Below are 56,634 nucleotides of genomic sequence, written 5' to 3'. Positions count from 1 at the left end.
GCGTCCATGCAGGCCACGAGGTCGTCCGGCCGGTGGTCCTGCACCAGGCGGGCGATGAAGTCGAGCAGGCCGCGCACGGCGTTCACGGGGGTGCCGTCCGGTGCGCGCACCGAGTCCGGGACTCCGAAGTAGGCGCGGAAGTAGAGGGAGGCGGTGTCGAGGAGCATCAGGCGTCGCGTCACACCCCGATGATGCCGCACCCCGCCGACCGGGCCCGGTCCGTGGGGCTGCGGTTCCCGCATCCAGCGCCTTCCTGAGTGAGCTGGGTCACACAAGTGTTTGGGTCGCGTAAGCGGGGGCAGGCGCGGCATCGGAGCGGACCACGTCCATTTCTCGACCGGTGGTACGTGCTCTGCGGACCGAATCCGCACCGCTCCACGGTCTGCCGAAGGGGGTGGCAGACCGTTTTCGGTTCAACGCGTGAGGTGTATGTGTCAAGGCTGCAAGCTGAGCACTTGTACAAAGTGTTCGGCAGACGACCCGATCAAGCCGTGCAGAAGCTCGAAGGCGGTACGCACCGCGACGAGCTGCGCGCCGACGGAACGACCGCAGCGGTGATCGACGCCTCGTTCACCGTGGAACCGGGACAGATATTCGTCGTCATGGGACTCTCCGGATCCGGGAAGTCCACACTGCTGCGGATGCTCAACGGCCTGCTGGAGCCCACCGCCGGACGCGTGCTGTTCGACGGACAGGACCTGACGGCCCTGAGCCCCCGCGACCTGCGCAGTGTCCGTTCGACGAAGATCAGCATGGTCTTCCAGCACTTCGCGCTGTTCCCCCACAGGAGTGTGCTGGAGAACGCCGCGTACGGCCTGGAGGTCCAGGGCGTCCAGCGTGCCGTGCGCGAGGAGCGCGCCGCCCAGGCGCTGGAGCTGACCGGCCTCGCCGGCTGGGAGAAGTCCTGGCCCGACGAGCTGTCCGGCGGCATGCAGCAGCGTGTGGGCCTGGCCCGCGCGCTCGCCACCGACGCCGACCTGCTGCTGATGGACGAGTCCTTCAGCGCGCTCGACCCGCTGATCCGCCGCGACATGCAGGACCAGCTGCTCGAACTGCAGAAGCGGCTGAAGAAGACGATCGTCTTCATCACCCACGACCTCAACGAGGCCATGCGCCTCGGCGACCGCATCGCCGTGATGCGGGACGGCGAGATCGTCCAGCAGGGCACCGCCGAGGACATCCTCGTCCGGCCGGCCAACGACTACGTCGCGTCCTTCATCCAGGACGTCGACCGCTCCCGGGTGCTCACGGCGGGTTCGATCATGGAGGCGCCCGAGACGGGCCGCTCCGACGAGGACCTGATGGCCGACGCCCCGGCCACGGTGACCTCGGAGACCCCGATAGCCGAGCTCTTCACCCCCTGTTCCACCAGCGGTGCGGCCGTCGCCGTCACCGGTGAGGACGGCGGCGTCGTGGGCGTCGTCCCCCGTGCCCGGCTGCTCGCCGCGCTCGGCGAGGAACCCCAGGTGGAGCCGCAGGCCGGCACCCCCGCCCCGGCCCCGGCCGAGGCCGAGGCGAAGAAGGTGATCGCCGGTGCCTAGGCTCTCCTTCGGCGCGTGGGTCGAGGACGCGGTCGACTGGCTCCAGTCGAACCTGACCTGGATCTTCGACTTCATCAAGACCGTCCTCGGCGGCATGTACGACGGCGTCAACGCCGTGCTCGGCGGTGGCGAGCCGCTCCTGATGGCGGGCATCTTCGCCGTCGTCGCGTTCTGGCTGCGCGGCGTGATCCCCGCCGTGGCCACCTTCGCGGGCTTCGCGCTCATCGACTCCCTCGCCCTCTGGGACGAGGCGATGGCCACCCTCTCGCTGGTGGTCGTGGCCGCGGTGATCACGATCGTGATCGCGGTGCCCACCGGCATCTGGGCGGCGCGCAACAACCGTGTCAGCTCCGCGCTCCGCCCGGTGCTCGACGTCATGCAGACGATGCCCGCCTTCGTCTACCTGATCCCCGGCGTCATGTTCTTCGGCGTCGGTGTCACCCCCGGTGTGATCGCCACCATCGTCTTCGCGATGCCGCCCGGCGTCCGGATGACCGAGCTCGGCATCCGCCAGGTGGACAGCGAGCTGGTGGAGGCCGCCGAGGCCTTCGGCACCACGCCCAAGCACACCCTCACCCGGGTGCAGCTGCCGCTCGCCCTGCCGACGATCATGGCCGGGATCAACCAGGTCATCATGCTGGCCCTGTCGATGGTCGTCATCGGCGGCATGGCCGGCGCCGGCGGCCTCGGTGAGAAGGTCTACGCGGCGATCACCCAGCTCCAGGTCGGCCTCGCCGCCGAGAGCGGGATCGCCGTCGTCATCCTGGCCATGTACCTGGACCGGATGACCGGCGCGCTCAACGAGCGGGTCTCCCCGCTCGGCCGCCGCGCCGCGGCCAAGGTCGCCGCCGGTGCGCGGCGCCTGAAGTTCGCGCACTACAAGCCGGGAACCGCCGTCGCGATGACCGGTGTCGTCGTCCTCGCGCTGGTGGCGGGCGGCCTCAACATCGCCGGCTCCTCCGACTCGAAGGCCGCCCAGGCCGACGGCGGGAACGTCGGCAAGGGCCAGAAGATCAACATGGGGTACATCCCCTGGGACGAGGGCATCGCCTCCACGTACCTGTGGAAGGAGATCCTTGAGCAGCGCGGCTTCGAGACCGGGATCACCCAGCTCGACGCCGGTCCGCTCTACTCCGGCGTCGCCCGCGGCGACATCGACTTCCAGACGGACTCCTGGCTGCCGACCACGCACAAGGACTACTGGGACAAGTACAGCGACCAGCTGGACGACCTCGGCTCCTGGTACGGCCCCACCTCGCTGGAGCTGACGGTTCCCTCGTACGTGAAGGGCATCGACTCGCTCGAGGACCTCAAGGGCCAGGGCAAGAAGTTCAACGGCAAGATCATCGGCATCGAGGCCAGTGCCGGGATGATGGGCACCCTGAACAAGAAGGTGCTCAAGGAGTACGGCCTGGAGGGCGAGTACAAGGTCGTCTCCTCCAGCACCTCCTCGATGCTCGCCGAGCTGAACGCCTCCATCAAGAAGAAGGAGCCCGTCGTGGTGACCCTGTGGTCGCCGCACTGGGCCTACGGCAAGCACGACCTCAAGAAGCTCAAGGACCCCAAGGGCGCCTGGGGCACGGGTGAAGAGGTCCACACCGTCGCGCACAAGGGCTTCGCCGAGAAGTCGCCCGCGGTCGCCAAGTGGCTCAAGGACTTCAAGCTCACCGAGAAGCAGCTCACCAGCCTGGAGAACGAGATCCAGGACGCCGGCCAGGGCAAGGAGCAGGACGGTGTCCGCGCCTGGCTGAAGAAGAACCCCGGCCTCGTCGACAAGCTGGCCCCGGTGCCGGGCGGCGCGGGCGGCTCGCAGCAGGGCAAGGACGCGGGCAAGACCGTCAACATGGGGTACTTCCCGTGGGACGAGGCCATCGCCAGCACCTACCTCTGGCAGAACATGCTGGAGGACCGCGGGTACAAGACGACGGTCAAGCAGCTCGACCCGGGCCCGCTGTACACCGGTCTCGCCCAGGGCCAGCTCGACGTCCAGTTCGACTCCTGGCTGCCGACGACGCACAAGGACTACTGGGAGCGCTACAAGGACAACCTCACCGATCTCGGTTCCTGGTACGGGCCGACCTCGCTGGAGCTGTCGGTCCCCTCGTACGTGAAGGGCATCGACTCGCTCGAGGACCTCAAGGGCCAGGGCAAGAAGTTCAACGGCAAGATCATCGGCATCGAGTCGAGCGCCGGGATGATGGGCACCCTGAACAAGAAGGTGCTCAAGGAGTACGGCCTGGAGGGCGAGTACAAGGTCGTCTCCTCCAGCACCTCCTCGATGCTCGCCGAGCTGAACCGGTCGATCAAGAAGAAGGAGCCCGTCGTGGTGACCCTGTGGTCGCCGCACTGGGCCTACGGCAAGCACGACCTCAAGAAGCTCGAGGACCCGAAGGGTGCCTGGGGCGAGGGCGAGCAGATCCACACGGTCGCCAAGAAGGACTTCGCCGAGGACTTCCCGGAGCTGACCGGCTGGCTGAAGGACTTCAAGCTCAGCGAGGCGCAGCTGGCCTCGCTCGAGGTGGAGATCCAGAAGGGCGGCGCCGGCAAGGAGAAGGAGTCCGCCCGCCACTGGATGGACGCCAACCCGGACGTGGCGGAGAAGCTGACGCCCGTCGGCGGCTGATCGTCCGAGCAGTGCGCTGACGTACCCGTCATGGTGGAGGGGACGGCCCCGGTAGCGAACCGGGGCCGTCCCCTTCAGGCTGTTCGGTGGGAGCCCCCGGAGGTTCCCCCTCCCCCGCGTTCGGCCGCTTCCCCTCCGTCGCGCGGACGAGATGCGTAGGGTGCTGGCAACCGGGAGGATGGCGAACCGGGGAGGGAGCGGGACATGGACGACAAGGAAGCCCTTCGAGTGGGTGCCGCGGTCCGCCGACGCCGCAGGACCCTCGGACTGACCCTGGCCGCGGTGGCCGGGCGCAGCGGGCTGTCCGTACCCTTCCTCAGCCAGATCGAGAACGAACGGGCCAGACCGAGCCCGCGGTCCCTGGACCGGGTGGCGGAGGCGCTGGAGACCACGACCGAGCGGCTGCGGGCCGCGGCGGACTCGGCGCGCGCCGTGGACGTCGTACGGGCGGACGACGAGGACGGGGTGCGCCGGCTGGTGCGCGGACGGCACCAGCTCAGCGCGCTGGAGTTCATCGGCGAGCAGGACCTCGGGCGCGAGTTCCAGCACCGCAACGACGAGGTGATGTACGTCGTGGAGGGCGCCGTCGAGGTCGAGGCCGAGGGGCAGGCCCACCGGCTGGGCCGGGGCGACACGCTCTTCCTCTCCGGCGGGGTCCGGCACCGGTGGCGGACCACCGTCCCGGGTACCCGGCTGCTGGTCGTCTCCGTCGCCGAGCACATCGACGCGACGTACGACTCGCGCCGCTGACGGGGGAGTGCCGGTGCGCGTCGTCTCCCTCGTCCCGTCGCTCAGCGAGGCGGTCGCGGTCACCGCCCCCGGCCTGCTCGTCGGCGTCACCGACTACTGCACCCGCCCCGCCGGGACGACCGCCACCCGGATCGGCGGTACGAAGAACCCCCGCGTCGCCGACGTGGCCTCCCTGCGCCCGGACCTCGTCCTCGCGAACGAGGAGGAGAACCGCGCGGAGGACCTGGCCGCTCTGCGGGGCGCCGGGCTGAACGTCCTGGTCACCGAGGTGCGCACCCTGGACCAGGCCTTCGCCGAGCTGGAACGCGTCCTCGCCGCGTGCGGACAGGAGCCGCCGCGCTGGCTCGAGGACTCCCGGGCGGCCTGGGCGGCGCTGCCGCCCGCCCCCGTCCCGCGCCCGGCCGTCGTGCCCGTCTGGCGCAGGCCCTGGATGGTGCTGGGCCGCGACACCTTCGCCGGCGACCTGCTGGCCCGGCTCGGGGTGCGGAACGTGTACGCCGACCACCCCGAGCGCTACCCCCGCGTCCCCCTGGCCGAGCTGAACGCCTCCGGTGCCGAGCTGGTCGTGCTGCCCGACGAGCCGTACCGCTTCACGGCCACGGACGGGCCCGAGGCCTTCCCCGGACTGGAGGCCGTGCTTGTCGACGGGCGGCACCTCACGTGGTACGGGCCGTCGCTGGCCGAAGCGGCCGGGGCGCTGCGAGCAGCGTTCCGCTGAACAGTCCGGCGAGCGTCCGCGCGCCCGCGACGGCCCAGGCGGTCACCAGCAGCGCGTAGAGCGCCACCGCCAGCCAGGTGAACGCGTCCAGCCCCGTGTGCCGGGCCAGCCCGGCGGCGCCGGTGACGCACGTACCGACCGGGAAGGTGAACCCCCACCAGGTCATCGTGAAGCGCATGCCGCGCCGTGCCGCGCGGACCACCAGCGCGGCGGACAGGGCCAGCCACAGCAGGGCGAACCCCATCACCGGCACCCCGTACAGGACGGCGAACGCGCCGAAGGCCGAGGCGTACGGCGCCCCCACCGCGCCGGGCGCCGCGTCGGCGAGCTGGTTGACGGCGGTCGTGGACTGGCCCAGCGGCCCGAGCACCAGGAACAGCGTCGGGGTCAGTGCCAGCGGCAGGGGGCCCTCGTGAACCAGGCGGGCGAAGACCAGCGGCAGGACCACCAGGGTCGCCAGCAGGGACAGCCCGAACATCGCGTAACAGGCCAGCAGAAGCGCCTCGCGGCCCTGGCCCGGGGCCAGCTCCGGCACCAGCAGCGGGCCGACCGCGGCCGAGACCATCGGGGCGACCAGCGGCAGCAGCCAGACCGGCGACGCGGTGCCCGGGGCGGGCCGGTGGCGTACGACCATGAGGTACGGGATCACCACGGCCACGCCGAGCGCGGCCAGCGTGCCCGCCGTGAACAGCACCGTGTCCACGGCGACGGCGGCCCGGTGCCCGATGACATCCTGCCCGGCCACCATCGTGCCCGCGCCGACGGCGAGCAGGGCCATGGCCATGCACCCGTGGAACGGGGCGACGGCCGGGTCCAGGAGGTGGGCGCGGGCCTGGTCGCGGTGCAGGACCCAGTGCCCGGCCCGGGCCGTCAGCACGACGGCCAGCAGGACGGCGGACAGTGCCCAGACCACGACGCAGACCGCCCGCAGACCCGGTACGTGCACGGGCAGTGCCGCCCCCGCGGTGGCCACGATCGCCGTGCCCATGACCGTCGCGTACCAGTTGGGGCCGAGATGCCGCAGGGACGGCAACCGGAGGGCGGCGGGTGAGGGGAGGGCGGTCCGGGGCGCGGTCCGCAGAAAGATGGCCATGCCACGATTCTCGGCGGGCGTTCCGCGGCCCACCAGGGAGCACGGGGCTATGAGGTCATAGGCTGGGCTTATGTCCAGCTCCGCGCCCCCGCCCTCCGCCCTCGCCCACCGGGTCCCCGACCTGGGGGCCATGGTGCTGCTGCTCGCCGTCGCACGGCACGGCAGCCTCGGCAGGGCGGCCCGGGACGTCGGCATCAGCCAGCCCGCCGCCTCCGGCCGCATCCGGTCGATGGAGCGGCAGCTCGGTGTCGCGCTCCTGGACCGTTCACCGCGCGGCTCCCGGCTGACGGACGCGGGCGCCCTCGTCACCGACTGGGCGCGCCGGGTCGTCGAGGCGGCCGAGGCGTTCGACGCGGGAGCCCAGGCGCTGCGGGACCGCCGGGACTCCCGGCTGCGGGTCGCGGCGAGCATGACCATCGCGGAGTACCTGCTGCCGGGCTGGCTCATCGCGCTGCGGGCCGAGCGGCCCGGCACCGCCGTCTCGCTGCTCGCGGGGAACTCCGCGGCGGTCGCCCTGCGGCTGCTGGCCGGTGAGGCGGACCTCGGTTTCGTCGAGGGGCTCTCGATACCGGAGGGCCTCGACGGCACCGTCATCGCGCACGACCGGCTCGTCGTCGTGGTCGCCCCCTCCCACCCGTGGGCCCGCCGGGAACGGCTGACGCCGGGGGAGCTGGCCACGACGCCGCTGATCCTGCGGGAGCACGGCTCCGGCACCCGTCAGGTCCTGGACGCCGCGCTGGCCGTGCACGGCGGACTGGCGCGCCCCCTGCTCGAACTCTCCTCGACCACCGCGGTGAAGGGGGCCGCGCAGAGCGGGGCGGGCCCCTGCGTCCTGAGCGAACTGGCGCTGGGCGAGGAGCTCTCGGCGCGGCGCCTGGTCAAGGTCCCGGTCGCGGGCGTCCGGCTGCGCCGTCAGCTGCGCGCGGTCTGGCCCGCCGGGCACCGGCCCACGGGCCCCGCCCGCGACCTGCTCTCCCTGACCGCCCGGGAGACGGGCACCTGACCGAAGGGTCCGCCGCGCCGCCGCGACGGGCCCGCCTCGCGAGGAGGGGCACGCCGATTCGGGCACCGGCGCCGTCCCGCTCGGGGGCCGGGCCGCCGGGCGGCCCGGCCCCCGGGGAACGACCTCCCCGGCCCGACGGCCCGACGGTTGCGGCCGCGCGCCGGGGACGGCCCCCGCGTGTCAGACCGACGGTACGGCCGCCCCGCGACGGGCCGCCGCCACCAGGGCCCGCATGACGCGGAGGTCGTCGCCCATCTCCGGGTGCCACTGGACCCCGAGCACCCACGGGGCGCCCGGCAGCTCGATCGCCTCCACGGTGCCGTCCGCCGCGTGCGCGGAGGCCACCAGACCCGGGGCGAGCCGGTCCACGGCCTGGTGGTGGTAGGTGGGTACGGACGCCTCCTCGGGCACGAGCGAGGCGTACAGCGTGCCCGGCACCGGCGTCACCGTGTGCTCGCCCAGGACCCCGGTCTTCCCGAACGGGCCCGCGTGGCCGTCCAGGTGCTGGGTCAGGGTGCCGCCCAGCGCCACGTTGAGCAGCTGCATTCCGCGGCAGATCCCGAGCACCGGGGTTCCGGCGGCCCTTGCCGCGCGCAGCAGGGCCACCTCCCAGCTGTCGCGCTCGTGCGCGGGCGGGCCCGTCCTGAAGTCGCGCTCCGCGCCGTACAGTCCGGGATCGACGTCCGCCCCGCCCGCGATCACGAGACCGTCCACCCGCGCGACGACGTCCGCCGCCTTCGCGGGGGCGTCCGGGGGCAGCAGGGCGGCCAGTCCGCCGGAGCGCTGGACCAGCTGGGGGTAGGCGGAGGGGAGCACCGCCGCGGGGAGTTCCCAGACGCCCCAGCGAGCCGCCGGCTCCAGATAGGTCGTGACGCCGATGAGCGGTTCGTGCATGGTGCGGTCCCTCCGGCGGCCGGTCTGCGGGCCGGCCCGGTGCAATGGTGTTGCGTCATACCTTTGTTCGTCCCCGGCCGCCGCGCAAGAGCAGTGATCCGGAAGGGCTGGATCAAGCCAGGAAGCCGCGGAGCAGCGCCGCCGTCCCCGCGCAGTGCTCGCGCATCGCCGCCCGCGCGCCCTCCTCGTCGCCGTCGAGCACCGCGCGGACGAGGGCGGTGTGCTGGTGCTGCGAGTGTTCGAGGTTCCGCACCAGCAGGGGGATGCAGTCCAGGAGGTCGTTGACGCCCGCCCGTACGGCCGCGTACCGCTCCGCGAGGGAGGGGGAGCCGGAGAGCTCGGCGAGCGTCAGATGGAAAAGGGTGTCGATCCTGCGGTAGTCGGGCAGAGGTGCCTCGTGTGTCGCCGCCAGAGCCGTACGCAGCCGCTCCGCCCCCTCGTCGTCGAGGCCGCGCGACGCGCAGAGCCCGGCCGCCCCCGACTCCAGGACCTCGCGGAACAGCAGGACGTCCTCCAGGTCCACGTCCGCCACCCGGCGGCGCAGCTCGTCCCCGTCGGCCGGGCCGGTGCGGGGCAGGACGAACGTACCGCCGTAGCGGCCGCGCCTGGCCTCGACGAGCCCCTGGTCCTGGAGCACCTTCAGCACCTCGCGCAGCGTGACGCGGCTGATGCCGAGGAGCCCGGCCAGCTCGCGCTCCGCCGGCAGCCGGCCTCCGCCGGGCACGAGGCCGAGCCGGACCACCTGGAGGATCTGCTCCAGCGCCTCCTCGAAGCCGTTGCCCGCGCGGACCGGCCGCAGCGCCGGAAGCAGCCTGCCGGCGGGTTCGCTCTCCCCGGTCTCCTCCGCCACGTCCTGATCCCCTTCCCCCCAATGGTTTTCTCCCATACCTTAGACCGGCTGACCGAACGAGGAGTATTCCCGTGGCAGACCGAACACCCCCGCTGGGGACCGACGAGCTGCGCGTGCTGGTGGAGCGCGGTGAGATCGACACCGTGGTCCTCGCCTTCCCGGACATGCAGGGCAGGCTCCAGGGCAAGCGGTTCGCGGCGTCCTTCTTCCTCGACGAGGTGCTGGAGCACGGAACGGAGGGCTGCAACTACCTGCTGGCGGTCGACACGGACATGAACACCGTCGACGGGTTCGCGATGTCCTCCTGGTCCGACGGTTACGGCGACTTCGCGATGCGTCCCGACCTGACGACCCTGCGCCGGATCCCCTGGCACGAGGGGACGGCCCTGGTCATGGCCGACCTCGCCTGGGACGACGGTTCGCCGGTCGTCGCCGCGCCCCGCCAGATCCTCCGGCGGCAGCTGGAACGGCTCGCCGCGCACGGACTGACCGCCCACGTCGGCACGGAGCTCGAGTTCATCGTCTTCAAGGACACCTACGAGCAGGCGTGGGACCGCGACTACCGCGGCCTCACCCCGGCCAACCAGTACAACATCGACTACTCGGTCCTGGGCACCGGCCGTGTCGAACCGCTGCTGCGCCGCATCCGCAACGAGATGGCGGCGGCCGGGCTCACCGTCGAGTCCGCCAAGGGCGAGTGCAACCCCGGCCAGCACGAGATCGTCTTCCGCTACGACGAGGCCCTCGTCACCTGCGACCAGCACGCCGTCTACAAGACCGGTTCCAAGGAGATCGCCGCCCAGGAAGGCGTCTCGCTCACCTTCATGGCCAAGTACAACGAGCGCGAGGGCAACTCCTGCCACATCCACCTCTCGCTCCAGGACGCCGGCGGGCACAGCGTCATGGCGGGCGACGGCGGCACGATGTCCCCGGTGATGCGGCACTTCCTGGCCGGCCAGCTCGCCGCCCTGCGCGACTTCTCCCTGCTGTACGCCCCGAACATCAACTCCTACAAGCGTTTCCAGCCGGGCTCGTTCGCCCCGACCGCCGTCGCCTGGGGCCACGACAACCGCACCTGCGCCCTGCGCGTCGTCGGACACGGCCGCTCGACACGCTTCGAGAACCGGCTGCCCGGCGGCGACGTCAACCCGTACCTCGCGGTCGCCGGCCTCGTCGCGGCCGGGCTGCACGGCATCGAGAACGAGCTGGAACTCCCCGACGCCTGCGAGGGCAACGCCTACACCGCCGGATACGAACAGGTCCCCGCCACGCTCCGCGAGGCCGCCGCCCTCTGGGAGAACAGCGAGCTGGCCAGGGAGGCCTTCGGGGACGACGTCGTCGCGCACTACCGCAACATGGCGCGTGTCGAACTGGACGCCTTCGACGCGGCGGTGACCGACTGGGAGCTCCGCCGCTCCTTCGAACGCCTGTGAGGAACCCCGTGACCCACGAACACCGTGTCCTGAACCCGGCGACCGAGGAACTCGTCGCCACCGTCCCCGCGACCACCCCCGCCGAGGTCGACGCGGCCGTCACCCGGGCCACCGCCGCCCAGCGCACCTGGGCCGCCCTCGCCCCCGCCGACCGCGCCCGGCTGCTGCGCCGCTTCGCCGTCCTCGTCGACGAGCACGTCGAACGGCTGGCCCGGCTGGAGGTCACCGAAGCGGGACACACCCTGGGCAACGCCCGCTGGGAGGCGGCCAACGTACGCGACCTGCTGGACTACGCCGCCGGGGGAGTGGAACGCCTGACCGGGCGCCAGATCCCCGTACCGGGCGGGATCGACGTCACGTTCCTCGAACCGCTCGGCGTCGTCGGCGTCATCGCCCCGTGGAACTTCCCCATGCCGATCGCCGCCTGGGCCACCGCCCCCGCCCTCGCCGCCGGCAACGCCGTCCTCCTCAAGCCGGCCGAGACCACCCCGCTCACCGCCCAGTACCTGGCCCGGCTCGCCCTCGAGGCCGGCCTCCCCGAGCACCTCTTCCAGGTGCTGCCAGGCGCGGGTGACGTGACGGGCGACGCCCTGGTCCGACACCCCGGCGTCGCGAAGATCGTCTTCACCGGGTCGGCCCGGGTCGGCAAGCGGATCATGGCGAGGTGCGCGGACCGCGTGAAGCGGCTGACCCTCGAACTCGGCGGCAAGAGCCCCAACATCGTCTTCGCCGACGCCGACATCGAGGCGGCCGCGGCCGCCGCCCCCATGTCGTTCCTGGACAACGCGGGCCAGGACTGCTGCGCCCGCACCCGCGTCCTGGTCCAGCGGTCCGTGTACGACCGCTTCCTGGAACTCCTCGTCCCGGCCGTCGCCTCCGTCGTGGTGGGCGACCCGTCGGACGAGAAGACGCAGATGGGCCCGCTGATCTCGCTGGCCCAGCTGGAACGCGTCCGCGGATTCGTCCCGGACGGCGCGGACGGCATCCGGGGCAGCGCGCCCACCGGCCCCGGCTTCTGGTTCCCCCCGACCGTCCTCACCGGGATCGCCCCCGACGCCCCCGTCGCCACCGAGGAGGTCTTCGGCCCGGTCGCCGTCGTCCTGCCCTTCGAGGACGAGGACGACGCGGTGCGGCTGGCCGACGCCACCGAACACGGCCTGGCCGGCTCGGTCTGGACCCGCGACGTGGGCCGCGCCCTGCGGGTCTCCCGGGCGGTCAGGGCCGGGAACCTGTCCGTCAACTCCCATTCCGCCGTCCGCTACTGGACGCCCTTCGGCGGGTACAAACAGTCCGGACTCGGCCGCGAACTGGGGCCCGACGCCCTCGCGGCCTTCACCGAAACCAAGAACGTCTTCATCGGCACGGAGGCCTGAGCACACATGACCACCGACACCGGGAACATCTGCCGCCGCCTGACCGGCCGCACCGCCGTCATCACCGGGGCCGGCAGCGGCATCGGCCTGGCCACCGCCCGCCGGCTGGCGTCCGAGGGGGCCCACGTCGTCTGCGGCGACATCGACGAGAGCGCGGGCCGGGCCGCAGCCGAGGAGGCGGGCGGCACCTTCGTACGCGTCGACGTCACCGACCCCGGCCAGGTCGAAGCGCTCTTCGCGACGGCCCACGACACCTACGGATCCGTCGACATCGCCTTCAACAACGCGGGCATCTCACCGCCCGAGGACGACTCGATCCTCACCACCGGGCTGGAGGCCTGGAAACGCGTCCAGGACGTCAACCTCACCTCCGTGTACCTCTGCTGCAAGGCGGCCCTCCCCTACATGCGGCGCCAGGGACGCGGCTCGATCATCAACACCGCCTCCTTCGTGGCGCGGTTGGGCGCGGCGACCTCCCAGATCTCGTACACCGCGTCCAAGGGCGGCGTCCTCGCCCTCTCCCGTGAACTCGGCGTGCAGTTCGCCCGCGAGGGGATCCGGGTCAACGCCCTGTGCCCCGGGCCGGTCAACACCCCGCTGCTGCGCGAGCTGTTCGCCAAGGACCCGGAGCGGGCCGCCCGCCGGCTCGTGCACATCCCCCTCGGCCGGTTCGCCGAGGCGACGGAGATCGCGGCCGCGGTCGCGTTCCTGGCGAGCGACGACTCCTCGTTCGTCAACGCCACCGACTTCCTCGTCGACGGCGGGATCTCGGGAGCGTACGTGACGCCGCTCGACTGAGGCCCCCGCGCGGCGGGCCGGAGCCCGTGCCACGGTGCGGCTCGCCGGGAGGACCGGTGCGCCGCGCCGGTCACCCCGGCCGGCGCGTGCTCCCTGGGCGGCGTCCTACAGGAAGGTGCGGCCCTCGCCGCGGTACGTCGGCACGGTGGCGGTGATCCGCTCGCCCTCGATCAGCCGCAGCTCGTCGAAGCGCTCGCACAGCTCACCGGCCTTGGCGTGCCGGAACCACACCTTGTCACCGATCAGCAGATCGTCCGCGGCGGCGCCGAGCAGCGGTGTCTGGACCTCGCCCGGGCCCTCCTGCGGGTCGTAGCGCAGCCCTTCGGGCAGGTAGGGAACCGGCAGCCGGTCCGCTCCCGCCGCCCCGGACGCCGGATAGCCCCCGCCGAGCACCGTCACCACGCCCACGCCCGGCCGCCGCACCACGGGCTGGGCGAACAGCGCCGCCGGACGGCCGGTGAACGAGGTGTAGTTGTCGAACAGCCTCGGCACGTAGAGCCCCGAGCCCGCCGCGATCTCGGTCACCGCCGGCTCGGCCGCGGTGTGCTGCACGCTGCCCGTGCCGCCCCCGTTCACGAACTCCAGGCCGGGTGCCACCGCGCGGACCGCCCGCACGGCCTCCGCGCGCCTGGCCGCCAGCTCCTTGCGGGCCGCGGCCTGCATCAGCCGGACCGCACGGGAGCGGAACGGCCTCCCGGCCACCGAGTCGCCCACACCCGCGACATGGCCCTCGTACGCCATCAGCCCCACCAGCCGGAAGCCCGGCCTGCGTTCCACCGAACGCGCCAGATCGGCCAGTCGGGCGGGGGAGTGGAGCGGGGAACGCAGCGCGCCGACCCTGACCCGGCCGCCGAGCAGCCGCAGCGAGGTGTCCAGCTCCAGGCAGACCCGGATCTCCTCGGTGCCTCCGGCCCGCGCGGCGTCGATGAGTTCGAGCTGCGCCTGGTCGTCCACCATCACCGTCACGGCCGCCGCGAGCTTGGGATCGGCGGCCAGTTCGGCGTACGCGGACCGGTCGGCCGACGGATAGGCCAGCAGTACGTCGTCGAATCCGGCGCGGGCCAGCCACAGCGACTCCGCGAGGGTGAACGACATGATCCCGGCGAAGCCCGGACGCGCGAGCACCCGTTCCAGCAGGGCGCGGCAGCGCACCGACTTGCTCGCCACCCGGACCGGCTTCCCGCCCGCCCGGCGCACCAGGTCGTCGGCGTTGGCGTCGAAGGCGTCGAGATCGACGACGGCCACCGGGGCGTCGAGATGGGCGGTGGCCCGGTTGTAACGGCTCCGGTCAGCGGCGCGGACAGTCATGGCCGAAGCTTGCCAGACCGTCCGTACCGCTGGGTAGGGGACGTTCGGTGCAGATCGTCCCGCACCCTCCGTCCCGTTCCCACGGGATGCCGTCCACCCCGTAGAGTGACCGTCACACGACCGACCGACGGGCCGCGTGGGAACGGCGGTCCGTGGCCGGTGCGGGGACGTGGACCAGGGGGACGGATGAGTACCGAAGCGCAGCGCGCTCCAGTGCCGCCCCGCCCGGCCTTCCCGCCCCCCATACCCGGCAGCGGCCCCGCCTCCACGGCCCCGCGTCCAGGACCCGCTTCATCCTCGGACCGGCGTTCCGGACCCACGTCGTCCTCGGTACCGCGTCCGGAGCGAACGCCGTCCGGCCCGCGCCCGGAGCCCGAGCCCCCGGCCGTGCGTCCGGAGCCCGCCCGGCCCGGGCCCCCGGCCCCGGAGCCCACCCCGCCCGGCCCGCGTTCCGGACCCACGCCACCGGGCCCGCGTTCCGAGCCCGCACCGCCCGGCCCGCGTTCCGAGCCCGTACCGCCGGTGGAGACGACCACCCGGCTGCGTCCCGTGCCGCCCGCGTACCCCGGCCCGCCGCCCGCCCCCCACTCCGGCCCGCCGCCCGCCCCCCACTCCGGTCCGCCGCCCCGGCCGCCGGCGCCCCCCGGCCCGCCGCCACCGCCCGCCGCCACCAGGTACAGGCCCGTCGGCGCGGTGGACCTCACCCCGCGCCCCGGCGCCACCCCGGCCCCGCCCGGCGCGTACTACGGGTACGCGGAGACCCCCGTCGAGACCACCACCCGGCTGCGCCCCGTCACCGCCCGGAACCCCTCCAGGACCGTGGCGGCCGCTGTCTGCGCCGTGCTCGGGCTCGGGCTCATCGGCGGCGCGGTCACCGGCAGCTGGCTCACCGGCGACTCCGCCGCGGAGCCCGGCGACGGCAGCGCGTACACCGTGGGCCGCTCCGTCTGGCACAGCACACCCGTCGACACCCTCTTCCCGCGCACCCTCAAGGGCGACGGCGCGGGCCCCGGTTCCACCGACCGGGTCTGGACCAGGGTCGCCGTCGCGAGCGACAGCGGCTGCGCGGCCGGTCTGGACCCGCTCCTGCTCAAGACGCTCGCCCCGGTCGGCTGCGAACGGCTGGTGCGCGCCACCTACACCGACGCCACCCGCAGCAGCGTCACCACCGTCGGCATGGTCTTCACCGAGGCGGGCACCGAGGCGATGAGCGCGCTCAGCACCCGGTTCACCACCCAGCGCCTCGCCGCCCGGTCCGACCTGATGCCGCGCACCTACCCGGCCGAGGGCACCGTCGCCGCCGGATTCGGCGAACAGCAGCGCGCCAGCTGGACGGTGCACGTCCTGACCGAGGTGCCCGTCGTCATGTTCTCCGTCTCCGGCTTCGCCGACGGCCGTACGGTCGCCGCACCGCAGCCCGCGGCGGCGGCCATGGCCGACGGTGCCACGACGGCCCCCGCCCAGGCGGGGCTCGGCCACGAGGCGAAGGGCGTCGCCGACCGGATCGAGCGCGCCCTGCGCAGGACCGTCACCGACCTCACGGAGAGGCCGAAATGACCCGGCCCCGCAGGCTCAGGGCGCTCGCCGCCGTGGCCACGGCCACCGCCTTCGCGCTGCTGCCCGCCGTGCCCGCGCACGCGGACGCCATCCGCGACCAGCAGTGGGGCCTCGAAGCCCTGCACACCGGCACGGCCTGGCGGACCACCAAGGGCGAGGGCATCACGGTCGCGGTCCTGGACACCGGGGTCGACGGCGACCACCCCGACCTCGCGGGCCAGGTGCTCCCGGGCAAGGACCTCATCGGCTTCGGGGCCGGCCGCGGTGACCGCGCCTGGGCCCTGCACGGGACCGCGATGGCCGGCATCATCGCCGGCCGCGGCAACGGCCCCGGGCGGGCGGACGGCGTGCTCGGTGTCGCCCCGGACGCGAAGATCCTTCCCGTGCGGGTGATCCTGGAGTCCGGCGACCCGTCGCGCACTAAGGCCCGCGAGTCACGCGGGTCCGCGCTCGCCGACGGCATCCGCTGGGCGGCCGACCACGGCGCCGACGTCATCAACCTCTCCCTCGGCGACGACAGCGAGTCGGCCCACCCGGAACCCGGTGAGGACGCCGCCGTGCAGTACGCCCTCGGCAAGGGTGTCGCCGTCGTCGCCTCCGCGGGCAACGGCGGGGAGAAGGGCGACCGGGCCTCCTACCCCGCCGCCTACCCCGGTGTGATCGCCGTCACGGCCGTCGACAAGTACGGCACGCACGCCGCGTTCTCCACCCGCCGCTGGTACGCCACCGTCAGCGCGCCCGGCGTCGACATCGTCGTCGCCAACCCCGACCAGCACTACTACATCGAGTGGGGCACCTCCGCCGCGTCGGCCTTCGTCTCCGGTGCGGTCGCCCTCGTGCGCGCCGCGCACCCCGGCCTCTCGCCCGCGCAGATCAAGACCCTGCTCACGGACACCGCCCGGGACGCCCCCGCGGCCGGCCGCGACGACGCCAGGGGGTACGGCCTGGTCGACCCCGCCGCCGCGATCGAGGCGGGGGCGAAACTGCGCCCGGACGGTCCGGGCGCGCGGGCCGCCGAAGCCGGCTACCGCGAGCAGTACTTCGGTTCCGGCCCCGACCCGAAGGAGGACGACCGGAACCCGGCCGGCTGGCTGGCCCCCGCGGCCGGCGGCCTCGGGGCCGTACTCCTCGCCCTGGCCGTGGTGCTGTGGCGCGGCAGGAACGGCGGTGGAAGGAACAGCGGAGGCCGGAACACGGGCGGCAGGAACGGCGCCGCGCCCGGGTACGGGTACGGCACCTTCCCCCCGGGCCCCTTCCGCTGAGGGCACGGCCGGCCCCCACCCGTGTGACGGTCCGCGTTTCCCGGCCCGCGCGGCCCCGTCGCACGGGTCGGGAAACGCGGGCACCCACGACACCGGCCCCACGACGGAACGGCGGCCCCGGGGCCCGGCCCGCCCGGCGCGGGCCTCAGCCCGATCCGGTCGCCGACGCGGTCACGCCCACCGCCGCCTCAGCGGCCGACTCCACGAGCGCGATGCCCGCCTCCTTCGTCGCGTGCCCCCGCGACAGCACCGCCACCAGCACGGTCCGCCCGCCGCTCTCCACCCGACCGATGCTGTTGACGTCCCACAGACCCGTCGTCGTACGGGGCATCCAGCCGTTCTTCAGCACGGCGCCGGTGCCCGCGGCGGACACACCCCACCGCTGGTCCGCCTCCACCTCGCCCATCAGCTCCGTGACGTACGCGCGAGAGGCCGCCGAGAGCGCCGGACCCGTCCCGGTCACGGCCTCCAGCAGCCGCACCTGGTCCGCCGCCGTGGTCTGGGTCAGCCCCCACGCGTGGGCGGCCTTCGTCCCGGTCAGACCCAGCCGCTCGTTGGCCGCGTCCAGCCCGTCCTCGCCGCCGATCACCCTGAGCAGCGCGGTGGCCGACGCGTTGTCGCTGCGCCGGATCATGGCCTCCGCGTACGCCTGCTCGGCGCCGCTCAGCTCCCTGCCCTCGTCCTGGGCCAGGAGCAGCAGGGCCGCCAGGATGTCCACCTTGACGATGCTCGCGGAGTCGTAGGCCCCGTCGCCGTACGCGGCACCCGCGCCGCTCTCCGTGTCCAGCACGGCCACCGACACATCGGCGCCGTCCGCCAGGGACGCCAGCGCTCCCGCCAGTTCCGCGTCGAGATCCACCTCGGGCTCCTCACTCCCGCCCGCCACCGCGGGCGGGCTCGACGCGGAGGATACGGCGGACACGGCCGGGTGCGCCCCACCCGGTGGACGACCCACCAGGTACGCGCCTCCCACGGCGGAGCCGGCCAGCAGGACGGCGGCGGTCACGAGGGCGGACACCGCGGGCCTGCGTGTTCTGTGACGGGGCATGGCCCGGACGCTAGGCGGCGCGGCTGGCAGCAGCCTGTGCCCGACCTGTCGCCCAGGTGGGAGAGCCGACCCACTACGCTCGTCCCGTGGCGCTCAAGAACATCCCGGACCCCGGTTTCTCCGACGACGACGGCACGGCCTCGCCCGAACTGACGGCTGCCCTCGCGGGCTGGGCCGAGGACCGGACGGCCGTGGGCCCGGTCCTCGCCGCCCTCCGCGGCGCCCGGCTGCTCGTCCCCGTCGTCGCCGTCCTCGGCGAGGTCGAGGAGGACGAGAACGGGCTGCGCCGGGAGAAGACCAGCGACATGGCCGTGCCGACCCTCCGGGCGGGCGACCGGCGTGCCCTGCCCGCCTTCACCTCCACCGCCTCACTGGCCCGCTGGGACCCGCAGGCACGCCCCGTCGCCGTACCCCTGCACCAGGCGCTCCAGGCCGCCGCGCACGAGAAGGCGGACACGGTGGTGCTCGACATGGCGGGGCCCGTCGCCTTCGAACTGACCGGCCCGGCCCTGCTGGCCCTGGCCGAGAACCGCACCAGCGCGGACCCGCTCGACGACCCCGCCGTCGTCTCCGCGGTGCGCGAAGCGGTCGCGGACGAGCCGGCGGTGCTGCGCGCCCACCTCGGCCCCGGCCGGGCCGACGGCACCCTCGCCCTGGTCCTCGCGCCGGACGCGGTGGTCGCCGACGCCGCGCGCCGGGTCGCCGACGCGCTCTCGGCCAGCGAGGTGCTGCGCGCCCGGCTGGTGCGCGGGATCGACCTGGCCCTGCTGCCGGCCGACGCCGAGGCGCCGGGCGCCCCCCTCTTCGTCCGCTGAGCCGGGGCGCCGGGCGCCCCCTGTCCGTCCGCGGACGCACGCGAGCCCGCCGCCTGCGGACAGGGGGCGGGCTCGTCGGGCGGCCGGGGTGACCGGCCGGAAAGATCAGCCGTAGACGGGTCCGGTGTACTTCTCGCCCGGGCCCTGGCCGGGCTCGTCCGGTACGAGCGAGGCCTCGCGGAAGGCCAGCTGGAGCGACTTCAGGCCGTCGCGCAGCGGCGAGGCGTGGAACGTGCTGATCTCGGTGGCGCTCGCGTCCAGCAGCCCGGCCAGCGCGTGGACCAGCTTGCGGGCCTCGTCGAGGTCCTTGTGCTGCTCGCCCTCCTCGGTCAGGCCGAGCTTCACGGCTGCCGCGCTCATCAGATTGACGGCGACGGTCACGATCACCTCGACCGCGGGAACCTCCGCGATGTCGCGGGCCATGTCGTCGAAGCCGGGGTTCTCGGTGCTGGGAGTGGTCGTGTCGCTCATGACCCACACGATAAGGCCACCGCGGCCCGCTCCTTCCTGCGGGAGCCGCCCGGACAGCGGGTTCGCCGTACCCCGGGGGAGCTGCTAACCTTGTGTAACGACCGGCCGGACATCTATGTGCTCGGCCCACAAGTGGAGGCTCCGATCTCCCACCTGACCGTCCTCCGGGACGGCGGGTCACCGGTCAGGTGGCAGCCATCGTTCCGTACGGACGATGGGGCCGCCCGATTGCGCCCCGCGGTTGCACGCGGCGGTGTTCCGGTAGTTCCTGGAGCCCCGCCTGTGTCCCGTCCGGGGCATTTCTGCTTTCCCGGCTCGGTTGGTCTCACAGAAGAAGACGTTACGCGGCTGTCCGCCAGGCGGTCGCGTGGTGCTACCGAGGAGGATCCATCAGCGCCGAGCCCCGCATCAACGACCGGATTCGCGTTCCCGAGGTGCGACTTGTCGGTCCCAGCGGCGAGCAGGTCGGGATTGTCCCGCTTGCCAAGGCCCTGGAGCTCGCACAGGAGTACGACCTCGACCTGGTCGAGGTGGCGGCGACAGCCCGTCCCCCCGTGTGCAAGCTCATGGACTACGGGAAGTTCAAGTACGAGTCGGCCATGAAGGCCCGTGAGGCGCGCAAGAACCAGGCGCACACGGTCATCAAGGAAATGAAGCTCCGGCCGAAGATCGACCCGCACGACTACGACACCAAGAAGGGTCACGTCGTCCGGTTCCTCAAGCAGGGGGACAAGGTCAAGATCACGATCATGTTCCGCGGTCGTGAGCAGTCCCGCCCCGAGCTGGGCTTCCGGCTGCTCCAGCGTCTCGCTTCGGACGTCGAGGACCTCGGGTTCATCGAGTCGAACCCGAAGCAGGACGGCCGGAACATGATCATGGTTCTGGGCCCGCACAAGAAGAAGACCGAAGCCATGGCCGAAGCCCGCGAGGCCCAGGCCGCCCGCAAGGCCGAGCGTCAGGGTTACACCCCCGACGCCGAGGCCGGCGGTGACACCGCTGAGGCCCCGGCCGCAGCGGCCGAGGCTCCGGCCGAGACACCTTCCGAGGCGTGACCTCCGGGGGCCGCCATCCAGGCGCCCCCGGGTCCCTCGGAAACCACCCAAAGATCTGACGCCCCTGCAGTCCGGTGCCCGCACCGTGAGGGGCGCCACTGACGAGGAGATAACGGCGCGATGCCGAAGAACAAGACGCACAGCGGTGCCAGCAAGCGCTTCAAGATCACCGGCTCCGGCAAGGTGCTGCGCGAGAAGGCCGGCAAGCGCCACCTGCTCGAGCACAAGTCGTCCAAGAAGACCCGCTCGCTGACCGGCACGGTCGTCGTGGCTCCGGCCGACGCCAAGAAGGTCAAGAAGCTTCTCGGCAAGTGAGGCGTCGCCTCCGGTGAAACCGGGGGCACGACCTCGATCCGACCGGGACCAATTCGTTTCCGGGCCGGGTGAGTCTGAACTGCGACCATCCGACCCCGCTGCAAGGAGTTAAAAGTGGCACGCGTCAAGCGGGCAGTAAACGCCCACAAGAAGCGCCGGGCGATCCTCGAGGCCGCCAGCGGTTACCGCGGTCAGCGTTCGCGCCTGTACCGCAAGGCCAAGGAGCAGGTCACCCACTCCCTGGTCTACAACTACAACGACCGCAAGAAGCGCAAGGGCGACTTCCGTCAGCTCTGGATCCAGCGCATCAACGCGGCCGCCCGCCAGAACGGCATGACGTACAACCGCCTCATCCAGGGTCTGAAGGCCGCCAACATCGAGGTGGACCGCAAGATCCTGGCCGAGCTCGCGGTCAACGACGCCAACGCGTTCGCCGCCCTCGTCGAGGTCGCCCAGAAGGCCCTCCCGAGCGACGTCAACGCCCCGAAGGCCGCCTGATCCAGGCAGCGCTTCCGTCGTTCCGCCGTTCCACCGCGTTGAGCCGGACCCGCAGGCGTGTGCCGTCTGCGGGTCCGGTGCGTTGCACCACGTGCCGCGTACGCAGTCAGCCGTGCGCGGTGTGACGTACGCGGAGAAGCCGACTTACGCAGAGAGGCTCGCCGCCGACCATGGCCACCCCTGAACTGATCTCCGCGCGATCGCCGCGAATCGCCGCCGCCCGCCGGCTGGCCAGGCGCAACTTCCGCGGCAAGGAGCGCAGGTTCATCGCCGAGGGGCCGCAGGCCGTACGGGAGGCCGCCGCGCACCGGGGCGGCGACGGCGAGCCCACCCTGACCGAGCTGTTCGCGACCGTCGAGGCGGCCGGCCGGTACGCCGACATCATCGACGCGGCCCGCGCCGCCGGCGCCCGCGTGCACCTCGCGGACGCCGACGTGCTCGCCGAGGTCTCGCAGACCGTCACCCCCCAGGGGCTGATCGGCGTCTGCCGCTTCCTGGACTCGCCCTTCGAGGACATCCTCGCCGCCCGGCCCACCCTGGTGGCCGTCCTCGCCCACGTGCGCGACCCCGGCAACGCCGGCACGGTGCTGCGCTGCGCGGACGCCGCCGGGGCGGACGCCGTCGTGCTCACCGACGCCTCCGTGGACCTCTACAACCCCAAGTCGGTCCGGGCGTCCGTCGGCTCGCTCTTCCATCTGCCGGTGGCCGTCGGGGTCCCCGTGGAACAGGCCGTGCGGGGGCTCCGCGACGCCGGGGTGCGCATCCTGGCGGCCGACGGCGCCGGCGAGGACGACCTCGACGACGAACTCGACGCGGGCACCATGGGCGGGCCCACCGCCTGGGTGTTCGGCAACGAGGCCTGGGGCCTCCCGGAGGAGACCCGCGCCCTCGCCGACGCCGTGGTCCGGGTCCCGATCCACGGCAGGGCCGAGAGCCTCAACCTCGCCACCGCCGCCGCCGTGTGCCTCTACGCCTCCGCGCGGGCCCAGCGCCCCCGGCGCACGGGCTGATCCACGCACCCCCACCGATCGATACGGGCCACACCCCGCCGGTGCCCGCCCCGAGGGTGTCGCCCGGCCGCCGGTGCCTAGTAGGGTGACGAACTCGGGGGCCCACTGCACCGGTTCGAGAGGTGGGGTACGGGAAGATGGCTGTCGGCATGAGCAGGCCGCGGGCGACAGACACGGCCGCCGTGCGCGCCCTCCCCGACGGGAACGGCGGGAGCCGGGCCGTGGGGGACCCCGCGACGGGCATCGGCACCGACGACCTGCCCGACGGTCTCGTCGTCGCCGACGAGAACGGCAAGGTCATCTGCTTCAACGCGGCGGCGGCCCGGATCACCGCCACACCCGGCGACACCGCGCTCGGCCGCTCCCTGGACCAGGCACTGCCCCTGGAGGACCTCAAGGGACGCCGCTGGTGGGACCTGACCGACCCCTACGGCGGTCTCGCCACCCGGGTCGGCCAGCCCGAGCGCAACCTGCTGCTCCCCGGCGGCCGTGAGGTCCTGGTCTCCGCACGGTACGTCCGCGAGAGCCCCACCGGACCGGTCCGCCGGGTCGTCGTATCCCTGCGCGGCACCGAGGCCCGCCGCCGCACCGAGCTCAGCCACGCCGAGCTCATCGCCACCGTCGCCCACGAACTGCGCTCGCCGCTGACCTCGGTCAAGGGCTTCACCGCGACGCTCCTGGCCAAGTGGGAGCGGTTCACCGACGACCAGAAGCGGCTGATGCTGGAGACCGTCGACGCGGACGCCAACCGCGTCACCCGGCTCATCGCCGAACTGCTCGACATCTCCCGGATCGACTCGGGCCGCCTGGAGCTGCGCCGCCAGCCCGTGGACATCTCCGCCGCCGTCGAACGCCACGTCCAGGCGCTCACCGCGAACGGCCAGGCACCCGACCGCTTCCTCGTCCACACCCGGCAGCCGCTGCCCGCGCTCTGGGCCGACCCCGACAAGGTCGACCAGGTGCTGGGCAACCTCCTCGAAAACGCGGTGCGCCACGGCGAGGGAACTGTCACCATCGAGATCGCCCCCGCGCCCGCACCGGCGAAGAGCGCGGAGAACGGAACGGCGGTCACAGTGAGCGACGAAGGTCCCGGCATCCCCGAGGAGTCGATGGCCCGCGTCTTCACCCGCTTCTGGCGGGGCAGCAAACGCGGCGGGACCGGCCTTGGCCTGTACATCGTCAAGGGCATCGTCGAGGCGCACGGCGGCACCATCACGGTCGACCGCGCACCCGGGGGCGGCGCGGAGTTCCGATTTATCCTGCCCGTGAGCGCGCCGGCCTACCTGGCCTGAGCCGCCCACGGGCTTCTTCGCCCCCGGCGGCCCCGTAGACTCGACTTTTGGCACCTTTGCGTCCTCAGTCGTCGAACCAGGGTCGCCACCAGCCAATCGGAAGCACGGGAAGAGATGTCGGCACCGAACAAGTCGTACGACCCAGTCGAGGTCGAGGCACTGAAACCGGAAGAGATCGAGCGCATGCGGGACGAGGCGTTCGCCGCCTTCGCCGCCGCGGGTGACCTCGACGCGCTCGCCCAGGCGAAGACCGCGCACACCGGTGGTACCTCGCCCCTGTCGCTCGCCAACCGCGAGATCGGCGCCCTGCCGCCCCAGGCCAAGGCCGAGGCGGGCAAGCGCGTGGGCCAGGCCCGCGGCGCCGTCTCCAAGGCGCTGGCCGCCCGCCAGGCCGAGCTGGAGGCCGAGCGTGACGCCCGGGTGCTGGTCGAGGAGGCGGTGGACGTCACCCTGCCCTACGACCGCGTCCCCGCCGGTGCGCGCCACCCCCTGACGACCATCATGGAGCGCGTCGCCGACGTCTTCGTCGCCATGGGCTACGAGGTCGCCGAGGGGCCCGAGGTCGAGGCGGAGTGGTTCAACTTCGACGCCCTGAACTTCGTGCCGGACCACCCGGCGCGGCAGATGCAGGACACCTTCTTCGTCCGGGGCACCGACGGTGCCGGGGGCGACGAGTCCGGCGTCGTGCTGCGTACGCACACCTCGCCCGTCCAGGCCCGTTCGCTGCTCAGCCGCAAGCCCCCCGTCTACGTGGTCTGCCCCGGCCGGGTCTACCGCACCGACGAGCTCGACGCCACGCACACCCCGGTCTTCCACCAGATCGAGCTGCTCGCCGTCGACGAGGGCCTCACCATGGCCGACCTCAAGGGCACCCTCGACCACATGGTCCAGGCGCTCTTCGGCGCGGACATGAAGACCCGGCTGCGGCCGAACTACTTCCCGTTCACCGAGCCGTCCGCCGAGATGGACATGGTCTGCTACGTCTGCCGCGGCGAGTCCGTCGGCAACCCGGACCGCCCCTGCCGCACCTGCGGCAGCGAGGGCTGGATCGAGCTCGGCGGCTGCGGCATGGTCAACCCGAAGGTGCTCGTCGCCTGCGGGGTGGACCCCGAGAAGTACAGCGGATTCGCCTTCGGGTTCGGCATCGAACGGATGCTGATGTTCCGCCACAACGTGGAGGACATGCGAGACATGGTCGAGGGCGACGTCCGGTTCACCCGGCCGTTCGGGATGGAGATCTGATGCGCGTCCCGCTTTCCTGGCTGCGGGAATACGTCGACCTGCCGGCGACGGAGACCGGCCGTGACGTACAGGCCAAGCTCGTCTCCGTCGGCCTCGAGGTCGAGACCGTGGAGCAGACCGGCACCGGGCTCAAGGGCCCGCTCGTCGTCGGACAGGTCCTGACCATCGAGGAGCTGGAAGGCTTCAAGAAGCCCATCCGCTTCTGCACCGTCGACGTCGGCACCGCCAACGGCACCGGTGAACCGCAGGAGATCGTCTGCGGCGCCCGTAACTTCGCCGTCGGCGACAAGGTCGTCGTGGTCCTCCCGGGCGCCGTGCTGCCCGGTGACTTCGCGATCGCCGCGCGCAAGACGTACGGCAGGACCTCGCACGGCATGATCTGCTCGACCGACGAGCTGGGCATGGGCGACGACGGCACGCACGGCATCATCGTGCTGCCGCCCGAGTACGAGCCCGGCACCGACGCGATCGAGCTCCTGGAGCTCGTCGACGAGGTCCTGGACATCGCCGTCACGCCGGACCGCGGCTACTGCCTCTCGATGCGCGGGGTCGCCCGTGAGACCGCCATCGCGTATGGCCTGACCCTGCGCGACCCGGCGCTCCTGGACGTGCCCCCGCCCAACGCGCACGGCTACCCGGTGAAGGTGTCCGACCCCATCGGATGCGGCAACTTCACCGCGCGTACGGTCACCGGCCTGCGCCCCGAGGCGCGCTCCCCGATCTGGATGCAGCGCAGGCTCCAGAAGGCCGGTATGCGCACGGTCTCGCTGGCCGTCGACATCACCAACTACGTGATGCTGGAGCTCGGCCAGCCGCTGCACGCCTACGACCGCACCCGGGTCGCCGGGACGATCGGGGTCCGCCGCGCCGCCCAGGGCGAGAAGCTCACCACGCTCGACGGCGTCAAGCGGGTCCTGGACGCCCAGGACCTGGTCATCACCGACGACCGCGGGCCGATCGGCCTCGCGGGCGTCATGGGCGGTGCCGACACGGAGATCGCGGACACGGCCGAGGAGGCCGGCACCACCGAGGTCGTCATCGAGGCCGCGCACTTCGACGCGATCTCGATCGCCCGGACCGCCCGCCGCCACAAGCTGTCCTCCGAGGCGTCCAAGCGCTTCGAGCGCGGCGTCGACCCGCAGGCCGCCGCCGCTGCCGCGCAGCGCACCGTGGACCTGCTGGTCCTCCTCGCGGGCGGCACGGCCGAGGCCGGCGTCACGGAGATCACCGCCCCGTCGGCACCCCGCACCATCGCGATGCCGGCGAACCACCCCGACCGGGTCGCCGGTGTCGCCTACGGCCGGGAGACCGTCGTACGCCGCCTCCAGCAGGTCGGCTGCGACGTCTACGGCCAGGACGAGCTCATCGTCACCGTGCCGTCCTGGCGCCCCGACCTCGCCGAGCCGAACGACCTGGCCGAGGAGGTCATCCGGCTGGAGGGGTACGAGAACCTCCCCTCCACCCTGCCGACGCCGCCCTCCGGGCGCGGGCTGACCGACCGCCAGCGGCTGCACCGCCGCATCGGCCGGGCACTCGCGGGCGCCGGGTACGTCGAGGCGCTCAGCTACCCGTTCATCGGCGACGCCGTCCTGGACCAGCTCGGCCTGGACAAGGACGACGCCCGCCGCCGTACGGTCACCCTCGTCAACCCGCTCTCCGACGAGGAGCCCTCGCTCCGCACCACGCTGCTGCCGGGCCTGCTCGGCACACTGCGGCGGAACGACGGCCGCGGCAGCCACGACCTGGCGCTCTTCGAGACCGGTCTGGTCTTCCGGCCGACCGGCGAGGAGACGAAGGCCGTGCGGCTGCCCGTCGACCGCCGTCCCTCCGACGAGGAGATCGCCGCCCTGGACGCGGCGCTCCCGCGGCAGCCGCGGCGCGCCGCCGTCGTGCTGGCGGGCGCCCGTGAGCAGGCCGGCTGGTGGGGCAGGGGCCGTCCCGCCGACTGGGCGGACTCCGTCGAGGCGGCGCGTGCCCTCGCCCGTGAGGCGGGCGTCGAGGTCACCGTCCGTGCCGACCGGTACGCACCGTGGCACCCCGGCCGCTGTGCCGCGCTCTACGTCACGGTCGACGGCACGGAGACCCTCTTCGGGCACGCGGGCGAACTGCACCCGCGCGTCGTCAAGGAGCTCCACCTGCCCGAGCGGACCTGTGCCATGGAGGTCGAGCTCGACGTCCTGGAGCAGGCCGTCGACGGCGCGCTCCAGGCGCCCCGGATCTCCACCTTCCCGGTGGCGACCCAGGACGTCGCTCTCGTCGTCGGCTCGGACATGCCGGCCGACGCGGTGGAGAAGGCGCTCCGCGAAGGCGCGGGACCCCTGCTCGAATCGCTCCGGCTCTTCGACGTCTTCACCGGCGAGCAGATCGGTGAGGGCCACAAGTCCCTGGCGTACGCGCTGCGGTTCCGGGCCCCGGACCGCACGCTGACCGTCGAGGAGGCCTCCGCGGCCCGGGACGCCGCGGTCGCCCTGGCGGCCGAGCGCACCGGCGCGGTGCTGCGCGGCGCGTAGCCGCCCACCAGGTGGGAAGGGGCGTATCCGGCCACCGGATACGCCCCTTCCGCTCTCGCCGGACGGCCCCCGGGACCGCACACGGCCCCGCTGTCGTCGGGGCAGCGGGCCGCGCGGTCCGGCACCGCCCGTCCGGCCACGGAGTGTCGGGCAGGCCGGCGGGACGGACGGCGCGGGGGCGGGTCGTCGGACTGTACGAGGGGGAGCCGACGACCCGGCCGCCTCTTGCGAGGCACTCATTCAACCCAGCGGCGCCCCGGCGCGGCAGAGTGCACAGCGGGACGGTTCGGGCATTCCGTTCACACCCCGTGTGAAACGTGCTCCACTAGGCTCACCGCACGCGCACATGGGGGGGCAATGGAGCCCAACGTCCTGCTCGAATCCCTGATCGACCAGGCAGGTGTGTCCCGCGCCGGGCTCGCCGGCCACGTCAACCAGGCCGGCCGCGCCCGCGGGCTCAGCCTGCGCTACGAGCACACGGCGGTGGCCCGCTGGCTCAAGGGCCAGCGCCCGCGCGGACAGGTACCGGACCTGATCTGCGAAGTCCTCGCCGTCCGGCTCGACCGGCCCGTCACGCTCGACGACATCGGCATGGGGATCCCCGGGATGGGGGCACCGGACCGGAGCGGCGGGCTCCCCGGGTTCGTCGAGCAGGCGACCGCCCTGTGGCGCTCCGACGAACAGCAGCGCCCGCACCTGGCCGCCGCCCCCGCCGTCACCGGCACCACCGCCGTGATGCCGGTCTGGGAGTGGGAGAACCCTCCCGAGGACACCGATGTCTCCCGCCCCGGGCCGTCCCGGGTGGGCGCGGCGGACATAGGGATGCTCCGCGCGGCCCGCGCGCACTACGAGCAGATGTACCGGAAGGCCGGCGGCATCGCGACCAGGCCCCGTGTCGTCGGCTTCCTCAACGCCGAGACCGCGCCTCTGCTGCGCGGCGGGTACGGCGACGCCGTGGGCCGGAGGCTCCACCGCGCGAGCGCCGGGCTGGTGGCCGTCGCCGGCATCTGCGCCTACGACTCCGACGCCCACGGACTGGCCCAGCGCTACTTCCACCAGGCCCTGCGCCTGGCCAAGGCCAGCGGGGACCGAGGCCTCGGCGGCTACGTGATCGCGCTGCTGGTGAACCAGTCGCTGTACCTGGCCGAGTACCGCCGGGCCGTCGCCTTCGCCGAGGCCGCCCTGAGAGCAGCCGGCCCGCACATCAGCCCGGCCCTGGCCGCCGACCTCCACGCGATGCAGGCCAAGGCCTACGCCCGGCTCGGTGACCACCGCGGCGCCCTGCGGTGCATCGTCAGCGCGGAGTCCGAGGCCGGCCGCATCGGGAGCGGACGGGAACCGGAGGAGACCGGATACGTCCAGCCGGGCCTCGTCGACGTCCAGGTGGCCGAGGCCCTGATGTGCCTGGGGGACCTCACCGGCGCCAGGGAGCACGCGACGGAGGCCGTACGCTCACCCTCGCACGACCGGGGGACCGTGCACCGGCTCGCCATGCTCACCCATCTCGAACTGCTCCAGGGAGACGCCGACAGGGCGGCCCGCACGGCCTCGGACATGGCGGAACGGGCCCGCGGCATGGAGTCGCAGCGGCTGCGGGAACGTCTGCGGTCCGTACGGGAGCACCTGGCCGCCAGCGGCAGCGCCGACGCGGAGGCGGCGGCGGACGTCATCGGGGGAGCGCTGCGCGTGCCCCTGTGAGCTCCGGCCCGGGAGCCCGCGCGCGTTCCTCGACGGGACGGAGCCTGCTCCGATGTTGCCATCAACCAGTCGGAAGGTGGCAGAACCGTGCAGTGGACGAACTTAAACGAACAGACCGTGTATGAGAATCGCTGGTTCCGGGTCAACCTGGCGGATGTCGTCCTCCCGGACGGCCGGCATCTCGACCACTTCCTCATCCGGCTGCGTGCCGTCGCCGCGGCCACCGTCGTCAACGACGCCGACGAGGTCCTGCTCCTGTGGCGCCACCGGTTCATCACCGACAGCTGGGGCTGGGAACTCGCCGCGGGCGTGGTCGAGGACGGCGAGGACATCGCCGCCGCCGCGGCGCGGGAGATGGAGGAGGAGACCGGCTGGCGCCCCGGCGAACTGCGCCCGCTGATGACCGTGGAACCGGCCAACGGGCTGGTCGACGCCCGGCACCACCTCTTCTGGTCCCGGGAGGCGACGTACACCGGCCACCCGGCGGACGACTTCGAGTCCTCGCGCCGTGAATGGGTCCCGCTCGCACGGGTGCCGGACATGGTCGCGCGCGGCGAGATACCGGCGGCCAACATGGCGGCCGCGCTGCTGATGCTCCATCACATGCGGCTGGGCTGACGGAACACGCCTCCGGGGCGTGCTGAACACGCCTCCGGGGCGGGCGGACCGGTTTCGGTCCACGCGCCCCGGAGGCGGCATCGCAGATCGACCTCCTCACCTGACAGGCCGGCCGCCGACGACCACAGCCAGGCCGGCGGCGGATCTTGACCGCCTGGCAGGCGGTCGACCTCCAGGCGGATCAGCATGCCTTCGAAGACCGGGAGTTCGTCGGTGTGATCGGTCCAGGCCGAGAACGTGGTCCGCTCGGGGTGGATGCGGTCCCAGTCCATCGCTTTCGCGGTGCCGAACGGCCCGTGACCTGCACGGTTCCCGCGTCCGTATACCGCCCCAGGTCTCCGGCCCGGCGAAGCGGAACTTCCTGTCGCGCTTCGGCGGCCGCCCTGGGGACAGGCCGGGGAGTATTCCTCGAGTGAGGGGGCCGCCGTCGCATCACCCGGTCCGTGCGCATGCGTCCAAGAACCTCGACGGGGAGCCCGTCCAGGAGGCGGGCGGTCGCAAGCATGCTGCGCCACCTCATGACCGGCACAGGCGAGCGCGCCGAAGGCGCGGGCGACACGCTGCCCGGAGCCGATCACACCGTGAGGTCGCTTGCCGTGGCCGGACTCCGGGTGGGCCTCAGTACCGGGAACGCCCGCGCCGTCGCCATGTGGAAGCCGGCACGGATCGGTCTTGACGATGTGCTCCGCTCCTGGGGGCCCGGAGACACCGTTCTGCGATCGCGACACCGTGGTCGCCCGGAGGAGGCAGGCGCGGACGACGTGCTGACCGATCTCAATCAGCCGGACACCGTGAGAGTGATCACCGCTATTGCCCAGGGCTACGCGCTGGGCGGCTGGTGGAGGAGGATCGTCCGGTCAGGACCGAGTCTGGCCTGGGGTCGCGAAGAGCGCGGATGGCACAGCTGCGATGCATGAGGGGACACTGTGACGGGTTTTGAGATAGCACTTGTGATACTTGCCGGCGGGTATGTCGTCGGTGGGGCCTTCGATCGTGTGAAGAAGACCCTGTACGAGCGCGGTGAGCGGCGCCGCCGAGCTGAGAACGGCCCCGAACCGATCTGCGGTTGCCGCCACCACCTTGCCTACCACGACGCCCGCGAGGGCGTCTGCTACGCCGAGGTCAGGGGTTCCGACAATGCGGAGGAGCGGTCGCAGTGCTCCTGCCGCCGCTACTCAGGGCCCGAGCCGTTGGCGACCTTGTACGCCCCCGAGCTGTCCGGAAGCGTGCGGCAGGACCGCCCCACTCTGGAGCCGTGACCAGCCGGGTGCCCAGATCGCGGGAGCTGACTCACCCGCCCCCTGAGGTTCCCCGGTGTTCGGCGGGTACTCGTCAGCTGATCAGGATGGATTGAGGGCGTCTCAGTAACGTTCGCCCGTTCGTCCGAGGGGCCGGGAATGGGCCTGGACCACCCATTCTTCGACCACGGGCTCGGTGAAGTCCGCGCCGTCGCGGCCCCGGCGCTCCGGCGCGGAGCCGGGTCGGCGCTGAACGACGAGGCTCTTTCGGGGCCGCACACGGTTCTGACCGCGGAGAACGTGTCCCGGCGGGCCCGGTGGCGTGAGCGCCGGGCCCGCCGGGACATCGGTTCACCCGCAAGGGGCCGTCGACCGCAGACGCCACAGCGCCGCCGCCTGACCCTCCACAGGCCACCCCGCCGGACCGCGCCCTTGCAGCGCTGCCCCCGGGCACCTACCGCCAGCGCACCTCTCCGCCGACGCCCCTGCGCGCGGAGAGCGATCGGAGCACCCCGCATGACCAGCACGATGAACGGCCCTGCCCACCACCGCCAGCTCGGCGACCAGACCTGGCAGGCCGACGCCGTCTGCCAGAGCACGGAGTACAACCCGGTGGACCCCGAAGTCTTCTTCCCCAAGCCCGACGAGACCGCCAAGATCGCCACGGCCAAGGCGCTGTGCGGCCAGTGCCCGGTCCGCCGAACCTGCCTGGACGCCGCTCTCGAAGGGGGTGACACCGACGGGATCCGTGGCGGCCTGACGGAGGAGGAGCGCGGGCCGCTGCACGACAAGCTCGCCAGCCGCCTCGACTACAGCCGCGTCAACGCCACCATCGCCGGGCGCGACGTGCACCTCACCCATGCGGAGCGCCGCGCGGTCGAGTACGCGGCCTACCGCCACGGGGTGAGCGAGCAGCGCCTGGCCTGGCTTCTGAAGGTCACCGAGGAGCACGCCAAAAAGCGATACCGCGAGATCCGCCGGGCCGAGCGCAACCGAACCCTGAACCAGCCCACCACGAACACCACACCCCCCGAGACCAGCGGCGAGCGCCTGATCCGCGACGACTTCGGGACGGCGGCATGAACATCGCAAGCGCGTCGAAGACGGCGCACATATCCGGGTGGGACCGCGCGGCTGTCGTGGCACTCGGGGGCGCGGGGTGCGCGTTGTCGTACGACGCCCTGCAGCAGATGGCCGTGGCCATCCACATCCGAGGCTTCCTCACATACGTGTTCCCCCTGGTGATCGACGGGTTTATCGCCTACGGCATCCGAGCCCTCCTGGTCCTGCGCAACGCCCCCCTGCGCGCCCGGCTCTACGTCTGGACGCTCTTCGGCACGGCCACCGCCGCCAGCATCTGGGCCAACGCACTCCACGCGGTGCGCATCAACCAGGACACGGTCGCCGGCACCGGCCTCCAGCTCGGTGACGCGGTGGTCGCGGTGCTCTCGACCATCGCCCCGCTCGCACTGGCCGGAGCGGTCCACCTCTACATCCTCATTGCCCGGGGCCCGGTCGAGGACTCTGGCCGACAGAACCTCGGTCAGCCCGGTCACCTCGGTGAGACCGACCGGAGCGACGCCATCGAGGTCACCCGGACCGACCGAGCCGGTCAGCAGCGGTCAGCGGCCGGTCAGGTCACGTCCGGTCAGTCGGTCACCGCTCTGACCGACCGGCTGCCACTGTCCCCGACCGACGAGGACACCGCCGCCCGGACAGTGACCGGAGACTCGACCCCGGCGACCAGCGGGCAGTCGATCACCGACCACCACAACCGCAGCCAGGGTGCCTCTGACCTGCCGGGACAGGCGGACAAGGACCGGACGGTCACTGACCGCCCCGGCAGCGCGGCCCCGGTTGGTGGTGACCAGGACAGCCCGGCGGCGGTCAGTGCCCCGCCGGTCACCTCGCCGCCGGTCACTGACCGGGCCGCTCGGCCGACTGGTGACCGGCGTCCTGACCCGGACACCGAGGATCTGCTGGCGATCGCCCGGTCGGCGGTCAGGGCCGAGGACAAACTGACCCGCAAGGTGGTCGCCCAGGCGATCCGAGGTCAGCAGATTCCGCTGTCCAGCGACACCCTGACCGCGCTGATGGCCCAGCTGCGCGAGCAGCACCGCCAGCCGGTCGCTTCCTCCCGGCCCTGACCGAACCTCCACGGAGTGGGTGACCGAGTCGGTCACCCCGGCCGGTCACCCGCTCCGCCTGTCTCCGAGACATCCCCCACAGCAGAAGCGGAGAGCATCCGATGCGCACTCACCCGGCCACGCCCGCCGAAGTCGACTCCTGGCTGACCGTCCTGCACCAGCACGGACACCTTCACCGCGCCCAGTCCGGCCCCGGCACCACCTGGATCGTGCAACGCGAGCAGCATGACCGGCCCTGGACCCTGCACCACCCCGTCCTGGCCATGGACTGGATCGAGGAACTCGTCCGCGAAATCCAGCAGCAGGACCCGGAGACGAGCCGGTGAACACAAACGACCCGGTGGCCACCTCCGCTGGACAGCAGCTTGACCCCACCACGGCTCCTGGCGGAGCAAGCTATCGCGTACGACGGTCCTACGGCCCGTCGTACGCACTTGCCCCCGCCCAGGAGGGCGGGGGAAGCCCGGCTGGTCCCCGAGCGAGGGTGCATGGGGACCAGCCGGGCAACCGGCACCAGGGGGCGCCGGTCACCGGGGGAGAAGCCGACCGCGACGACCACCGCGAGCAGCCGCGCCCGAGCACGCCCGCCTACCCCGACCGCAAACCGCGCCGCCGCACCCGCAACCCCAGCGAGCGCACCCGCAAGACGACCACCCGCCTCTCCGACCCCGAGAAGACCGAGATCGCCGAGGCCGCCACCAAGCGCGGCGTCACCGTCGCCCGCTTCCTCGCCGTCTCCGGCCTGAGCGCCGCCCGCGGATGCGCCGCCGTGCACAGCAACGACCAGCTCGACACCGCCATCGACGAACTCGCCGCTCTGCGCACCGCGCTGGCCCGCATCGGCAACAACATCAACCAGATCGCCTTCGTCCTCAACAGCGGTGGCCAGCCGCGCGCCGGTGAACTCGAACACGCGCTGGGCACGCTGACCGGACTTCTCGCCCGCGTCGATGACGCGGCGAACGACCTGGTGCCCCGGCGGCTGTGATGGTTCCCGACATCGGACGCGGCTCCCGCACCCACGGCCTCCTCGTCTACCTGTACGGCCCCGGACGGCGCGAGGAGCACACCGACGCACACCTCGTCGGCTCCTGGGACGGCTTCGCCCCCGACCCCGGCCGCGACACCGGCCTCGACCCCGACCCGAAGGTCACCCTCGCCCGGCTCACCGCCGCCCTGGACCTGCGGGTCAAGCAGGCCGGCAACCGCGCACCCGCCAAGCACGTCTGGCACTGCTCGGTCCGCACCGCCCCCGAGGACCGGCGCCTGGACGACGAGGACTGGAACGCCGTCGCCCAGCGCATCGTCCACGCCACCGGCATCGCCCCGGATGGAGACCCCGACGGCTGCCGGTGGATCGCCGTCCGCCACGCGGAAGAGCACATCCACATCGTCGCCACCCTCGTACGCGGCGACCTGCGCAACCCACGCCTGAACTACGACTTCAACAAGGCCCAGGCCGAATGCCGCCGCATCGAGAAGGAGATGGGCCTGCGGCGCCTGAACGCGGGCGACGGAACCGCAGCGAAGAATCCCAGCAGCGCCGAGAAGTTCAAGGCCGAGCGCACCGGCCGCCCGGATACCTCGCGCGAGACGCTCCGCGAGGCCGTTCGTCGAGCCGTGGCGGGAGCGGATTCGGAAGAGGAGTTCTTCACGCGGCTCCGAGAGGCGGGAGTACGGGTGAAGCTGCGGCACGCTCCTTCCGGTGACGCGCTCGGCTACAACGTGGCCCTGCCCGGCGACCGCAACCGCGACGGAGACCCGGTCTGGTACCCCGGCTCCAAGCTGGCCCCCGACCTCTCCCTTCCGAAGATCCGCCTACGCCTTACCGACGGGGCCGCCGAGCCGAGCGCGCCCGCGGTCGGCGCTGACCGGACGAACTGGTCACCGCCCTCCCGCCAACGACGCGACGCAGTCGTCATCGCCGAGCGCTCGGCCACGCTCCTGGAACGCGACGAGGACGGCGAGGCAGCCGCCCAGCTCGCCGGCATCGGAGAACTCCTCGACGCGGTGGCCCAGAACTCACCGGCCACCACCCGCGCCGAGCTGGCCGCTGCAGCTCGCGCCTTCGAGCGGGCGACCCGCAGTCATGTCCGCGCCGAACGCGCCGACACCCGGGCGCTCCGCTCAGCCGCCCGGGGCATTGTCCAGGCCGGCGGGGCGCTCGGCCGAGGCGAGGACGGCGGCACCACCGCCATGCTCGTCTCCACTCTCGTCCTGGTCACCCTCGCCGCCGCTCGCTGGCACTCCGCCCGCGGACACGCCCAGCAGGCCCACGCCTCCCGACAAGCTGCCGCGCACCTGCGCACCGCCTACCGGCAGGCCGCTGCCACCCCGATGCGCATGCTGCACGACCAAGGCCGCGCCCTTCCTGTAGCCCAGCGCCGCACGCACGAAGCCACCCTTCGCAACGTCCTGCCGGAGAAGGTCGTCCGGGCAGGAGGCACGGAAGCGAGGACCGACGCCTTGGTCGCCACCCTCGCCCAGGCCGAGCGGGCAGGCCACGACTCCGAAGCCCTCCTGCGCCAGGCCATCGACATGCGCGAACTCGACAGCGCCGATGACGTGAACGATGTCCTGGTCTGGCGCCTGCGGCGCATCGCCCAGCTCCCGGCACACCCGGGTGACGGTGCCCGTCGTCCGCAGGCCGCCACCCGCCAGGCCACCACGCCGAGCAGCCGCACCAGTGAACGAAACGCGACGGCAGCCGTACCGCTCGGGACTGCTCAAGACCCCAACCGTCGCTCGCCACGTCGCTGACCACGTCGAACCGGACGTAGACCACCGTCCGAGCGGACGCTGCGAAATGTATGGACAGCCGATTCCACCGGCTGTTACGGATGAAGACAGGACCAACAACCGGGAGATGACGCTCGTGCTCAGAACCACCACCCGCACCACGGAGCCGGCACCCGCCCTGCCCGTCCTCCCCACTGGTACCGACCCCCTGCTGCAGCTCCAGGCCGAGACGCGGTCGGCCGACGGCCCCGGGGCAATTCGCTGCGTCGGCCACTCACGCGAACTCGCTCTCGGGGGCATCCCCGTGATGTGCCCCGCCTGCAGTGCCCGACGCGACTGGCTGCTCATCAACCACGGGCGCAACGTCTGGGTCCGCTGCCGGTGCGGCAACCAGTGGCTCGAGCCCGAGAGCAGCCGCGCCGACTTCGACGCCCTGGTCGGCGGCCCGAATGGGACTACCTATCCGAGCGTCGAGGAGGGCCTGGCCGCACTCGGCTTCGACGGCGTGTTCGCCGGCACCTACCTGGAGTAGGTGAGCTACAGACCGAACGCCGAGGAGTGCCACCGACGCATCGGTGGCACTCCTCGGCGATTCAGGTGCGGTCAACCACGTTCGGTGTTCTTGAGTAGCCTTCCCCGGAAGTTGTACCTGGCACTCGTCCTCACCTTGGACATGGCCTTCGTACCAGCCGTGGACGGCCGCGTGGAGGATCGCCTCCTGCGCCGTGGCTTTGCCGGTGTGGACCTCGTCCCGCACTCAAGAAGATGGGGACGGCTTGTCGTCGGAGGGGGAGACGCTGCCTCTCGACCGTCTCAGCGGGACATACGGGAGGTGTTCACGTCCATGAGGATGGAGGGCGGGCATGGACGAGGAAGAACCACTCCACCCGCACCCTCGTCCTATTCTGCGGGGCATCAGCCGATCAGGACGAGGGGGGAACGCGTGGGACAGCCGAGGACGATGCTCGCCCAACGAATATCCGAGCAAAGGACGGGAGTTGGCAATGCGCAGGCGTTGGTGGGTGAGATGCGGCGCACGGTTCTCCTGGTCCCATCGGTGGGGCCCGGTCTGTGGAGTGCCCGATCGGGCGGTGTTCGGTGGATCTGTGCGTTCACGGACGATGCGGCGCTGGCCCGCTTCGCCATTCACCACGGTCAGGGTGATCGTCTGATGGACTACGTCGCGCTGCTCGGGGCGCGGATCGTGGACGAGATCGTGCCGGCCTTGGACGAGCCCGGCGGACTCGCAGTGGACATCGCCAACGAGGACGGGGCGATGTTCTTCCCGCCGGTCACCGGAATCGTCCCGGACAGCGTCGCAGTCGACGCCGGCGCCGCGGAGAAGGTACGCAGCCATGGGCACTGACGAAGCGAACCTGGCCTTCGACCAGGCGTCGGTCGCGAAGTTCACAAAAGGCGTGGGCGCGACGATCGATCAGCTCGGCGAACTCGGCGGCGCCACCGGGTCAGTGATGGGCAAGGGGTTCTCGGGTCTGGCCATGACGGGAATGGAAGCCGGGCACCACGGGCTGTCGGTGGACTTCGAGGATTTCTGCGAGCGGTGGGAGTGGGGCGTGCGTGCCCTGGTGAGCGATGCGAGCGAGCTCGCATCGCGTCTCGGGCTGGCGGCGGGCACACAGTGGGAGCACGACCAGTACGTCGAGGGCTCGCTGAAGGTCGGCGTCAATGCCGTGATGGGCGGCAACCCGCATGCCAGTGAGGAGGACATCACCCAGCAGAACTGGGGTGACATCTTCACTCCCGACTACCTGGACCCGGACTGGAGCGCCGAGTCGTTCGAGAAGGCCGGCCAGGACATGGAGCAAACCTGGAAGGACACCGGACGCACCGTTCTTACCGAGGGGCAGGGTGGTCGGCAGTCGGAGAGGCTCAAGACCGAGCTCGGCCTCAGTGACGGCCAGTGGGACCGGGCGCTGGACGACACGTTCGGACCGTCACCCGAGGAACGCGCCCAGCAGGCACAACAACAGGGCGACTCGGACACGGGCGGGGGCGGCTGAGGATGGGCGTCGGGGATTTCATCAGGGACATCACGCCGGACTCGGTCGAGGACGTGGTTGAGGACGGTGTCGAGTGGGCCGGCAACCGGGTCGAGGATGCCGGGAACTGGACAGCGGACCGGCTGGACGACGTGGGCTGGGAATCCGGTTCGGACTGGGTGCGGGAGCAGTCGCGTTCGGTGGCGAACCGGATGGGCGCCGAGGTCGAGGAGATGGACCTCGGGCAGACCGAGGACAAGACCAAGCTGGTCTACGGCAGCCCTGGCAAGCTCCGTTCCACGGCGAGGCAGCTCCGCTCGTTCCAGAAAGCATTCGACGACGCCGGCGGCGGGTTGAAGGGTCTCGACTCCTCGCGGCTGAAGGGTGAGGCAGCAGATGCACTGCGCACCGCGGTGAGTACCCAACCGCCGAAGTGGTTCACCGGTGCCGATGCCTGTGAGAAGGCGGCTGCCGCGCTGGAGGCGTACGCCGGCACCGTCACCTGGGCACAGAACCAGGCGCAGACGGCGATCGACGTGTGGAAGGAAGGCGTCAAGGCCTCCCAGGACGCGGCCGACGCACACCACAAGCGGATCGACGACTACAACAAGGCCGTCGACCGCTACAACGCGCAGGCCCCCGAGCAGCGCAACCCCAGTACTCTGCCGCCCTGTCCCGCGCCGACGTTCGATGACCCGGGCAAGTCGCTGATGCAGGATGCGCAGGAACTCCTCGCCCAGGCTCGCGAGCAGCGGAACACTGCCGCGGAGACCGCCCGGAGCGCGGTCCGCGCCGCCCGTGACACGGCCCCGGACAAGCCCTCGTACGCACAGCAGGTAGGTGACGGTCTGCAGGAGTTGCAGATCATCAACGACCACGTCGGCGGTGGCGTCATCAAGGGCACCGCGGGGCTGGTGAACTTCGTCCGGGGGATCAATCCGCTGGATGCGTACAACATCACCCACCCCGCCGAGTACGCCACCAGCCTCAACAGTCTTGCCGCCGGCCTGCTGGTTGCCGCCAATGACCCGGTCGGTACCGGCAAGCAGATGATCAGCGACTTCATGAAGGACCCCGCGGAAGGGTTCGGTCGGCTGCTGCCTGACGCGGCGCTGACCGTGGCCACCGGCGGGGGCGGGGGCGTCGTCAAGGGTGTCCGCCTCGCCGTGGACGCGGCCAAGGCCTCCCGGGCCCGGAGGCTGCTCGACAACGTTCCCGACGGGACCCACAACCGCCCCGACGGGCATCGCGTGGTCTCCGGCACCGACCCGGTCGACCTCGCCTCTGGCCGCATGTTCCTGCCCCAGACCGATCTGGTGCTGCCGGGCACCCTGCCGCTGGTCTTCACCCGCCGCACCGAGTCCGGCCTGTTGGCAGGCAGGTTCCTCGGCCCCTCCTGGACCTCCACTGTCGACGAGCGCCTGGAGATCGACGCGTCCGGCGTCGTCCTCGTCACCGCCGACGGCCTCCTGATTTCCTATCCGCACCCCGCCCCAGGTACCCCGACCACCCCGGAGCCCGGGACGGCCCGCACACTGCTGGCCCGTGAAGCGGACGGCGACTACACCGTCACTGATCCCAGTACGGGCCTGGTCCGGCACTTCACCGCCCCGGCCGACAGCGAACCGGGCGGCGACGGCGACGCCTGGCTGGACCGGGTCGAAGACCGCCACGGCAACTGGTGGGCCGTGGAACGTACCGAAAACGGCACTCCGATCGCCCTGACCTGTTCTGCAGGCCGCCGGGTGATCGTCGCGGTGAGCGACGGCCGGGTCACGGCGCTGTCCCTGGCGGGAGCGGGAAAGAACGGGGAGGACCTACCCCTGATGCGCTACGGCTACGAGGACGGAAACCTCACCACCGTCGTCAAGCCGTCCGGTGCCACCACCACCTTCGTCCACGACAACCGCCGCCGCGTCACCGCCTGGGTCGACTCCAACAACAGCCGTTACGACTACACATACGACGACCGCGACCGTGTCATCGCCGAAGGCGGTCAGGCCGGCCACATCCAGATCACCCTCACCTACACCGAACCCGACCCGGAGACCGGTGGCCGCACCACCAGCCTCACCACGGCCGGCGGACACACGACCCGGCACCAGATCGATCACCACTGCCGGGTGGTGGCCACCACCGATCCGCTCGGCCACACCACCCGCTTCACCTACGACGCCCGCGGTAACACCCTCACCCGCACCGATCCGTTGGGCCGCACCACCGCCTTCACCCATGACGAGGACGGCCGCCTGCTCGCCGTCACCCGCCCCGACGGCAGCGAACTGCGCACCGTGCGCGACCCGTCGGGGTTGTCTACGGAGTTCCGCGGGCCGGATGGCGCCCGCTGGCTCCAGGAATTCGACGAGCACGGCAGCCGCACCGCCGTCACCGACCCGGCCGGTGCCACCACTCGGTACGCCTACGACGGCTGGGGCAGGCTGACCACCGTCACCGACGCCCTCGGCGCAACCACCACCGTGCGCTGCGACGCAGCGGGGCTGCCGGTGGCAGTGACCGACCCGGCCGGCGGCACCACCCGCCTGGAACGCGATGCCCTGGGCCGGATCGTGCGTACCGTCGACCCGATGGGTAGCGTCACCCGGGTCGTCCTGGACGAGGACGGCAATCTCGCCCGCCGTATCGCCCCGGACGGGTCCATCGAGTCGTGGACGTACGACGGCGAGGGGAACCCTCTCAGCCATACCGGTCCGGCCGATGGCATGTCCCGCTTCGGCTACACCCACTTCGACCTGCTCACCGCCCGAACAGGGCCCGACGGTACCCGCCACACGTTCGAGCACGACGCGGACCTGCGGCTGACTCGGGTCACCGGCCCGCACGGCACCTGGTCCTACACATACGACGCTGCCGGCCGACTCGCTTCCGAGACGGACTTCGACGGGCGCACCCGCACCTACCGGTACGACGCCGCCGGGCAGCTCACCGCCCGGTCCGACGCCCTCGGCCGGACCGTGTCCTACACCTACGACCAGCTCGGCCAAGCGGTCCGCAAGGACGTGGCGGGCAAGATAACCACCTACGTCTACGACCGGGCCGGACGCCTGCTGCACGCTGCCGGACCGGACAGCGAGATCCTCTACACGTACGACCGGCGTGGCCGGACCAAGACCGAACTCGTCGACGGCCGCGCCATGAACTATGCCTACGACAGACTGGGCCGCCGGGCCCGCCGCATCACCCCTACCGGCGCGATCACCGAGTACGGCTACGACGCCGCCGGCCGTGCCGCCCGGATAACCAGCGGCGGACGTGAGATAGCCTTCACCCACGACGCGGCCGGCCGGGAACTCGAGCGCGTCTTCGCCGGATCCCTCAGCCTGGCCTCCGCCTGGGACGAGGCCGGAAGGATCTGCGCCCAGCAGTTGACGATCGAGGGCCGTTCACTCAACCACCGTCACTACGCCCACCGCGCAGACGGCCATCTCACGTCCGTGACCGACGATCTGTCGGGCTCCCGCGCATTCGATCTGGACCCGGCCGGCCGGGTCACCGCTGTCCACGCAGAAGGATGGACCGAGCGCTACGCCTACGACCCGGCCGGCAATCAGACGGTGGCCTCTTGGCCGGCCTCCCATCCCGGCCACGATGCCACCGGTCCCCGCTCCTACACCGGAACCTCCGTCACAAGGGCCGGCAACGTCCGCTTCGAACACGACGCCCTTGGTCGCGTGACCCTGCGCCAGAAAACCCGCCTTTCACGCAAGCCCGATACCTGGCGCTACGAGTGGGACGCCGAGGACCGTCTCTCCGCCGTGGTCACCCCCGACGGCACCCGCTGGCGCTATCGCTACGACCCGCTGGGCCGTCGGACCGCAAAGCAACGCCTTGCCGACGACGGCGAGAGTGTCGCAGAGGAGGTCCGCTTCACCTGGGACGGCACCACGCTGTGCGAACAGATCGTCCACACACAGGATCTCTCACACGTGGTCGCCCTCACCTGGGACCATCGCGGCTTGGTGCCGCTGTCCCAGACGGAGCGCCTCCTCACTCCGGACAGTCGGCAGGAGGAGATCGACCGCCGGTTCTTCGCCATCGCCACCGACCTCGTGGGAACGCCCACCGAACTGGTCGACGAGTCAGGCGAGATCGCCTGGCGCGCGAGGAGCACCCTCTGGGGCACCACCGCATGGGCTCGCTCCAGCACGGCCTACACCCCGCTGCGTTTCCCCGGCCAGTACTACGACCCGGAGACCGGTCTTCACTACAACCTTTTCCGACACTACGACCCGGAGACCGGTCGCTACACCTCCCCGGACCCCCTCGGCCTCGGCCCCGCACCGAATCCGGTCGCCTATGTGCACAACCCGTTCACCGTCTGCGACCCCCTCGGCCTGTCGCCGTACTCGCAGTTCAAAGGTCTGGGCTGGCTGACGGACAAGCTGCTCGAACGCGCCTCGTTCCGATACCAGCGGCTCGTCACCGATCAGAGCTACGAGCAGCAGTGGATCCTGCCGGACGGCCGGGAGGTCCACGTCGACGGAGGCCCGCGGGACGGCTGGATCACAGAGGCGAAGTGGACCGGCGGTGACCGAATCGGCGAGTGGGAGAAATCCCCCTACAACCCAGATTTCAAGTACTACAACGAGGGCCGGCTCACCGCACAGACCGACAAGCTGCTCGCCCTCAACGAGGATCTCGGAGGCAAGGGGGTCCGCTATATGGTGTCCAATGAATGGGGTGCCGCGCATGTGAACGAAGTGCTGTCCAAGGCCTTCCCCGAGGCCTATGCCAGCGGGCAGCTGAAGGCGTATCACGTGCCCGGCAACGGCATGAGTGGAATGAGTTCATGGCTGCAGTGATCGCAATGCTGGAAGAGCTCCGGGGTCTCACCCCGCTGACCGCCGAGGGCGCGGCTGCGCAGTTCTCGGCCCAGGAGTGGACGCCCGGAGGTAAACCCCGCCACGGCGTGGAGACGTCGTGGGACAAGGGCAGTATCGGGGCCTGGATCCAGACGTTTACCAGTGGGACGGTCAGCGTCTCGTTCGCTGTCTGGATCCGCGACGTCGACGAGTCGGGCTATTTCGACGACCTGGAGGCTGTCTATGAGCAGGGGGAGCAAGCGCTGGCCGACTTCCTTCCCGAGGTTGAGCAGTCCCCGCTTGCCGGCCACCTCATCGAGGCCGAGCCGACGGAGGCGGACAGGGACGAGTTCATTACGGTGAAGAAGTGGACCCTTGACGCCCGGATCCTGACTGCCGGCGTGATCCAGCAGGACACAGATCTGCCGGTGATGGTCGTGGTGGCGCTGGAGGAGCCCGCCGCCGCCTGACTCAGCCCGTGTGCCAGGGCGCCAGCGTCTCCATCCGGGGCTGGGCGCGCCCTGACGTACGTGAAGGGGCCCGGCATCCGAAGACGAGCGTACGCACGGGCGTACGACGAGGCCGCCCCTGCCTGAGCGGCGTGGGGCGGCCTTCGGCGGTCCTCGCTCAGACCCCGGCGAGCCGGTTGGAGATGTCGAGGGCGTCGGTCGCGAAAGAGAGGGCGGCGCACAGGCCGGTCACCTCGTACAGGGTCGGACGGACCAGGCGCGGCCAGTCGTCCGGGGCGGCGGGCCAGGAACCGAGGAGCACCTCGGCAGTGGTGAGCCCCAGGTGCGTCGTGACGTCCCAGCCGCTGCGCAATGCGGGCTCCCAGCGCAGTCGGATGCGCCCGAGGGGGAGTCTGGACGTTTCGGCGGCGAGCCAGGTGATGTCGGGGGGCCGTGGGGGCAGGTGGAGAAGCGCGCTGTGCACGCCGTGCGGCATGGGGCGCGCCGCGACAGTGTGCAGTGCGAGGCGGGGCGCGGGCGCGAGAGTGACGAGATGGGAAGCCTCCGTGATGGTAGGGAAGCGATCAGGCCCAGGTGAGGGCGTCGCGCGCCCCCACCGGGAGGTAGTCCTCCTGGCCGTCGTCGGCGATGTACGCCTTGCCGTCGCGGACGACGACCTTGGCCCCCACGAAGTGGGCGAAGGGGAAGTCGGGGTTGACGGCGAGACGGACCGGCAGGTTGGGGTCGAGTTCCTGGAGCTGGCGGAGCAGGTGGCCGACGGTCAGGTACTGGGGCAAGGGAGTCTCCGGGAACGGTGGAAATTGACGGGGCTGGTCGGCCCGACGACGGGGAGTCGTCGAGCCGTCGATGGATGAATGAGCGGAGCCTGATCGGCAGTCACCACGAGGAGTTGGTGACCAGGGCGGCGAGGAATCCGGCAACGGCCTCGGAGGGGGTGTGGAGACCGAACTCCTGCACCCATGCGTCGCCCTCGGCGGGCTGCACCCGGACGTGCCAGACGATGTTGCGCTGCCAGGCCGACGGGTCCTCGGGGAGCCAGCCGACGTCGACACAGCCGTCGGGGCTGGTCGCGTGGACGTTGGCCTCGGGGGTGTCGACGATCGCCCACCCGAGTGCGTCCAGGAGATCGAGCACCGGCCCCGCACCGTGGTCGGCGGAGAGCCAGTGGAGAGCATCCGCCGTGGGGCGGACAACGGCCGGAAGGAGGGTGGCAGAGGTGCTCACGGTTAGATAGATCCCTTCGTTGACCTGCGGTTTTCCCGACACCCGTACGTTGGCATGCGGCATGCCGAAGTACGTAGTCGTTTCCCGGCAAGGACGTCTGCCGTGGGCGAACTCGGGGTCGTCAGCAGGTGACGGGAGACCCGGGAATGGACAGGCCACCGCGGTTGTCCTACATGGGTTGTGGTGACGGGCCGCCGGCGAGAGAAGGGGGACAGCGACGGCCGAGGCGAGCAGACACTGGGACGGCGCCGGATTGGAGCGCAAGATCCGCGCGGCCGGGCGGCCGTGGACCGTGGGCGAAATCGCGATGGTCGCCGACGGCCAGTGGGGAGTCGGCGCACAGCCCGACCGGTGGCCGGACGAGGAGACGGTGGAGCGCCGGGTCGCCGAAGGCCGGCGCGTGGAGCTGACGGTGGAGGAGCTGGCCCGCGCGGTGGGCCCCCGGGCCGAAGAGGGCCCCGCGACGAGAATCGGAGCTAAGCGTTCAACGTCGGGGCCCCGTTGTGGGCGCTGACGGCCCTACGACCGCCGCCGGAGAGGGCGGTTCGGGCACGGCCCCCGGGGCGTGCCGCGTCTGCCCGGAGCGGGCGACAGCGGCCTGAGCCAGCCGAACCGCCGGTGCCGCAACCTCGGGTGCGGCGGCCTCCCGGGCCTACACCACGCGCCGGATCGCCTGGAGGTACGCACGGCTCTCCGCGTGGGCGACGCGGAGTTTGACCGCCGTTTCGGTGATCCGGTCGAGTTCGTAGAAGTCAGGCACGTACCCATGCCGGGACAGGGCGTGAAGACGGTCCTGGTGAACGGTTACCGCGCTGTCCGTGATGGCCAGGGCCGCGCGGGTGTGCATGGCGTAGCGCAGGAGCGGGTCCTCGCTGGGGCGGCGGACCCTAGGACCTCAAGAGCTTCGATGGGCTGGCCCCAGGCGTTCTCGATCATGGCCGTGGCCTGGTTAAGCATGGTGGTGGGCATGGTGGAACTCCTGGTGGGCGGGGACGGTCGCGCGTGGAGTGCCGCCTGGGGTGGGAGTCAGTGTCCGCGCCGGCGAGCTGGCCGGCAGCCGGGCAGAGGTCGCGGGGTGTCCCGTCCGTTTCTGCGCCGCACCCGTGGAGCGGCTCTGGGCGGCCATCACCCGGAGGTCGGCTGCTGTGCGTGGTGACCGCGCGGCACGGTGTACAGCCTGGGTGACCGCGGTGCGGCGTACGTCCAGCGGAGTCGGAGCGCGCGGGACCTGAGCCTCGGCGATCGGCGTGGCCGAAGCGACAGGGGTCATGGTGACCAAGTGCTGCATCCGCCGGTCGACTTGGTGGCGCTCGCGGACCACCGGGGTCGACTTCGCCATCACAGCGGCGGTTGCGGCGATCAAGTGGGACGGGGTGCGGGCCGTGAACGTCGCTTCGGCACGAGTGCCCCAGCCCGGCGGGCCAGCCCACAGCTCGACGGTCGTGCGGTCGGAGCCGTAGCCGCGCCGATCGATGAGGATGCCCGCTTGGTCGTCGGGAGCGATGATCTCGACGGTGCCGAGTTCAGCAGCTCCGTCAGGGTTCCAGCCTGCATCGGTCAGCGGCCGGACGGTGTCCCTCCAGGGGACGGTTGGTCCTGTCAGGAAGCGCCCGGGGGTGTCGGAGGCGATGGCTTCGTCGTAGTCCTGGACCAGTGCGGCGGTGAGGCCGGCGACCATCTCGGCCGGGGTGACGTGGTTGAACGTCGCCGTCCAGCGAGGCGCCGAGAAGGCGTCCTCGGCAGCGCTGATCTTCCACAGTTCGAAGTCGTCGCCGAACCAGCCGATCCGAATCCGTTGGTCGGGAGAGGTCACGAGGAGCTGGCAGGGGCCCTCATCGAGGTACTGATGGGGCCAGTAGGCGACGGGCGCGAAGCCAGCCTCGCCGGTCCCGTTGGAACCAGCCAGATACATGGGGCTGACCAGTACCTCTTGGTACCGGGTCGGGTCATCAGGGGCGTACATGGTCGAGTCTCCGGAAGCGAAGGAGGAGAACGGATCCGCGTATGCAGTGGCGGGAGCCGCCGGAGCGCACGCGGATGCCGTAGTGGCGGCGAGTGGCCTCTAGGGCCTGTCCGATGGGTCCGTAGAGTGACGTTGCTCGACTTCTAAGCTACGGCGCTATGGAGAACCAGCTCACCCATGAGGTCAGTGCCCTCATCAATTTCCGCAACTACGAGTTCCAAGATCCGAAGTCACACGGTTACAGGTGGGTCGACCTCAAGCATCTGCGGTTCCCGGCTGAGTCCGGCGGAGTTCAGGAACTGCTCGCGGCGCTCATCGGGCATGAACAGTTCCGGGACGACTACGCGGGCGGCGGAGTCCTGTCGGAGGGATCCAGGCACGGCCCGTATTGGCTGAGGCTGGTCACCCCCGACGTCTACGAAGCCGTCAGCCGGGAGAGAAGCGCGGACATCCTGTGGGGGTGGGTGAACCAGTTCGGGGAGGTACCCGCCGAGCTGGAGGCGGATCTGCAACAGGAGGTGTTCGACCGCCTGGCGGTGGCTGACCACATCTACTATCTGCGCGGGCTGGGGGATGAGTCCATTCACGACTGGGGGCGTGTGCACGAGCACTTCCACGATTTCGTGCTCATCGACCGCTCAGCTGGACGGATCACTCTCCTCGTCGCGGCCGACGACTGAGTTGATCGGCATGGCTGCTACGGGAAGGGCATTTGAGAGCTTCAGGGGCGGAGCCACAGGCGAAGCGCAGTCAGAGTCACCGTGCCGTGGAATACGTAGGCTCTTTTGTCGTACCGAGTCGCCACGGCCCTGGACCCTTTGAGCGCGTTGATGCACCGTTCGACCTCGTTTCTGCGGGCATACCGGGCCCGGTCGAAAGCAGTGGGACGACCTCCTCGGCTCCCGCGTCGCCGGCGGTTGGCTCGTTGGTCTCGACGCTCGGGGATCGTGTGCTGGATCTGCCGTCGTCGCAGGTATCGACGGTTTCTACGCGAGCTGTATGCCTTGTTCCCGCACACGTGGTCCGGTCTCGTCCGTGGACGGCCACCGGCTGGACGCGGAACGCGGATGCGGTCCAAGACCGTGATCAACTGCGGAGCGTCACCCCACTGTCCTGGGGTTATCAGAACTGACAGCGGACGTTGGCTCCCATCACTGGCCAAGTGAATCTTCGTCGTCAAGCCGCCCCGCGAGCGGCCGACCGCCTCGTCGGACCGATGCTCTGCGGGGCAGCGGCGTCGCCCCGGCACGCGGGCCGGCCGGAGACGAGCCCTGGCGGCATGCTGATGGACCCGGCTCACCGTGGAATCCACGCTCACCACACTCCAATCAATCCGGCCCGCGGCGTCAGCAGCGGCGAGGACAGCGCGCCAGATCCTTTCCCACGTGCCATCGGCTGACCACCTGCGATGCCGGTCATAGACCGTCTGCCACTTCCCGAAGTGAGGTGGCAGGTCCCGCCACGGCAGGCCGGTCCGCAGCCGGAAGAGAATTCTATTGATCACGCGCCGGTGGCAGTGCCAGCGCCCGCCTCGTCCGACGTTCGTCGGCAGGTGCGGTTCCAGCTGAGCCCACTCGGCATCGGAGAGATCACCACGCCCCACACCAAACGGAACGATTCGCCCCTCGGCGAGTCACTCGACCCGTCGGACACGCCCTAATTGGGGCCTCTGACCAGCCAGATCGCAGACTTGCTCTGGTTGCATTCGCCCTTCTAGGGCACGGTACGCACGCCCTCAAGCCGGACGCGCGCCGAACCGCCAGACGACCATTTGGAAGCGTGTGGCTGCAAAGCGGTCGTAGGCCCGGAGTGCGTGAGCGCTGCGTGGGCGGACGGGGCGGCACCGGATGGATCGGGTGGTACGCGTATCTTGCAGGCCTTTGTAATGCGTAGGTCTGGGTCCGAGTCGCCAGGGACTTTTCAGGGACTTTCAACTCTGTCGGAGGGACATCCGAGGGAGTTTTCGCAGTACAACCACGGAAGGCTGCGACAGCCCTGAAAGGCCCAAGGCTTCCGGCCCGCGCATCCGCGCCCTTGCTCCGCACCGCTCCGGCACGGCATCGGGTCGGCTGTACAGGACGAGGCTCTTCGGAGCCGCCAACGGCCCTGACCTCGGGGAACGCGCCCCGGCGGGCCCGGTGGCGTGAGCGCCGGGCCCGCCGGGGCATCGGTTCACCCGTAAGGGTAGAAGCCCGAGCCCGTCTTGCGGCCGAGGCGGCCCGCGTCCACCATGCGCTGGAGCAGCGGGGGAGCGGCGTACAGGGGCTCCTTGTACTCCGCGTACATCGAGTCGGCGACCGAGGCCACCGTGTCCAGGCCGATCAGATCGGCGAGCTTCAGCGGCCCCATCGGGTGGGCGCAGCCCATCTCCATGCCGTTGTCGATGTCCTCGCGGCTCGCGATGCCGGACTCGAACATCCGGATCGCCGAGAGCAGGTACGGGATCAGCAGCGCGTTGACGACGAAGCCCGACCGGTCCTGGGCGCGGATCGCGTGCTTGTCGAGCACGTTCTCCACGACGGCCTCGGCACGCTTTATGGTCTCGTCGGACGTCGTCAGCGCGGGGATCAGCTCGACGAGCCGCTGCACCGGCGCGGGGTTGAAGAAGTGGATGCCGATGACCTGGTCCGGCCGGGAGGTCGCCACCGCCAGCTTCACCAGCGGGATGGAGGAGGTGTTCGAGGCGAGGATCGCGTCCGGCCGGGTCACCACCTGGTCGAGCACCTGGAAGATCTCGGTCTTGACCTGCTCGTTCTCCACGACGGCCTCGATCACCAGATCGCGGTCGGCGAACTCGCCGAGGTCGGTGGTGAAGCTCAGGCGGGCGAGGGTCTCGTCACGCTCCTCCACGGTGATCTTGCCGCGCTCGGCGGCCTTGGAGAGGGAGTTGTGCAGCCGGGTACGCCCTATTTCCAAGGCCTCGCCGGTGGTCTCGGCGACCTTGACCTCGAGGCCGCTGCGGGCGGCCACCTCCGCGATCCCTGCGCCCATCTGGCCACAGCCCACCACTCCGACGCGTGCAATGTCGGCCATAGAGTCCGTCACCTCGTGCCTTTCGCTGATCTCCGGGTGGCAGTTCCCGTGTGATTCCGGTGCCCGCCTCGACCCCACGACGTTACTCCGCGATCCGGTGCCGCCGGGCTGCGGGGCGTGCGGTCCGGTGCAAGGCATGATCGGAGTCACGCACTGCCGAGGTGACATACAGGAACAGGAAAACGAAAGGTGCACAGATGCGTCGTATGGGCCGGAGGTCACTGGTGTTGGGGGCGGCGGGCACGGTGGCCGCGCTGATGACGGCGGGTGATGCCGCCGCCGCGCGCCGGGCGCTCGCGCCCCGGAGCCCCGGGCGCCGGGCGGACGGGGGCCGACTGCGCGGTGTGTGGATCGCCACGGTCGCCAACCTGGACTGGCCGTCGGCGCCGGGCCTGAGCGCCGCAGCCCAGGAGGCGGAGCTGACCGCCGACCTGGACCGCGCGGTCGACCTCCGGCTGAACGCCGTGGTCCTCCAGGTCCGCCCCAGCGCCGACGCCCTGTGGCCCTCCTCGTACGAGCCGTGGGCGCAGTGCCTCACCGGCGTCCAGGGCAAGGACCCGGGCTGGGACCCGCTGGGCACGGCGGTGCGCGAGGCGCACGCCCGCGGGCTGGAGCTGCACGCGTGGTTCAACCCGTACCGGGTCGCGAACCACACGGACCCCTCGCGGCTGGTGGCCTCCCACCCCGCGCGGCTGCACCCGGACTGGGTCCTGCCCTACGGCGGGAAGCTCTACTACAACCCGGGGCTGCCCGAGGTCCGCGAGTTCGTCCAGGACGCCATGCTCGACGCGGTGAGCCGTTACGCGGTCGACGCGGTGCACTGGGACGACTACTTCTACCCCTACCCGGTCGCGGGCCAGGTCTTCGACGACGACGCCGCGTACGAGCGGTACGGCGAGGACTTCACGAGCAAGGCGGCGTGGCGCCGCGACAACATCGACCGGCTGGTGCGCGAGACGGGCGAGCGGATCAAGGAGGTCCGCAGCGGCGTCCGGTTCGGCATCAGCCCCTTCGCGGTGTGGCGCAACGCCGGGACCGACCCGCTGGGCTCCGACACCGCGGCCGGGGTGCAGACGTACGACGACCTGCACGCCGACACCCGGAAATGGGTGAAGGAGGGATGGATCGACTACATCTGTCCGCAGATCTACTGGAATATCGGTTTCTCCGCCGCCGACTACGCGAAGCTGCTGCCGTGGTGGGCCGGGACGGTCAAGGGCACCGGTGTCGGCCTGTACATCGGTGAGGCGCTCTACAAGGCGGGCGATCCCGCCCAGCCCGCCGCCTGGCAGGACCCGGCCGAACTGTCGAAGCACCTCGATCTCGGCGACCGTCACCCCGAGGTGGGCGGCCACATCTACTTCTCCGCGAAGCACGTGAAGGCGGATCCCATCGGGGCCATGGCCCGGGTGGTGGCCGACCACTACCAGGTCCGGGCCCGCACCCCCCGCTGACCGGGCCGCGGGTCCCGGCCCGGGCCGCCACGCCCCGCACCGTTACGGGCGCGGCGCGTACCGCCCACGCCCCGCACCGTTATGGACGCGGCGCGGGGCGCCGTCGATACCCCGGTGGGCGGTCGCCGCACCTGTCACCGCACCGGAGGGGCCGCCTCGCCGGTGACGACAGGGTGGGTGGCGGACCTCCTGTGCGCGCCACCGCCCGGACGGCGGTGGCGTGGTGCGGCGACCGGTCCGTGAGGCGCCGCGTCAACACGCCCCGCGAGGACCACCCGGAAGTGATCTTGCGAACCCGAACGCACCTGTGACTTCCTGGAACCAGCCGACAACCGCCTGTGACGGGCGGCCGGTCAACGGTGAGGGATGACGATGAGCACTGGCCACGTGGGAGCCGACGGCGAGCACTCCGCCCCTCCGATCAGCACGGTCGCGGGCAACGGGGAGGCGGGTTCCAAGGGGGACAACGGGCCCGCCCTCTCGGCCCAGTTGAACCGGCCGTACGGGGTGGCGGTGGACGGCGTCGGCACCCTCTACTTCTCCGACTACAGCGGCCACCGGATCCGGAAGGTCACGACGGACGGGAGGATCAGCACGGTCGCGGGCAACGGCTCCCCCGGGTTCAAAGGGGACGGCGGCCCCGCCGCCGCGGCCCAGCTGAACTGCCCGCGCGAGGTGGCGGTGGACGCGGCGGGCGCCGTCTACGTCGCCGATGCCGGCAACCACCGGGTCCGGAAGATCACGGCCGACGGGACGATCAGCACGGTCGCCGGCTCGGCGTACGCGGGGTCCAGCGGCGACGGCGGGCAGGCCACCGCCGCCCGGCTCAACGGCCCGTTCGGGGTGGCGGTGGACCGCGCCGGCGTCCTCTACGTCGCCGAGTACAACAACCACCTGGTCCGCAAGGTCACGACCGACGGGGTGATCAGCAAGGTCGCGGGGACCGGGGCCGCCGGGTTCAAGGGGGACGGCGGCCCGGCGGTCTCGGCCCAGCTGAACCGCCCGTACGGCGTGGCGGTGGACGGGGCGGGCGGCCTCTACATCACGGACTCCGACAACCACCGCGTCCGCAAGGTCAGCGCCGACGGGACGATCGGCACGGTCGTCGGTACGGGTGCGGCGGGCTTCAGCGGCGACGGCGGCCCGGCGTCCTCGGCGCAGCTGAACCTCCCCCTGGGGGTGGTGCTGGACAGCACCGGCACCCTCTACGTCTCCGACCACCGCAACTACCGGGTGCGCAGGATCGCCGCGGACGGGACGATCAGCACGGCCGCCGGCACAGGTGCCAGCGGCTTCGGCGGTGACGACGGCCCGGCCGCCTCGGCCCGGTTGAGCAACCTGTACGGGCTCGCCGTGGACTGTGTCGACGCCCTCTACATCGCCGACCACGCCAACAACCGGATCCGGAAGATCGCGTCGGCGAAGATGGCCGGACTGCCCGCGTCGGGCACGGTGGTCTCCTGGACCAGCGTCCGGAGCAGGCTCCGGATGGGGGTCTCGCGTGAGTCCGCCAAGGACGGGGCCGAGATCCACCAGATCCTCGCCGCGCCCAGGGACCACCAGCGGTGGCGGCTGGTCGTGACGGGCCAGGACGACGGCGACGTCCTCTACACGATCGAGAACGTGCGCAGCGGCAAGGTCCTGGAGATCCTCGGGGCGCAGGAGAAGGCGGGGGCGGTGGTCGCACAGCGCGCCCACGAGGGCGGCGAAGCACACCACCAGCACTGGAGGCTGATCCCGGTGGGCCCCGTCACCGACAGCCCGCGGGTGTACGAGATCGCGAACCGCAACAGCGGTCTGCTCCTGCGCGTCGGCACCAACGCCCGCACGGCGATCACGCAGCACGGGGCGGAGGGCGACCACCGCGACCGGCAGTGGCAGCTCCTCCCGGTGTGACACGCGAGGGGGCAGGGGCGAACTCGCCCCTGCCCCCTCGGAACTCCGGGACTACCGGGAGCCGGCAGCACCCCCGTCGGCCGTCCCGGGTGCCTCCGGCGCCTTGGGCGGCTTGGGCGCCTGGGTGTAGTCGCTCTTCTTCGGCTTGCTCTCCAGGTCCTCGTCCTTCTGGAGGCCGCTGTGCTCCGTCACCGTCGCACTCGATTCCTGCATGCCGGCGGACGCCGCCCCGGACACCGAGCCGGGATCACTGGCGTACCGGGCCTGCGCACCGGCCGAGGCCTGGGTGGTCTGGATGAAGGAGCCCAGGAAGCCCAGGACCGCTCTCGCCTCGGGCGACTGCTCCTGCACGATCTTGGCCCGGGAGGAGGCTCCGTGGATCGCGCTGTCGAACAGGCTCGTGCTCGTGTCGTCGTACGTGTCCTCGTCGGCGTCCTCGAAGTCGACACCCGCCCCCGGCTGCGGCTTGGCGCTGTCGGTGGTCACCGAGAAGAGCCCCGCACCTTTGCCCGCGAAGCCGAAGATGTTGTCGAACACCATGGTCGTCACCTCTTGTCGTCGTCGTGCCGGCCCCGCCACCCGGTCAGGGCTTCTTGTGCAGCTCCCGTTCGCTGCCGGTCAGGCTCTCGCCGTCGAACATCGTGTGATGGACCTCAAGGGCGGAGACGATCTCGGCCAGGCCTTTCATGCGGAAACCACCGTCCGCCAGGGCGACATCGGCGATATCGCGGGCGACCAGCTGGTCGAGACCCGGGTGTTCGTCGGGCTGCGGGGGAGACAGGACCGCCACCGGTACGTCGTACTTCACCGCCAGCAACCCGGAGAAGGTCACCGGGATCTCGTAGGAGTACTGCTTGCGGGTGCGCCGCTGGGTGACGATGGTCTCCACGCGGGAACCTGGGGGGACCTGGCCGGAAATCTGCGATTTGGAGGCCCAGCTGGTGGTCAGGGAGCCGCCGACGGACGCCGTGATGCCCAGCATCAACTGGGCGTTGAGTGTGGCACTGCCGGTGGCACTGCCCGTCGTGGTGAAACCCACCGAGTTCGTCACCGTGTTCGCCGTGGAGTTCGTCGCCGAATTCCGCGTGGCGGTCTCCGTGGTGTTCGCGTTGTCCACCCCGATGCTGTCCTTGCTGTTCTTGTTGGTCACCGTGTTCGCGTTCTTGTTCGCCACCTCGTTCTGGAGCTGCGCCTGTAGCTGCGTCTGGAGGTCCATCCGGAGCTGGTTCTGCAGTTGCAGCTGGAGCTGTGCGCTGACACTGCCACCGAAGGTCAGCTTGGCCTCTCCCTGGAGCGACCACGTGACCCCGTTGGACACGGTGAAGTCGACGGAGTCGGTGAAGGTCATCGGGGACGTCTGGCTGCGGTTGACGTAGGCGCGGGAGGAGAACGTGTCAGGAGGGGGCTGGCCGATGCTGCGCCGCTCCTCGATCAGTGGCTCCCCGAGGTTCATGTAGGCGAGCCAGCCCAGCTGGGACGCGGACCCGGGGAACGCGCCGAAGCTCGACTTGTTCACGGAGAACCCGACGGGCTTGTGCCGCACGCCGTAGTCGTCGACGTAGACGAGGTTGGGGTGATCCAGGATCGACTGCCAGGTCTGCTCGATATTGAGTTCCCGCAGGTTCTTCTTCGTCAGCGGCTGGCGCTTGGCCCGCTCCAGGTTGTACGCGTTGGAAGGCATTTCCCGTCCTCGACTGATCTGGTCGAACCGTTATCGATGAAACGAAAACAAATATCTGTGCGTTCGGAAAATCGAAGTTATCACGGCCCTCAATGACCTGGAACCTCTCATTGGGCATCACGCTCAATCGAGTGAACAAGGCTCGCCAGGGGATCTCAACTCGACTGGGACATGGGTAGGTTGAACCGCAGTCGATCACTCGGTCGACGGCTTTCCCCACGGTTCTTCCTGCGTTTCCGCGGTGTGGCCGGTTCCGGTTGACCGGTTCCGTCGTCCGCTCCTTCTCGGAATTTTTCGACCGAGGATCCGGACGTATGGAAATGCCGCACGAAAGGCCGTCGGGTCGACCGCCCGACGCATTTTCTCCTCATTCGGAACAGGTGAGATTTCCGCGATGTACACCCAAGAACGCACGGCGATGGCCAATTTGGTGGTCGGCGGCCCGGTGGCGGTGAACAGTTATGACAACGCGATCGTGGCGGCCCTGGTCGAGAACCGGCCGGTCATGCTCGTCCATGCCTTCAACGGCGGCTACCTGCGGCCGGCCGAGCTGAAGGAGGAGAGCCACGACAAGGGGGTCAAGCTGGCCACCGCGCTCGACCCGGCCACGAAGGAGGCGCAGGGCCACCTCTGGCACATCACCCCCGGCGGCTTCTTCGGGCAGCGGCCGCTGTACTTCATCGAGAGCGCCGCGGGCCAGGTGCCGGCCACGCCCGCCGACGCCGCTCGGACGGACGGCGGGCGCGGTGACGACGGTGCGCCGAAGCCGCGGCGCAGGCGCGTCTCCGTCAACCAGGACGCCCCGAAGAGCACGGCCGACACCGTCCAGGTCGGCCTTCCCGACAAGGTCGGGGAGAAGTGGCGCGGGAAGAACGGCGCTCCCGAGGACACCCAGCTCTGGGTCGTCACGGTGACGCCGTGGGGCGGGATCACCTTCGTGCCGATCACCCACCCCGACGCGATCCTCGGCTTCAAGGACCACGCCGTGACCGCCGACAGCGAGGCGCGTCTCACCTACAACTGGGGCGGCGACTTCACGGGGACGGTCATCAACACGTTCTACCCCCGGCTGCCCAGCGAGTGGAACGTCCCGTACCACCACGTCTTCACGTGATCCGTGGCCACCGCCCTGCCGGACCCGTCCCGAGCCAACGCCCGTACCGCCTGGAAGAGGCACCACGATGCCCGTGCCCACGGAAGAACTGAAGCTGGAGATCGTCAACGCCGCGACGGGGAAGACGCTCGGCGCCAAGGCCGCGCCGGGCGCGGACGCGGCGCTCGTCGTCCGCGACTTCCCCGATGACGGCCCGGAGCCGGAACAGTGGAGGTTCGTCCCCGTGCAGGCCCCGCCGGGAGGTGAGGGGGAGGACGACCAGGCGTACGTGATCAGCAACGCGGTCAGCGGGAAGGTGCTCGACGACCCCGCCACCCCGGACCGCGGGGTCCGGCAGGGACCCGCGGCCGCGGGCAGGAAGACCCAGCAGTGGCGCCTCGTCCCCGTCGAGGGCGAAGCCGGTCTCCACTTCATCGAGAGCGCGGGCGACGGCGCCGTCCTCGACCTCGCCGAACCCGGCCCGGACGACACCCGGATCGTCCTGCGTGAGCACGACGACAACGCGGAGACCCAGCGGTGGCGGTTGGTCCCGGCCGCCCCCGAGCGCACCAGCGACGCCGTACTGCGCTGGGCGCCGCTGGGGCACTGGAACGGCCGCAGGTCCTGGCGGCTCGGCCTCTCCACCGCGCTGCGGCCGGTACCCGGGGCGACGCCCTCGTTCAGCGACATGCTGCTGGTGCTCGACCAGTTCGGGAGCGACCTGGGCGCCGGCGGGTGGAAGAGTGAGGAGGCCGGTGCCCTACCCGGCGGACAGCCGGACCCGTGGGCCGGGCCCGGCGCGCGGTTCCTCGCCGACACCACGGGAGAGGGGCGGGCGGACATCGTCGGGCTACCGCAGGCGAAGGGCGCCGTGACCTCGTCCACCCGGGGCGACGGCACCTTCGACGACGAGCGCGTGCTGCACCCGCCCGCCCCCTCCGCGAGCCCGGCGGACCTGTGGACCCTCGCGGACATGACGGGTGACGGCCGGCCCGACGCCGTGGTGCTCTCCGCCGACGGGGTGCGCGTGTCGCCCCGGGGCGAGGACGGGACGTTCGCCCCGGGAGGCGAACCGGTCCTCAAGGCGTTCGGCCACGCGGAGAA

Annotated in this window: 53 protein-coding genes and 1 pseudogene (1 of these 54 only partly in view); 38 read left to right on the top strand and 16 right to left on the bottom strand. The window is 71.5% G+C overall.

Annotated elements, in window-relative coordinates; translation table 11 throughout:
- A protein-coding gene (locus ACFVS9_RS13145; protein ID WP_383113419.1) for a 5'-3' exonuclease H3TH domain-containing protein crosses the window boundary here: on the bottom strand, positions 1-167 show its start. It extends 742 nt beyond the left edge of the window; only the first 167 of its 909 coding nucleotides appear in the window; it begins with the start codon at positions 165-167; its stop codon lies beyond the left edge, outside the window.
- A gap of 264 nt (positions 168-431) precedes the next feature.
- Between ACFVS9_RS13145 and ACFVS9_RS13140 the strand changes: the two genes are divergently transcribed.
- The 4 genes from ACFVS9_RS13140 to ACFVS9_RS13125 all read left to right on the top strand — a co-directional run bounded on the left by ACFVS9_RS13140 (position 432) and on the right by ACFVS9_RS13125 (position 5,632).
- Positions 432-1,541: a glycine betaine/L-proline ABC transporter ATP-binding protein gene (locus ACFVS9_RS13140; protein WP_383113384.1), complete on the top strand. Its 1,110-nt coding sequence runs from the start codon at positions 432-434 to the stop codon at positions 1,539-1,541.
- Positions 1,534-4,164 (top strand): ABC transporter permease/substrate binding protein, encoded by a 2,631-nt coding sequence (locus ACFVS9_RS13135; RefSeq protein WP_389931821.1) that lies wholly within the window; start codon positions 1,534-1,536, stop codon positions 4,162-4,164. Before ACFVS9_RS13140 ends, ACFVS9_RS13135 begins: the two co-directional genes overlap by 8 nt.
- Positions 4,165-4,368: 204 nt before the next feature.
- On the top strand, positions 4,369-4,914 hold the full coding sequence (locus ACFVS9_RS13130; protein ID WP_389931820.1) for a helix-turn-helix domain-containing protein: 546 nt from the start codon (positions 4,369-4,371) through the stop codon (positions 4,912-4,914).
- 13 nt (positions 4,915-4,927) lie between these two features.
- On the top strand, positions 4,928-5,632 hold the full coding sequence (locus ACFVS9_RS13125) for a helical backbone metal receptor (protein WP_389931818.1): 705 nt from the start codon (positions 4,928-4,930) through the stop codon (positions 5,630-5,632).
- Here the strand turns inward: ACFVS9_RS13125 and ACFVS9_RS13120 are convergent.
- Positions 5,571-6,725: a TDT family transporter gene (locus ACFVS9_RS13120; protein ID WP_389931817.1), complete on the bottom strand. Its 1,155-nt coding sequence runs from the start codon at positions 6,723-6,725 to the stop codon at positions 5,571-5,573. The genes ACFVS9_RS13125 and ACFVS9_RS13120 overlap by 62 nt on opposite strands.
- Positions 6,726-6,795: 70 nt before the next feature.
- Between ACFVS9_RS13120 and ACFVS9_RS13115 the strand changes: the two genes are divergently transcribed.
- Entirely contained in the window at positions 6,796-7,728 is a 933-nt protein-coding gene (locus ACFVS9_RS13115; RefSeq protein ID WP_383113379.1) for a LysR family transcriptional regulator, read from the top strand.
- Positions 7,729-7,908: 180 nt separating this feature from the next.
- Here the strand turns inward: ACFVS9_RS13115 and ACFVS9_RS13110 are convergent, their stop codons facing one another.
- Together ACFVS9_RS13110 and ACFVS9_RS13105 are read right to left on the bottom strand one after the other, a co-directional pair.
- Positions 7,909-8,622, bottom strand: coding sequence for a gamma-glutamyl-gamma-aminobutyrate hydrolase family protein (locus ACFVS9_RS13110; protein WP_383113378.1), 714 nt, complete (start codon positions 8,620-8,622; stop codon positions 7,909-7,911).
- A 112-nt stretch (positions 8,623-8,734) separates the two neighbouring features.
- The gene (locus ACFVS9_RS13105; RefSeq protein ID WP_383113377.1) at positions 8,735-9,508 is read right to left on the bottom strand and encodes a FadR/GntR family transcriptional regulator; all 774 of its coding nucleotides are present in this window, start codon (positions 9,506-9,508) and stop codon (positions 8,735-8,737) included.
- A gap of 35 nt (positions 9,509-9,543) precedes the next feature.
- Between ACFVS9_RS13105 and ACFVS9_RS13100 the strand changes: the two genes are divergently transcribed.
- The 3 genes from ACFVS9_RS13100 to ACFVS9_RS13090 are packed head-to-tail and all read left to right on the top strand — an operon-like array spanning position 9,544 to position 13,076.
- On the top strand, positions 9,544-10,905 hold the full coding sequence (locus ACFVS9_RS13100; RefSeq protein ID WP_389931814.1) for a glutamine synthetase family protein: 1,362 nt from the start codon (positions 9,544-9,546) through the stop codon (positions 10,903-10,905).
- Positions 10,906-10,913: 8 nt separating this feature from the next.
- The gene (locus tag ACFVS9_RS13095) at positions 10,914-12,278 is read left to right on the top strand and encodes an aldehyde dehydrogenase family protein (protein WP_389931812.1); all 1,365 of its coding nucleotides are present in this window, start codon (positions 10,914-10,916) and stop codon (positions 12,276-12,278) included.
- A gap of 6 nt (positions 12,279-12,284) precedes the next feature.
- Positions 12,285-13,076, top strand: a complete 792-nt coding sequence (locus ACFVS9_RS13090) for a 3-oxoacyl-ACP reductase (RefSeq protein WP_389931811.1) — start codon at positions 12,285-12,287, stop codon at positions 13,074-13,076.
- A gap of 105 nt (positions 13,077-13,181) precedes the next feature.
- On the opposite strand, the gene ACFVS9_RS13085 is transcribed toward ACFVS9_RS13090, so the two are convergent.
- Positions 13,182-14,384, bottom strand: coding sequence for an amino acid deaminase/aldolase (locus tag ACFVS9_RS13085; protein ID WP_383113373.1), 1,203 nt, complete (start codon positions 14,382-14,384; stop codon positions 13,182-13,184).
- Positions 14,385-15,077: 693 nt separating this feature from the next.
- Here ACFVS9_RS13085 and ACFVS9_RS13080 point away from each other — a divergent pair.
- Entirely contained in the window at positions 15,078-15,941 is an 864-nt protein-coding gene (locus ACFVS9_RS13080; protein ID WP_389931809.1) for a hypothetical protein, read from the top strand.
- The gene (mycP, locus tag ACFVS9_RS13075) at positions 15,938-17,203 is read left to right on the top strand and encodes a type VII secretion-associated serine protease mycosin (protein ID WP_383113371.1); all 1,266 of its coding nucleotides are present in this window, start codon (positions 15,938-15,940) and stop codon (positions 17,201-17,203) included. The genes ACFVS9_RS13080 and mycP overlap by 4 nt, the downstream gene beginning before the upstream one ends.
- A gap of 145 nt (positions 17,204-17,348) precedes the next feature.
- On the opposite strand, the gene ACFVS9_RS13070 is transcribed toward mycP, so the two are convergent.
- The gene (locus ACFVS9_RS13070) at positions 17,349-18,251 is read right to left on the bottom strand and encodes a serine hydrolase (RefSeq protein ID WP_389931808.1); all 903 of its coding nucleotides are present in this window, start codon (positions 18,249-18,251) and stop codon (positions 17,349-17,351) included.
- Between the two features lie 86 nt (positions 18,252-18,337).
- On the opposite strand from ACFVS9_RS13070, the gene ACFVS9_RS13065 reads away from it, so the two are divergent.
- Complete coding sequence (locus ACFVS9_RS13065) at positions 18,338-19,066, top strand: SseB family protein (RefSeq protein WP_389931806.1); 729 nt, start codon at positions 18,338-18,340, stop codon at positions 19,064-19,066.
- Positions 19,067-19,171: 105 nt separating this feature from the next.
- Here ACFVS9_RS13065 and ACFVS9_RS13060 read toward each other — a convergent pair whose 3' ends face one another.
- Entirely contained in the window at positions 19,172-19,537 is a 366-nt protein-coding gene (locus ACFVS9_RS13060; protein WP_383113368.1) for a DUF1844 domain-containing protein, read from the bottom strand.
- A 389-nt stretch (positions 19,538-19,926) separates the two neighbouring features.
- On the opposite strand from ACFVS9_RS13060, the gene infC reads away from it, so the two are divergent.
- The 9 genes from infC to ACFVS9_RS13015 all read left to right on the top strand — a co-directional run bounded on the left by infC (position 19,927) and on the right by ACFVS9_RS13015 (position 29,772).
- Positions 19,927-20,589, top strand: coding sequence for a translation initiation factor IF-3 (infC, locus tag ACFVS9_RS13055; protein ID WP_383113418.1), 663 nt, complete (start codon positions 19,927-19,929; stop codon positions 20,587-20,589).
- 120 nt (positions 20,590-20,709) lie between these two features.
- Positions 20,710-20,904, top strand: a complete 195-nt coding sequence (gene rpmI, locus ACFVS9_RS13050; RefSeq protein ID WP_099176763.1) for a 50S ribosomal protein L35 — start codon at positions 20,710-20,712, stop codon at positions 20,902-20,904.
- A 114-nt stretch (positions 20,905-21,018) separates the two neighbouring features.
- Positions 21,019-21,402: a 50S ribosomal protein L20 gene (gene rplT, locus ACFVS9_RS13045; RefSeq protein WP_003970214.1), complete on the top strand. Its 384-nt coding sequence runs from the start codon at positions 21,019-21,021 to the stop codon at positions 21,400-21,402.
- A gap of 170 nt (positions 21,403-21,572) precedes the next feature.
- Positions 21,573-22,412, top strand: coding sequence for a TrmH family RNA methyltransferase (locus ACFVS9_RS13040; protein ID WP_383113367.1), 840 nt, complete (start codon positions 21,573-21,575; stop codon positions 22,410-22,412).
- A gap of 137 nt (positions 22,413-22,549) precedes the next feature.
- The gene (locus ACFVS9_RS13035; protein WP_389931804.1) at positions 22,550-23,704 is read left to right on the top strand and encodes an ATP-binding protein; all 1,155 of its coding nucleotides are present in this window, start codon (positions 22,550-22,552) and stop codon (positions 23,702-23,704) included.
- Between the two features lie 114 nt (positions 23,705-23,818).
- Positions 23,819-24,946 carry a phenylalanine--tRNA ligase subunit alpha gene (gene pheS, locus ACFVS9_RS13030; RefSeq protein ID WP_383113365.1) on the top strand — a complete coding sequence of 376 codons (1,128 nt, stop codon included), beginning with the start codon at positions 23,819-23,821 and terminating at the stop codon, positions 24,944-24,946.
- Positions 24,946-27,456, top strand: coding sequence for a phenylalanine--tRNA ligase subunit beta (pheT, locus tag ACFVS9_RS13025; protein WP_389931803.1), 2,511 nt, complete (start codon positions 24,946-24,948; stop codon positions 27,454-27,456). Before pheS ends, pheT begins: the two co-directional genes overlap by 1 nt.
- 357 nt (positions 27,457-27,813) lie before the next feature.
- Positions 27,814-29,154, top strand: coding sequence for a transcriptional regulator (locus tag ACFVS9_RS13020; protein ID WP_383113363.1), 1,341 nt, complete (start codon positions 27,814-27,816; stop codon positions 29,152-29,154).
- Positions 29,155-29,241: 87 nt separating this feature from the next.
- Positions 29,242-29,772, top strand: coding sequence for an NUDIX domain-containing protein (locus tag ACFVS9_RS13015; RefSeq protein WP_383113362.1), 531 nt, complete (start codon positions 29,242-29,244; stop codon positions 29,770-29,772).
- An 80-nt stretch (positions 29,773-29,852) separates the two neighbouring features.
- On the opposite strand, the pseudogene ACFVS9_RS13010 reads toward ACFVS9_RS13015, so the two are convergent.
- Positions 29,853-30,265 (bottom strand): annotated as a pseudogene (locus ACFVS9_RS13010) (transposase); the annotation flags it as partial.
- Between the two features lie 10 nt (positions 30,266-30,275).
- Between ACFVS9_RS13010 and ACFVS9_RS13005 the strand changes: the two are divergent.
- The 12 genes from ACFVS9_RS13005 (at position 30,276) to ACFVS9_RS12950 (ending at position 43,186) form a co-directional block, all read left to right on the top strand.
- A complete protein-coding gene (locus ACFVS9_RS13005; RefSeq protein ID WP_389931801.1) occupies positions 30,276-30,689 on the top strand; it encodes a hypothetical protein in 414 nt (137 codons plus the stop codon).
- A 78-nt stretch (positions 30,690-30,767) separates the two neighbouring features.
- A complete protein-coding gene (locus tag ACFVS9_RS13000) occupies positions 30,768-31,031 on the top strand; it encodes a hypothetical protein (protein WP_389931800.1) in 264 nt (87 codons plus the stop codon).
- Positions 31,032-31,526: 495 nt separating this feature from the next.
- Positions 31,527-32,093: a WhiB family transcriptional regulator gene (locus tag ACFVS9_RS12995; RefSeq protein ID WP_389931798.1), complete on the top strand. Its 567-nt coding sequence runs from the start codon at positions 31,527-31,529 to the stop codon at positions 32,091-32,093.
- Entirely contained in the window at positions 32,090-33,157 is a 1,068-nt protein-coding gene (locus ACFVS9_RS12990; RefSeq protein ID WP_389931797.1) for a DUF2637 domain-containing protein, read from the top strand. The genes ACFVS9_RS12995 and ACFVS9_RS12990 overlap by 4 nt, the downstream gene beginning before the upstream one ends.
- A 101-nt stretch (positions 33,158-33,258) precedes the next feature.
- Positions 33,259-33,483: a hypothetical protein gene (locus tag ACFVS9_RS12985; protein ID WP_037876721.1), complete on the top strand. Its 225-nt coding sequence runs from the start codon at positions 33,259-33,261 to the stop codon at positions 33,481-33,483.
- Between the two features lie 158 nt (positions 33,484-33,641).
- A complete protein-coding gene (locus ACFVS9_RS12980) occupies positions 33,642-34,145 on the top strand; it encodes a plasmid mobilization protein (RefSeq protein ID WP_389931795.1) in 504 nt (167 codons plus the stop codon).
- Positions 34,145-35,917, top strand: coding sequence for a relaxase/mobilization nuclease domain-containing protein (locus ACFVS9_RS12975; RefSeq protein ID WP_389931794.1), 1,773 nt, complete (start codon positions 34,145-34,147; stop codon positions 35,915-35,917). Before ACFVS9_RS12980 ends, ACFVS9_RS12975 begins: the two co-directional genes overlap by 1 nt.
- A gap of 106 nt (positions 35,918-36,023) precedes the next feature.
- Entirely contained in the window at positions 36,024-36,428 is a 405-nt protein-coding gene (locus ACFVS9_RS12970) for a hypothetical protein (protein WP_389931792.1), read from the top strand.
- Between the two features lie 495 nt (positions 36,429-36,923).
- Positions 36,924-37,262: an SseB family protein gene (locus tag ACFVS9_RS12965; protein ID WP_389931842.1), complete on the top strand. Its 339-nt coding sequence runs from the start codon at positions 36,924-36,926 to the stop codon at positions 37,260-37,262.
- Positions 37,252-37,917: a hypothetical protein gene (locus tag ACFVS9_RS12960; RefSeq protein ID WP_389931791.1), complete on the top strand. Its 666-nt coding sequence runs from the start codon at positions 37,252-37,254 to the stop codon at positions 37,915-37,917. Before ACFVS9_RS12965 ends, ACFVS9_RS12960 begins: the two co-directional genes overlap by 11 nt.
- A 2-nt stretch (positions 37,918-37,919) precedes the next feature.
- Positions 37,920-42,716, top strand: coding sequence for a putative T7SS-secreted protein (locus ACFVS9_RS12955; RefSeq protein ID WP_389931790.1), 4,797 nt, complete (start codon positions 37,920-37,922; stop codon positions 42,714-42,716).
- Positions 42,704-43,186: a hypothetical protein gene (locus ACFVS9_RS12950; RefSeq protein WP_389931788.1), complete on the top strand. Its 483-nt coding sequence runs from the start codon at positions 42,704-42,706 to the stop codon at positions 43,184-43,186. The genes ACFVS9_RS12955 and ACFVS9_RS12950 overlap by 13 nt, the downstream gene beginning before the upstream one ends.
- Positions 43,187-43,343: 157 nt before the next feature.
- On the opposite strand, the gene ACFVS9_RS12945 is transcribed toward ACFVS9_RS12950, so the two are convergent.
- From ACFVS9_RS12945 to ACFVS9_RS12935, 3 genes are all read right to left on the bottom strand, one after another.
- Positions 43,344-43,649 (bottom strand): esterase, encoded by a 306-nt coding sequence (locus ACFVS9_RS12945; protein ID WP_389931787.1) that lies wholly within the window; start codon positions 43,647-43,649, stop codon positions 43,344-43,346.
- 100 nt (positions 43,650-43,749) lie between these two features.
- Positions 43,750-43,962, bottom strand: coding sequence for a hypothetical protein (locus ACFVS9_RS12940; protein WP_129826083.1), 213 nt, complete (start codon positions 43,960-43,962; stop codon positions 43,750-43,752).
- Between the two features lie 100 nt (positions 43,963-44,062).
- Complete coding sequence (locus ACFVS9_RS12935; RefSeq protein WP_389931785.1) at positions 44,063-44,410, bottom strand: DUF317 domain-containing protein; 348 nt, start codon at positions 44,408-44,410, stop codon at positions 44,063-44,065.
- Between the two features lie 253 nt (positions 44,411-44,663).
- Here ACFVS9_RS12935 and ACFVS9_RS12930 point away from each other — a divergent pair, with 253 nt between their 5' ends.
- Positions 44,664-44,924 (top strand): hypothetical protein, encoded by a 261-nt coding sequence (locus tag ACFVS9_RS12930; RefSeq protein WP_389931784.1) that lies wholly within the window; start codon positions 44,664-44,666, stop codon positions 44,922-44,924.
- A gap of 435 nt (positions 44,925-45,359) precedes the next feature.
- Here ACFVS9_RS12930 and ACFVS9_RS12925 read toward each other — a convergent pair whose 3' ends face one another.
- A complete protein-coding gene (locus ACFVS9_RS12925) occupies positions 45,360-46,373 on the bottom strand; it encodes a DUF317 domain-containing protein (protein WP_389931783.1) in 1,014 nt (337 codons plus the stop codon).
- A gap of 158 nt (positions 46,374-46,531) precedes the next feature.
- On the opposite strand from ACFVS9_RS12925, the gene ACFVS9_RS12920 reads away from it, so the two are divergent.
- Positions 46,532-47,053, top strand: a complete 522-nt coding sequence (locus tag ACFVS9_RS12920; RefSeq protein WP_389931781.1) for a hypothetical protein — start codon at positions 46,532-46,534, stop codon at positions 47,051-47,053.
- A gap of 41 nt (positions 47,054-47,094) precedes the next feature.
- Here ACFVS9_RS12920 and ACFVS9_RS12915 read toward each other — a convergent pair whose 3' ends face one another.
- Complete coding sequence (locus ACFVS9_RS12915; protein WP_389931780.1) at positions 47,095-47,976, bottom strand: IS5 family transposase; 882 nt, start codon at positions 47,974-47,976, stop codon at positions 47,095-47,097.
- A 569-nt stretch (positions 47,977-48,545) separates the two neighbouring features.
- Positions 48,546-49,406 carry a 3-hydroxybutyryl-CoA dehydrogenase gene (locus tag ACFVS9_RS12910; RefSeq protein WP_383113348.1) on the bottom strand — a complete coding sequence of 287 codons (861 nt, stop codon included), beginning with the start codon at positions 49,404-49,406 and terminating at the stop codon, positions 48,546-48,548.
- A gap of 197 nt (positions 49,407-49,603) precedes the next feature.
- Between ACFVS9_RS12910 and ACFVS9_RS12905 the strand changes: the two genes are divergently transcribed.
- The gene (locus ACFVS9_RS12905) at positions 49,604-50,860 is read left to right on the top strand and encodes a glycoside hydrolase family 10 protein (protein ID WP_389931778.1); all 1,257 of its coding nucleotides are present in this window, start codon (positions 49,604-49,606) and stop codon (positions 50,858-50,860) included.
- A gap of 372 nt (positions 50,861-51,232) precedes the next feature.
- The gene (locus ACFVS9_RS12900) at positions 51,233-52,756 is read left to right on the top strand and encodes an RICIN domain-containing protein (protein WP_389931777.1); all 1,524 of its coding nucleotides are present in this window, start codon (positions 51,233-51,235) and stop codon (positions 52,754-52,756) included.
- A 51-nt stretch (positions 52,757-52,807) separates the two neighbouring features.
- Here ACFVS9_RS12900 and ACFVS9_RS12895 read toward each other — a convergent pair whose 3' ends face one another.
- Both ACFVS9_RS12895 and ACFVS9_RS12890 read right to left on the bottom strand, forming a co-directional pair.
- On the bottom strand, positions 52,808-53,296 hold the full coding sequence (locus ACFVS9_RS12895; RefSeq protein ID WP_389931775.1) for a hypothetical protein: 489 nt from the start codon (positions 53,294-53,296) through the stop codon (positions 52,808-52,810).
- Positions 53,297-53,339: 43 nt separating this feature from the next.
- Positions 53,340-54,437: a hypothetical protein gene (locus tag ACFVS9_RS12890; protein WP_383113344.1), complete on the bottom strand. Its 1,098-nt coding sequence runs from the start codon at positions 54,435-54,437 to the stop codon at positions 53,340-53,342.
- 394 nt (positions 54,438-54,831) lie between these two features.
- Between ACFVS9_RS12890 and ACFVS9_RS12885 the strand changes: the two genes are divergently transcribed.
- Together ACFVS9_RS12885 and ACFVS9_RS12880 are read left to right on the top strand one after the other, a co-directional pair.
- A complete protein-coding gene (locus ACFVS9_RS12885; protein ID WP_389931774.1) occupies positions 54,832-55,551 on the top strand; it encodes a hypothetical protein in 720 nt (239 codons plus the stop codon).
- A gap of 67 nt (positions 55,552-55,618) precedes the next feature.
- Positions 55,619-56,634, top strand: a 1,016-nt coding sequence (locus ACFVS9_RS12880) for an RICIN domain-containing protein (RefSeq protein WP_389931772.1), incomplete at its 3' end; no start/stop codon positions are given.

It is taken from the genome of Streptomyces sp. NPDC058008, from assembly GCF_042886395.1.
Taxonomy (GTDB): domain Bacteria; phylum Actinomycetota; class Actinomycetes; order Streptomycetales; family Streptomycetaceae; genus Streptomyces.
The sequence above is the reverse complement of the archived record's forward strand: the minus strand, read 5'-3'. Positions and strand labels throughout refer to the sequence as shown.

Excerpts from the sequence above, each read along its gene's own strand:
- ACFVS9_RS13120 (WP_389931817.1), bottom strand. The coding sequence starts at position 6,725 with ATGGCCATCTTTCTGCGGACCGCGCCCCGGACCGCCCTCCCCTCACCC.
- ACFVS9_RS12955 (WP_389931790.1), top strand. The coding sequence starts at position 37,920 with ATGGGCGTCGGGGATTTCATCAGGGACATCACGCCGGACTCGGTCGAG.
- ACFVS9_RS12920 (WP_389931781.1), top strand. The coding sequence starts at position 46,532 with ATGGAGAACCAGCTCACCCATGAGGTCAGTGCCCTCATCAATTTCCGC.
- pheS (WP_383113365.1), top strand. The coding sequence starts at position 23,819 with ATGTCGGCACCGAACAAGTCGTACGACCCAGTCGAGGTCGAGGCACTG.
- pheT (WP_389931803.1), top strand. The coding sequence starts at position 24,946 with ATGCGCGTCCCGCTTTCCTGGCTGCGGGAATACGTCGACCTGCCGGCG.
- ACFVS9_RS13130 (WP_389931820.1), top strand. The coding sequence starts at position 4,369 with ATGGACGACAAGGAAGCCCTTCGAGTGGGTGCCGCGGTCCGCCGACGC.
- ACFVS9_RS12990 (WP_389931797.1), top strand. The coding sequence starts at position 32,090 with ATGAACATCGCAAGCGCGTCGAAGACGGCGCACATATCCGGGTGGGAC.
- ACFVS9_RS12995 (WP_389931798.1), top strand. The coding sequence starts at position 31,527 with ATGACCAGCACGATGAACGGCCCTGCCCACCACCGCCAGCTCGGCGAC.
- ACFVS9_RS12965 (WP_389931842.1), top strand. The coding sequence starts at position 36,924 with ATGCGGCGCACGGTTCTCCTGGTCCCATCGGTGGGGCCCGGTCTGTGG.
- ACFVS9_RS13060 (WP_383113368.1), bottom strand. The coding sequence starts at position 19,537 with ATGAGCGACACGACCACTCCCAGCACCGAGAACCCCGGCTTCGACGAC.
- ACFVS9_RS13040 (WP_383113367.1), top strand. The coding sequence starts at position 21,573 with ATGGCCACCCCTGAACTGATCTCCGCGCGATCGCCGCGAATCGCCGCC.
- ACFVS9_RS13005 (WP_389931801.1), top strand. The coding sequence starts at position 30,276 with ATGCTGCGCCACCTCATGACCGGCACAGGCGAGCGCGCCGAAGGCGCG.
- ACFVS9_RS13085 (WP_383113373.1), bottom strand. The coding sequence starts at position 14,384 with ATGACTGTCCGCGCCGCTGACCGGAGCCGTTACAACCGGGCCACCGCC.
- ACFVS9_RS12910 (WP_383113348.1), bottom strand. The coding sequence starts at position 49,406 with ATGGCCGACATTGCACGCGTCGGAGTGGTGGGCTGTGGCCAGATGGGC.
- ACFVS9_RS12895 (WP_389931775.1), bottom strand. The coding sequence starts at position 53,296 with ATGGTGTTCGACAACATCTTCGGCTTCGCGGGCAAAGGTGCGGGGCTC.
- ACFVS9_RS12950 (WP_389931788.1), top strand. The coding sequence starts at position 42,704 with ATGGCTGCAGTGATCGCAATGCTGGAAGAGCTCCGGGGTCTCACCCCG.
- ACFVS9_RS12985 (WP_037876721.1), top strand. The coding sequence starts at position 33,259 with ATGCGCACTCACCCGGCCACGCCCGCCGAAGTCGACTCCTGGCTGACC.
- ACFVS9_RS13110 (WP_383113378.1), bottom strand. The coding sequence starts at position 8,622 with ATGCACGAACCGCTCATCGGCGTCACGACCTATCTGGAGCCGGCGGCT.
- ACFVS9_RS12890 (WP_383113344.1), bottom strand. The coding sequence starts at position 54,437 with ATGCCTTCCAACGCGTACAACCTGGAGCGGGCCAAGCGCCAGCCGCTG.
- ACFVS9_RS13035 (WP_389931804.1), top strand. The coding sequence starts at position 22,550 with ATGGCTGTCGGCATGAGCAGGCCGCGGGCGACAGACACGGCCGCCGTG.
- ACFVS9_RS12900 (WP_389931777.1), top strand. The coding sequence starts at position 51,233 with ATGAGCACTGGCCACGTGGGAGCCGACGGCGAGCACTCCGCCCCTCCG.
- ACFVS9_RS13070 (WP_389931808.1), bottom strand. The coding sequence starts at position 18,251 with ATGCCCCGTCACAGAACACGCAGGCCCGCGGTGTCCGCCCTCGTGACC.
- ACFVS9_RS12960 (WP_389931791.1), top strand. The coding sequence starts at position 37,252 with ATGGGCACTGACGAAGCGAACCTGGCCTTCGACCAGGCGTCGGTCGCG.
- mycP (WP_383113371.1), top strand. The coding sequence starts at position 15,938 with ATGACCCGGCCCCGCAGGCTCAGGGCGCTCGCCGCCGTGGCCACGGCC.
- rpmI (WP_099176763.1), top strand. The coding sequence starts at position 20,710 with ATGCCGAAGAACAAGACGCACAGCGGTGCCAGCAAGCGCTTCAAGATC.
- ACFVS9_RS12975 (WP_389931794.1), top strand. The coding sequence starts at position 34,145 with ATGGTTCCCGACATCGGACGCGGCTCCCGCACCCACGGCCTCCTCGTC.
- ACFVS9_RS13020 (WP_383113363.1), top strand. The coding sequence starts at position 27,814 with ATGGAGCCCAACGTCCTGCTCGAATCCCTGATCGACCAGGCAGGTGTG.
- ACFVS9_RS12925 (WP_389931783.1), bottom strand. The coding sequence starts at position 46,373 with ATGTACGCCCCTGATGACCCGACCCGGTACCAAGAGGTACTGGTCAGC.
- ACFVS9_RS12885 (WP_389931774.1), top strand. The coding sequence starts at position 54,832 with ATGTACACCCAAGAACGCACGGCGATGGCCAATTTGGTGGTCGGCGGC.
- ACFVS9_RS12970 (WP_389931792.1), top strand. The coding sequence starts at position 36,024 with ATGACGCTCGTGCTCAGAACCACCACCCGCACCACGGAGCCGGCACCC.
- ACFVS9_RS13115 (WP_383113379.1), top strand. The coding sequence starts at position 6,796 with ATGTCCAGCTCCGCGCCCCCGCCCTCCGCCCTCGCCCACCGGGTCCCC.
- ACFVS9_RS12905 (WP_389931778.1), top strand. The coding sequence starts at position 49,604 with ATGCGTCGTATGGGCCGGAGGTCACTGGTGTTGGGGGCGGCGGGCACG.
- ACFVS9_RS13105 (WP_383113377.1), bottom strand. The coding sequence starts at position 9,508 with ATGGGAGAAAACCATTGGGGGGAAGGGGATCAGGACGTGGCGGAGGAG.
- ACFVS9_RS13090 (WP_389931811.1), top strand. The coding sequence starts at position 12,285 with ATGACCACCGACACCGGGAACATCTGCCGCCGCCTGACCGGCCGCACC.